Here is a 50536-nt window from a genome sequence, read left to right on the forward strand (position 1 = left end):
ACGTAGCTTCGAGCGTGTTGTCGGGTCGGCCGAGCTGGGGGGTTTGGCGTGGGCGGGGAAAGAGCTGTGTCGCCGGCGGTGCGCGGCGCGTTCGAGGAATTGTTCGACGCCGGGTTCGCGGCGGTACGGATTCACCAAGGGGCCCTGGGCACAGGCACGTTCGGCGCCGGGCAGCTCGCCTGTACACACGGCACGGACCTCGCGTTCGCGCCGGGCGCGTACGACCCGCACAGCGTCGCGGGGCGCGAGCTGATCGGGCACGAGCTGGCCCACGTGTTGCAGCAGCGGTACGGCCGGGTCCGCCCCGGCGCCCCGGACCCGGCGCTGGAGGCGGAGGCGATCGAGGCCGGCCGGCGCGTCGCGCGCGGCCTGCCGGTGCGGGTGCCGGGCGCCGGGCGCCACGGGCGCGCGGTGACACAGTTCTACAACGTGCACGCCGCCGGTCCGGGGGCGCCGTTCGTGGTCGTCGGCGGTGGTGCGCATCACGCGCCCGTACAGCCGCAGGACTCGTTCATCGGGCAGGTCAAGGCGGGCGGTGGACAGTCGTTCATGACCGGTGCGCCGCCGACCGTGCGGCTCGCGGCGACGAATCCGGGCGGGGTATCGCTGCGGGTGTCGGGCAACAACGAGATGGCGATCGAGGATTGCGACCTCGGGGTCCGGCAACCGAAGTGCTTCTACGCGACGCAGGCCGTCGTCGACGCGAGCAACCACCGCCTGACGCTCATCAATTCGCGCTTTCGGCTGGTGGCCGATCCGCCCGGGGCGAACCAGCGGCGGATCACCGTCGCGGGCAACACGCTGCTCCGGGTGCTGCCGCAGGAGGCCGCGTCGGGCACGACCGGCCTGAACATGCCCTGCAACCAGCCGTGCAACGAGATGATCTCGCACGTGATCGGCGTACCGTTCCCTTCGGTACGGTTCGAAGCGAACCCGCATGTGCCGCACCATCACATGCTCGAATATCACATCGCCCGGGCGCTGTTGCCGGGTCCGCCGCCGCCGGTGCTCGACGACACCGACCTGGTGACGGTCGCCGACACCGCGCGCACCATCGCCGCGGCCTACGGCGCCGCCGCGCACGCGCCGACGGCGACGTTCACCGGGTATCTCCAGACGTACGGACTCAACCAGTTCGCCGCGCCCGGGGTCGGCGAGGGGTTCCTGACCGTGAGCCTGGTCGTCACCGCCCCGACGTCCCAGTTGGCCCAGGGCGCCTATCCCAGCCAGACCGACTTCTACCGTCCCATGGCCGGCGCGAATCCGGTGCTGTTGAGCAGCAGGACCTGGGGCGATCACTGGGCGGGGGTGGTCGCCTCCGACGGGTCCGACGTGGTGACCCTGGAGAACTACGCGCGCAACGCCGAGGACGCGGTGCCCAGTCCGGACGAGCGCTACTACTTCCAGATGTACCAGACCGATCCGGCCGGCGCCGGAACGACCTGGCACACCGCGTGGACGAGTACGCCGATGGTGGCGATACCGCCGCCGGTCCCCGCCGTCCCCCTGCCGCATCCGGCCCCGACCCACTGGCCGGCCACCCCCGGCGTACGCAGCTTCGCGAACCCGTTGACGATGCGGATGGGCCGCGCGCGGGATCGCTGGAACATCATCGCCGACACGCTCTACGCCGCCGTGGCCACCGCCACCATCGAGAACGACCACGGGATGATCGGGACCGCCGCCGACGCGCACGCCGAGATCCGCAACATCCTCAAGGGCCTGCGCTACGCCAACGTGCAGATCGCCGCGAACAACAAGGGCACCAAGGCCCGCAACGACGCCTGGGTGTTGGCGCTCACGAACGCGATGGCGGCACGTCGGTTCGAGGGGAACGTACAGGCGCTGCAACACACGCACGACCGGATGATCGACCTGCTGATGATGTGAACCGCTCCGCCGTCGGCGCGCCCGGTCCCCGGGGAACGGGCGCACCGGCCCGGCGGTGTCGGCTCGGCCCCCGCGTGTCTCACAAGTAGTGTTCAGGGCAGAGCAGTTGCCGCATGACCGCCCCGGGGCTGCGGCTCGGCGCAGCGTGGGGTCAGGAGCCGGCGGCTCGTTCCGCAGCGCTGCGTTCCACGCAGAATTCGTTGCCTTCGAGGTCTGCGAGGGTGACCCAGCCGGATCCGTCGGGGCGGCGGTGGTCGGCGACCAGGGTGGCGCCGAGCGCCGACACCCGCTCGACCTCCTCGTCCCGGGTGCGGTCCGTGGGTTGGAGGTCGAAGTGCATCCGGTTCTTCACCACCTTGCCCTCGGGCACGGCGATGAACAGGATCGAGACGCCCTCCGTCTCGACCAGCGCCTCGGGGTCGCCCGGCTGATCGTCGTCACTGATCCTGGTGTCCAGGACCGCTGCCCAGAAGGTCCCGAGCCGGTAGGTGTCCGCACAGTCGATGGTCACGTGATGCACTAGGGAAGCCATGGCCGACACTATGGCCGCAACCGGGCGATCCGCCAACGGATTTGGCTGTGGCGGGCCTCGAAACAGGAGCCGCCGCACCCGCACGGTCGGCGCGAGGCGGTTGCGCGGCGGACTCGAAAAGGGATCGCGGGCAGCCGGTCGACCTGTCACCGTGTGGCCCATGGACAACGAGAGTCCGACGACATCGGTCATCGTGTGCGGCGGCGGCGTGGTGGGGCTGGCCACGGCCCTGATGTTGTCGCGCGGTGGGCATACCGTCACCGTGTGCGAGCGTGACCCCTCGGCTCCGCCCGCCGATCCCGCGGACGCGTGGCTGAGCTGGGAGCGCCGCGGCGTGGCCCAGTTTCGCCAGCCGCACAACCTGCTGCCCCGGTTTCGCCAGGTGCTGGCCCAGGAACTGCCGGATGTGCTGGACCGACTCGTGGCGGCCGGGTGCCACCAGGACAGCGCGCTGTTGCCGTTGCCGCCGAGCGTCGCCGGCTACGTCCCCGATCCCGACGACGACCGCTTCCGCTTCGTCACCGGCCGGCGGCCGGTGGTCGAGGCGGTGTTCGCCGCAGCCGCCGAGGACGCGGACATCCGGATACATCGGGGCACGGCGATTGCCGGCCTGCTCGCCGGCGCGTCGCTACTGCCCGGCATCCCGCATGTGGCCGGCGTACGCACCGTCGACGGCGCCGAGTTCCGCGCGGACCTGGTGGTGGACGCCACGGGACGGCGCACCCCCTCCGCGCACTGGCTGGCCGGAATCGGCGCGGCGGGCCCGGAGACCGAGTCCGAGGACGGCGGATTCGCCTACTACACCCGCTACTTCACCGGCCCACGGCTACCGCGGCGACGCAGCGCACCGTTCACGCCGTACGGCACCTTCGCGTTGCTGACCATTCCCGGCGACAACGACACGTGGTCGATCACGGTGGTCACCGGCACCGGCGACGCCCCGCTCAAGGCGCTGCGCGACCCCGAGGCTTTCACCCGGGTGGTCGGCGCCTGCCCGCTCCAGGCGCACTGGCTGGACGGCACGCCCATCACCGATGTCGTGGCGATGGCCGGAGTCCTGGACTGCCGGCGGCGGTTCGTGTCGGCCGGACGTCCGGTGGCCACCGGCTTCGCCGCAGTGGGCGACGCGTGGGCCTGTACCAACCCCACCGCCGCCCGGGGGTTGAGCATCGGACTGCTGCACGCCCGATTGCTCCGGGACGTGGTCCGCGAACACGCCGACGATCCGGCCGGGTTCCCGCTCGCCTGGGACGAGGCCACGGAGCGGGTGGTCGCGCCGTTCTATCGGGAGCAGATCGCCGCCGACCGCGCACGCGCCGCCGAGATGGCGCCCGACCGGATCGGCGAACCGGCGCCCGGGCCGACCCCGTTCACCGCCGCCGCCTTCCGGGACGCCGAGGTCTTCCGCGGCCTGTTGGAGACCGCCACCTGCCTCGCGCTGACTCGCGACGTGCTCGCGCGACCGGTCATCCGGGCCAGGATCGCCGACGCACCACCCGCGCCGCCCGCGTCACCCTCTCCGATGGGGCCACCCGGGCCGGACCGCGAACAACTGCTGTGCCTGCTGGCCGGCTGAGGCCCACCCGCCACCACCATTCTTCATATCAATAGTCCTTCCCATCGAATAACTGAATGCATTTCGGAATATCGACAATGCATTCCGAAAACAACCGACGAACCGGTTGCACCGTTCGGGAATATCGACCTATATTGATTCCGCCAACTCGCCCGAACGGGAAGTCGACGGATTCAATGCGCACTGATCCCAATGCACGAACCGTGGTCGTCTCCGGCGTGGAATTCGGCTGGGGCAGTTCGGGAAAACTCGGCGCCGTCCTGTCGGCCGTGCGCGAGCGATCGACCGTGCCCCTGAGGTTCGTCGGTCTGGCCTCCGGCCTCGGCCGCCCGGTGTTGGCCGAACACGCCATCGACCGCTGGTACGACCTGCCGGAGACGGACGTACCCGGCGCGGTCGGCGCCATCGCCCGGTCGGAAGGGGTGGCCGCCGCGGTCGTCGTCCTGGACGGTGCGCTCGCCACGACGCTGGAGGCGGCCGGCGTTCCCACCGTGTTCGTGGACAGCCTGCCGTTCATGTGGTCCGAGGGGGATCGGGCCGCGCTCCCCCTGGACGCGACGGTCTACTGCGCGCAGAAATGCGTCGAACTTCCCCCCGAGTGCCGGGACGTGCTGGCGTCCGTCCGGAACCTGCGCTGGGTGGAAGCGGTCGTCGGCGCCCCGTCGGCCGCCGAGCCGGCCGCGCGCACCACCCGTCCGCACCGCACGGCCCTGGTCAGCCTGGGCGGCCTGCGCGCCCCTCGGCTCGGCGACTGGACGGCCTACCCGCGCATCGTCGTGCCCGCCGTCCTGGAGGCGCTCGCCGCCCACGGCGTCCACGAGGTGCACGTGGCCGGGAACCTGCCCGCCGACCTGGCCGGAGCACTCGTGGACGCGTCGATCGCACCGCCACGCGTGACCACGGGGGCGCTCGCACACGGCGAGTTCCTGGACCGGGTGGCCGGCTGCGACATCCTGTTGGCCTCCCCCGGCCTGACCACCCTGCTGGAGGCCGGTCGGCTGGGCGTGCCCACCATCTGCCTGCCGCCGCAGAATCTCAGCCAGATCTTCAACGGGCGCTTCCACAGCGACGCGATCGGCACGGAAACCCGGATCGCCTGGCCCAAGGCGGTGTTCACCGAGGACGAGGCGCTGTCGCTGCGCAATCGCGGCGAGGACCACGCCCTGGAGCTGATCTACGCCGGCATCGCCGCGGCGGCTGCGGACGCGGGCGGTCGGGCGACCACGATCGCCCTGCGCGACGGCATCCTGACCGCGTTGCGCGGCGCCGCCGAAGACACCGACTGGGGCGCGCTGACCGCGGCCGTCGGGGTCGACGGAGCCGCCCAGGTCGCCGACGCCCTGCTCGCGATCCTGCCCGGCGAACCCCGACCGGCCTGACAGCCGGCTCGACTCGTCTCCTCCCGTCTTCGAACCGGCCCGAAGGGTCCCACCGTGCGTGAGCGTCACCGATATCTCTTCATCAGAATCCTGGAAGCCTGCAACGCCGACTGCTTCATGTGCGACTTCGCGCTTTCCCGCGACACCTTTCGGTTCTCGCCTCAGGATTTCGCGGACCTGTTGCCCAAGGCCCGGGAAGCCGGCGTGGCGTATGTGCGATTCACCGGTGGCGAGCCGCTCATGCATCCGGACGTGGTGGAGCTGGTGCGCTCGGGCACGGCCGCAGGAATGAAGATGTCCATCATCACCAACGGCTCGATGTTGCCGAGAATGGCCGAGAGCCTGGCCGAGGCGGGCCTGGCCCAGGTGATCGTCAGCCTGGACGGCGCCTCGGCCGCGACCCACGACGTCTACCGCCGCTCCCCCGGCATGTTCGACAACGGCCTGCGCGGACTGCGCGCCGCCGCGGCCCTCGGTGTCCTGCCCCGAGTCAATACCGTGGTCGGTCCGCACAACTACGCCGAAATGCCGCTGCTCCAGGAGGTGTTGACCCGCGCCGGGGTCCGTCAGTGGGAGTTGTCGGCGCTGAAACTGGATCGCAGCATCACCTATCCCGACCCCGACGAGGTGCGCCGGGTGTGCGACCGCGTCTACGACGCGGATCCGGACTCGCTGCTGGTGCCCATGGGGAAGCGGTTCTACGGCGACGATCCGGAGGAACAGGGGCGCTACTTCGCGGAATCCGTCACCCCCCGCGCGTCACTGCCGCAGTGCCACGTCACCGACGACGTCATCTACATCGACGGCAAGTACGGGCGGATGTACGCGTGTAGCTGCATCCCGCATCGCGAGGGCGACGAGGGCCCGGGCGGCGCCCCGCTGCGCGAGTCGGGCGTGATCGGTCTGGACACCCCGGCCTTCCGCGAGCACGCCGATTTCTATCGCGACCGCGGGCCGCTGGTGTGCAACGGCTGTTCCACCACGGCGGCCGGCTACAGCGACGACGTCGCCCGGCTGGGATCGGTGACCCCGTGGCAGTACTGACTCCGCGGGAGGGGCCCGAGACCCGACGGCCGGACCGCGACGGCGCCGAGCGCGAGTCCGGGCCCGGCGAGTCGGCGCGCCGGATCCTGCTGGTCTCCCGCGACGAGCAACTGGACTCGCTGCTCGCCCGGCGACGCGTCGCCGCCCATCTGCGCGACCTGCGACCCGTGCCGGGCACCTCCGACGAGGCGCCGCCGGACGTGGCGCTGGTCTGCGACGACGAGGCCGCCACCGCGCGGCTGTCGGCCTCGGGCGTACCGGTCGTGCACCTGTACTCGGGCCACCCGGGCACGACGGACACACTCGGGACGGCCGGCGCGACCGACCGGGCCCTGTACCGCGTGCACCGCCCGGGCTGGCTGCCCGATCCCGACCCCACCCGCGCCCCGACCGGCCTTCGGCCCACCGGCGTGCTCGCGCCGGTCCGGTCGGCCCGCAGCCGACAACGCGCCGGCACCCTGCTGCTGCTGTCCCTGTGGGACGTGCCGGCGGCCGAGGCGGACACGTTCGTCGACACGACGCTGCCCGGGCTGGTGCACGAGGCGCTGCGCCGCACGGGCCGCTGCGAGGTGGTCTGCGACCTGCGGCTCACCCCGATCCGCGCCGCGTTGGCGGGCCTGGCCGACCGCCCTGAGGTACGGGTGAGCCGGGCCGTGGACGTGGATGTGGACGCGCTGCATGCCGGGGCCCGGCTGTTCCTGGCCGCGCCGACCCTGGGCGCGTCGGCCCTGGCCCAGGCGCGGCGCGCCCCACTGGTGTTCCTGCCGCCGCTGGGCGGCGCCCAGCGCGATCTGGCCGCGCGGATGCGCCGGCTGATGCCGGTTCCGTGCGCCGACGACCCCCGGGACCCCGGCGTATGGGCGCCGCCCGACGAGGGCGTCACCACGTTGTGGGACGCGCTCGCCCCCGACCTGGACGATCTGCGCGGCGCCCAGCGCGTGGCGCGTACGCTCCGCCAACTCTCGCTCGCCCCACTGTGAGCATTCCACCGTAGACCCCCGCACGACGCCGGCATCCCCACCGCGTGCCCCGACCGAACGCCTCGCGTCGCCGAAGGCCCGTCACCCCTGGAGCCCGCCATGTCCGCCACGCCCCTCGAAACCACGACCGCCGGCACCCCCGCGGCCGAACCCACGATCGTGCGACCCCGCGTCCCCGACACGGACTGGAACGACTGGCGCTGGCACATGCGTCGACGCATCACCAACGTCGACAAGGCCCGCCGGTGGATCAACCTCAGCCCGGACGAGGAGCAGGCGATCGCCGGGGTCGCGGGCCGCTACCGCTGGAGCGTCACGCCGTACTACGCCTCACTGATGGATCCCGACGACCCGATGTGTCCGGTCCGGCAACAAGCCGTGCCCGCCTCGGGGGAGTTGGTCGAGTTCTCCGGCGCGGAGGTGGACCCGGTCGGCGACACGTACTACCGCAAGACCAACCGGGTCGTGCACAAGTACCCCGACCGGGTCATCATGTTGATCACCGAGGCGTGTCCGGTCTACTGCCGGCACTGCACCCGCAAGTTCCACACCACCGACGTCAACGGCACCTACTTCCGCGACGACGAGGGTGAGTCGTTCGACGAGGATCTGCGCTACATCGCGGAACACCCGGAGATCCGGGACGTGTTGCTGACCGGCGGGGATCCGCTCTCCTACCAGGACGGCAAGCTGGAGGAGATCATCTCGGGGCTGCGGGCGATCCCGAGCGTGGAGATCATCCGGATCGGCAGCCGGTTCCCGGTGTTGTTGCCGCAGCGGATCACCGACGACCTGTGTGCGATGCTCGCGCGCCACCATCCGGTGTGGGTGAACACCCATTTCAACCACCCGAAGGAAATCACCCCGGAGGCGACCGCGGCGGTGGACCGCATGTTGCGGCACGGCATCCCGGTGGGCAACCAGACCGTGCTGCTGCGCGGCATCAACGACGACGTCGCCACCATGCGCACGCTGATGACCGAACTGCTGCGCATCCGGGTGCGGCCGTACTACCTCTACCACTGCGACAACGTCACCGGTGTCTCGCACTTCATGACGTCGGTGGCCAAGGGCTGGGAAATCATGGAGGGACTCCAGGGCCACATCACCGGCTTCGGGGTGCCGCAGTACGTGCTGACCACCAGGATCGGCAAGATCCCGATCGCGCAGCCGTACTTCAAGGTCACCCCGGAGGGGCTGCACCTGCGCAACTACCGGGGCGAGGAGATGCTCGTCGACAACGCGGCGTGCCCGATCACGGAGGCGGACGCACGATGACCCTGGACAAGCGTCTCGGCCAACGTTTCCTGCCCTACGGCGCGAACTACCTCGACTGGTCCGACATGACGGAACTGCGCGAGGTGATCGACCATCGGGTGTTGTTCCGCTACCAGACCGAAACCGAGAGCATGGCCTCGCGGTTGGAACGTGAGACATCCGAACGCCTGGGCGCCGCCCATACGTTGGCCGTGCACAACTGCACCGAGGCGCTGCGGCTGGCGCTGATCGCCACCCGTCCCTCGATCGGCGACCCGGTGTACATCCCGGCGGTCACCTTCGTCGCGGTGGCCGGCGCCGTGTTGTCCTGCGGCCTGATCCCGGTGTTGGTCGACACCGACGACTCGTTGTCGCTGGATCCCACGCTGTTGCCGGCGAACGCCGAACGGGTGATCGTGGCGCACATGGAGGGCACGGTGGCGCCGCTGCCCGAGGGCGTGCCGTACGTCGTCGAGGACTGCGCCCAGTCGCTCGGCGCCCGCTTCCCGGACGGCCGTGCGGTGGGCACGGTGGGCTACGCGGGGACGTTCAGCTTCCATCACAACAAGGTGCTCACCTCGGGCGAGGGCGGGCTGGTGGTGACCAACGACGAGCAGGCGTGGGCGACGATGCGCTGCTATCACGACCACGGCTCCGCGCGGGTGCCCGGGCGCTATCCCACCTGGAACCAGGACGCCTATTACGGCGAGAACTTCGTCACCAGCGAACAGGTCGCCGCCGTCCAGTGCCAGCAGTTCCGCCACCTCGACGAGCTCCTCGACGGGCTGGAGCGCATGTACGCCATCGCCATGCGCGACCTGCCCGACCGCGCGGATCTGGAGGTACGCCCGCGCGCGGCGGGCGACGCGAAGGTCAGTCTGCGATTCCGCTGCCGGGACCGGGCGTTGCGCGACGCCGCCGTGGCCGCGCTGAGCGCCGAGGGCATCGCCAACTGGACGCTGAACAAGTACCTGTTGCCCGAGCATCCGGTGCTCACCGGCCGGCGCTCGCTCTACGCCGACGGCTTCCCGTGGAACCACGCGCCCGACGGGCCGCTCGCGCTCAGCCACGACGGATTCGCCCGCACCCGCGACCGGTTGGACCGCACCCTGTGCGTACCGCTGTCCCCGGAGTTGCCCGAGGCCGAACAGGTGGGCGCGGTCAAGGCCATCCGGCGCGTCCTGGAGGCGGTGTGAGCACGCGTCCGGTGTTGCTGATGGTGGACGACCGGGCCTCGTCGTTCACCCGCCACGCGGCCCGGGCGTTGCCGCAGGAGTTGGTGCTGCTGCGCTTCGCCGAGTTGCGGGGCGACCTGAGCGAGGACTACCTGCGCGAGACCGCGCACCTGCCGGCGTTCTGGGTGCGCGAAGGGGTGCCGTTGGCGCAGGAGGCCCGGCGCTACCGGGATTGGGCCGGCGAACTCCCGGTGGCGCCCACCCGGTTCTGCAATCCGTCCGAACCGCGCCAGCACCTCGCGCAGCGCTTCGCCGCCCTGGTCGGGCTGCCGCACCTGAGCGAACGCCAGGTGACCTGGGTCCGCGACAAGGCCGCGATGAAGGAGCGGTTTCGCGAGCTGGGCCTGCGAACCGCCGCGTTCGCCCGGGTGCGGTCGGCCGCGGAGGTGGCGCGGTTCGCCGAGCGGTACGGCCGGCCGCTGGTCCTCAAGCCGGTGGACTCGTTCGCCTGCGTGGACACCTTCCTGCTCCCGGGGCCCGAGGCCGCCGCCGAAATCGACTTCGCGGCACGGGACTTCATGGTCGAGCAGTATCTCGGCGGCACCGAGTGGGAGGTGTGCGCGCTCATCCACGACGGCGAGGTGCTGGCCGCCTGGCCCAGCGCGATGCCCTGCCGCCCGCTGGACATCGTCGACGGCGCGATGAACGCCAACATCAGCGTCGGCACCGACGAGGGCCCGCCGGTGGACCTGCGCGCGATGCTTCAGCGCATCGTCACCGGGATGGGCATCGACCACGGCTACGCGCACATGGAGTTCTTCGTGGTCGACGGGGAGGTGTTCGCGGGCGAGATCGGGGTCCGGTTGGCGGGTTGCGAGATCCCCGCCAATCACGGGCACGCCTACGGATTCGACGTCTTCGGCGCCACGCTGGACGTCTACCTGGGCCGCCGGCCTCGGCTGGAGTACCGCGAACGCCGCTGCGCGGGCGATCTGCTGCTGCCCCTGCCCGGCTCGGGCATCGTGCGCCGGGTCACGGGGGCGGACGAACTCCTCTGCCTTCCGGGCGTGATCGAGGCCGTCCTGCGCGTCGGGGTCGGCGACCCGGTGGCGGCCCGGCGCGCCTCGCACAACGCCTCGGGTCACGTCCATGTCGTGGGCGACTCGATCGCGCGGGTCGAGCAGCGCATGCGGGCGGTGCTGGACGCCTTCACGATCGAGGTGGTCCCGGCCCGCGAGGCCGAGGCGATCGCGACGAACCCGGCGGACGAGGCCGATGCCGTCGCGGCGTCCCCGGACCGTGAACCCGATCCGGTGGCCCGATGACCGCGAGCCCGCGCCGAGACACCGAACCCGCCGCCGCGGAAACTCCGCCGGCGCCCCCCGCGACCGGCGGCGTCCTCGGCCGCTTCCGCACCCTGCTCACCCGCCCCCGGGTGGCCGCGGCGGCCTGGTGGAGCGTCGTCGCCCGGCTGCCCGTCTACCTGATGTCGCTGGCCATGGTGCTGACCATCCGCGAACAGGGCGGCAGCTACCCGCAGGCCGGCCTGATCGCCGCGCTGTACACGCTCGGCATGGCGCTGGGCAGCCCGTTGATCGCCCGACGGCTCGACCGCAGCGGACGCCGAGCCGTGTTGATCGTCACCGGTGTGGCCTACCCGGCGACGCTCGCGGCGCTGGTGTGGGCCACCCGCCCGGGTTCCTGGGCGCAGCCCGTGCTGGCCGTCGCCTCGGGGGTCGCGCTGCCGCCCACGAACGCGTGCATGCGCTCGTTGTGGGCGCGCATGCCGCTGTCGGACGACGAGCGTGAGAGCGCCTACCTCTGGGAGGCGCTGCTCACCGAGGTCCTGGTGATCGGCGCACCGCTGATGCTCGCGGTCCTGATGTCGTCCGGCTCCGCCGGGGTCGCGCTGACCACGGTCGCCGTGATCGGCGGCGCGGGCGCCGTGGGCCTGGCCTGGGTGCGGCTCCCGGCGAGCACCGAGGCGGCGTCGACCGGCCCGGAGCCGGCCGAGGCCGACGGCCGAGGCATACCGCGCCATCCGCTGCGCGATCCCTCGATGCTGGTGCTGCTGGGCGTGATGACCGCGTGCGCGGTCCCGATCGGGCTGATGACGCTCGCCATCCCGGCCTTCGTGTCCGCGCACGGATCGCCCGACGGCACCGGCGTGGTCTACGCGTGCTGGGGCGTCGGCAGCGCGGTGGGCGCCCTGTGGCTGGGGCGTGCCCCGTCGCGCGTCGCGACGCATGTGCGTTTTCCCCGGCTGGTCCTGGCCTTCGCGGCGGGCACCGGCCTGACCGTGTTGAGCACTTCCCCGCCGACCCTGGCGATCGCGCTGGCCGTCGGCAGCCTGCCGATCGCCATGGTGTCCGCGGGCGAGATGACCCTGGTCGGCGCGCTCGCCGATCGGCGGCTGCTGGCCCGGGCGTTCACCTGGGCCTCGCTGGCGACCGTGCTGGGCGACGCGGTCGGCCAGCAGGTCGGCGGCCTGCTGATCGACCCGATCGGCGCCCGCGGCGTGTTCACCGTCGCGTTCGGCGTGGCGCTGGCGGGAGCCGGACTGGCCTTCTCCGGCCGCCGGTTGCTGGCGCCCGCTGCCGCCGGCCCCGCGCGGTGCGCCACCTGATCGCCGCCGGCGGTGCGCGCCGCCCGTCGCCCCCCACTCCCCTTCCGGTTCCCGCTTGCGCCGGTCGGCCCACAGAACACGAGGTCTCCCGTCATGAACGCCCCCGTCGTCGCCGAAGAAGCACCCGACCGCCCGGATCGCCGGCCGGCCACCGCGCTGTTCGGCGCGGTCGGTGTCGACCGACTGCCGCGGGCCGTGGCCGAGTTCCTCGCCGCGCCCGAGCACACCCCGGTACCCGTGCCGTGCGTGGGACGTCCGGACCTGGCGCACGCCGTCGAGCTGGCCGCCGGTCTGTACGCCGGTGTCGAAGTCCCGCAGCCGCTGGACGTCGGCGTGCTGCTCGGGCCGTTGGACCTGCCCGACGGGGTGTCGGCGCTGGCCCGCCCGCTCGCCCGCACCTGGGTGGCCGAGCAGGAGTTGGCGGACGCCGCCGGGTTCCGCCGCCGCCACCCCGGGACGCTGCTGATCGTGGGCTGCTACGACCGGCTCAACCTGGACCCGGTACGGGCGTTGCTGCTGACCACCTACCGCGACCGCGAGCCCGGACTGACCCTGCTGAGCGGGCGCGACGCGGCCTCGGTGGCCTGGAACGTGGCCAAGCAGTACGCCCGGCCGGCGGCCGGCGTCGACGCGATCGGACTGTTCACCGACACCGACCGGCCGCCGCACCCGGACGGCGTCCGGGTCTTCGACGACCGCGACTTCGAACACGTCGACATCCAGGCCGAGATCCTCGCCACTCGATGGCGCCGGGTGGCGTTCCAGGGCCACGGCAAGGACGACAGCGTCAACCTCGGCGAGTTCACCATCTGCGGCCTGAACCCCAGCGCCCCGGCCCGCACGGGAGCACTCGGCCCCCGCTGCGCGTACGGACTGCCGTGCTACAAGCCCGAGGACAAGCTGGTCCCGCTCAACCGCGTGGAAGCCGTCGAGGTGGTGCTCAGCGCCTGCAACAGCGGCCCGCTCGCCGATCTCGCGCTGTACGACCCCAGGTACCAACTGTTGCTCAACGCGCTCGACGGTCCGGCCCGCACCGTCGTCTCCGCCGTCTCGGTGCACGATTCCGATCGGCCGGAGAACGTCGCGTGGATGCATGGGGCGTTGTCCGGCGCGGACTCGGTGGACATCCTCAACGCCAGTCTCGCCGGTTCGCATCCCTACCCCGCGTTCATGCGCTTCGGCCTCCCGCAGGGTGACGCGCCCGCCGCGCCGCCGCCCGCCGAGCACCGCCCCGACCCGCTCGTGCTCACCGTGGGCCGGCGGCTGACCACCCTGCTCACCTCGGAACTGCTGCCGCACAACCACGCGTTGCGCCCCAGGCTGGTCAAGCTCGCGCGCAAGGTGGATCTGTGGGTGTCCCGGCCGACCCATCTCGCCGACCAGTCGCCCGAGCAGATCCGTACCTCGCTCACGGCGGACCTGCAATCCCTGGACCACGTGATCGCCGAACAGGTCGCGGCGAACCCCGAGAACGAGCTGATGAGTTACCCCGCGCACTTCGGGGACCGCAGTTCGCTGGACCCGCAGGTGCGCGAGGTGACCTGCCATTGCGGGCGCCCCGCCCAGGAGTTCACCCGGCGAGGGTTGCTGCCGCACGTCTCGGACACGATCTGCGCGGTGTGCATGCGCTGCGGCGACGTCACCTTCCGCGTGCCGCAGGGCCCTTCGCTGCTGGCCCACGCCCAAGACGAGGTCGAGCAGGGCGCCGTGCTGGAGGTGCGCGCGATGCTCACCGCGGCCCGCCCGGGTCCGGTCCGGCTGGGGCTGTTCGTGCCCACCTACCTGCGTGAGGACACGACGGTGGAGCCGGGCATCGTCAAGATCCGGGCCGGGCACGAGCGGGCCCGGGAGGTCGCCTTCCGGGTGCGCTTCGCCGCCGAAACCGCGCCGCAGGCTTACTACTTCACCGTTTTCGCGGTCCAGGACCTGGCCGTCTCCACGGCTCGACGCCACTTCGGCGTCGTGCCGCGCCGCGGCTGAGCCGAACCCGGCAGCGCCACACCGCATTCCACCGACCGCACACCACCGAATTCCGCCGCGACAAAGGACGAATGCCATGGAAACCCGGTCCAAGCCCGAGATCGAACTCGTCGAGACCGACGGCGAGGTGACATTGAGCATCGGCGGCGAGCAGGCCATGCAGGCGTGGGAACGCGATCTGATGTGGGCGAGCGCCGACATGTTGTGCGAGTACGGCCGGGACTTCTACGAAGTCGGCCTGGGCCTGGGGCTGTCCGCGCTGCGGATCGCGGGCAACCCGGCCACCCGCAGCCACACCGTGCTCGAACTCTTCGACGAGGTCGAGGACCTCTTCCGGAGCAAGCACCCGACGCTGCCCGACAATCTCGCCATCGAACGCGGCGACTTCTTCCAGCGGGTCTTCGAACTGCCCTCGGAGAGCCTGGACGGCATGTTCTTCGACCCGGCCCTGGACATGGAGGTCTGGACGGACGAGGCGCTGTGGGCCAGGACGATGCCGGAGGTCGTCCGGGCGCTGCGCCCCGGCGGGGTGTTCATCCCCTTCTTCAGCACCAAGCCGGAACTGCGTTGGCAGTACCTGCCGCACTTCCGGAGCATCCGGGTCGAGTCCCACCCGTACCAGGCGTACGACACCACCGAGTACACGTACGGCACGAGCGGCCAAGCCTACATCCAGTGTTTCCGCAAGACCTGACCATGCCATCCCCACGGCCCATTCCGGAGGTAGCCGTATGACCATCGCCCCCTCTACCGATTACCTGTGCGGCCTCGACGTGGGTTCGCTGTTCCTGGCCGGGCCCTTCATCCAACTCCTGGACCCGGCCACCGGCGAGATGCCGGACCACGCGCGAGCCCCGTTCGACATCCTGATCAAGCACTTCGAGGCACACGGTCTGTCCGTGCACAACGCGCACCGCCGCGAGGCGTGGGGCGCGGAGTTGATGCGGCCGGACCAGTGCACCCGGCTGGATCAGGACGAGATTCGCAAGGCCGACGTCTTCGTCGCGCTCCCGGGTTTCCCCGCCTCGCCGGGTACCCACATCGAGGTGGGCTGGGCCAGCGCCTTCGACAAGCCCATCGTGCTGATGCTGGAGCGGGGGCGGGAGTACACGTTCCTGGTGCAGGGGCTGCACACCGTGGCCACGGTGGAGTACGTGGAATACACGGACGTCGCGGAGGCCCTGCCCGAGTTGGACCTGGCCCTGCACCGGGCGGTGTCCCGCCACCGCGAGACGGCTCGCACGGCCTGACCCGCGCCGCCGGCAGGTGGCCGGGCCGCGCTCGGCCACCTGCGCTCGAACATCGCCCCCGGGGAGCGCGAGTCGCCGACCCGAACAGGGCTTTTGCCGCCGCCGATCCGATGGGGGAACCGATGAGGATCGGCACGGCCGTGTTCGCCGCCGTCGCCACGCTGCTCGCGGCGATCGGCGCGAGCTCCGCGTCGACGCGCGCGGCGTCGCCGGGCACCGTCCGCCTCGAACGGCCGCTCGTGGCGCACCCGGAGGCGGTACGGACCCCGGCCACGCCGTCGTACACGGTCGAGTTGACCGCCGACGCCCGGGGACGCGTGTGGACCGGCCACGAGCGGGTGGGCTTCTCCAACGCCTCGGCCGATCCACTCCCCGAGGTGTACCTGCGGTTGTGGGACAACGCGCACGGCACGTGTGCGGCACCGCCGATCACCGTCTCCGAGGTCACCGGCGGCGTCCCGGTCGCCCTCACGGTCGACTGCACCGCCCTGCGCATCGTCCTGCCCGTGCCGCTCGGTCCCGGCGAACGCGGCACGATCGGCTTCGGTCTGCGTATCGAAGTCCCGGACGGGATCGACCGGTTCGGCCACGACGACGAGCACGCCATACTCGGCAACGCGCTGCCGGTGCTGGCGATCGCGGACGCGGCGGGCCCGCATCTGGACCCGTATACCGACCACGGCGAGTCGTTCTATGCACTGGCCGCGGACTTCGACGTCACGCTGGAGCACCCCGCCAACCTGCGGGTACCGGCCACCGGCACCTCGGTCGACTCCCCGGGTTCGCCCGGCCGCGTCGTCACCACCGCGACGGCGCGCAGGGTCCGGGACTTCGCGTGGGCCGCCGGGGCGTTCACGCAGATCTCCGGTGCCTCAGCCACCGGGGTCGACGTCAACGTCTACGCGGACGGCGGCGTCACCGCGTCGAACGCCCGGGCCATGCTGGACGTCGCCCGCTCGGCCGTCGACACCCACGCCCGGCGCTACGGCGCCTACCCGTACTCGGAGTTGGACGTCGTCCTGGACGACGACCTGTGGTTCAGCGGCATGGAGTACCCGGGATTCGTCCTGGACCGCGTGCAATCCACCGCACTCGTGCACGAACTCGCCCACCAGTGGTGGTACGGGATCGTGGGCAACGACGAGTACACCGACCCCTGGCTCGACGAATCCTTCGCCGAGTACGCCACCGATCTCGCGCTCGGCCGGACCGGCGAAGACTGCGGGCGGGACGTCGCGTGGTCCGCGCCGACGGAGCGACTCACCAACTCGATGCGGTACTGGGACGCCCACCCGTCCCGGTACGAGGCGGTCGTCTACGACTACGGCAAGTGCGTGCTGCACGAGCTTCGGCGACTGATCGGCGACGCCCCGATGGACCGGCTGCTGCGCGGATACGCCGCCGACCACTGGTACGGGATCTCCACCACGGCCGAGTTCAAGCGAGCGGCCCAGGCGGCCACCGCGCACGACCTGACGCCGTTCTGGGCCCGACACCGTGTCGACGGCTGACCCAGGACGTCGCTGCGATCCGGTCGCCCCGCGCCGCCGGCAATACCTGGACGCCAAAACCGAACTCGACTAGGTTTCTTGCGCGGCGTCCGGCGGCAGGCTCGTCCGGACGACCTCCGCGAGCGATGCGCCATGCGCCATGCACATAAAACCTGTTCCATTCCATCTGGCTCGGTTGGGGGCTGGACATGCGTTGTACAGGTACGTCAGGCGGGAAGCCGAAAGCCCGGGTGCCGCACAGGCTCGCCGCCTTGATGATCGTCGCGGCACTCGCCGCGACCGGATGCAGCCGCGCCGACCCCGAGCCCGCGGCCGCACGCCCCGACGCCGGCACGCCTCGGGCGGGAACGGCCGCGCCGGTGCCGCCCGGCGACACCGCCGCACCGTCCCCGCCGCCGACTTCGGTCCCCCCTGCGGTGCCGACGGCGGCGCCCGGCACCAAGGCGCCCGAGCACGACGCGTTCTTCGACCCGCCCGTCCCGCTCCCGCCGGGAAAGCCCGGCGAGGTGATCCGCCGACGGCCGTTCGACGTCCCCGGCGCGGGCACCAAGGGCGCGGCCGAGGAAGTGCTGGTCATGTACACGACCACCGGCACCGACGGCAGACCCGTCGCCGCGACCGGCACCGTCGCCCTGCCCAAGGGCCCGGCTCCCGCCGGGGGTTGGCCCATCGTCGCCTGGGATCACGGCACCGTGGGCATCGGCACCATGTGCGCACCCTCGCGCGGCTTCCTCGCCGGCATCGGCGGCTTCGACATCCAGGCCGAACTGATCCGACGCGGCTTCGCCGTGGTGCAACCCGACTACATCGGCATGGGCGTCACCGGCGTCAAACATCCCTATCTGCAAGGAAAACCCGCCGCCTACGCGACGCTCGACCTGGTCCGCGCCGCCCGCACGATCAACCCCGACCTCGGGCAGACCTGGTTCGTCGGCGGCCACTCCCAAGGCGCCCACGCCGCCTTGTGGACCGCCGACCACCAGCCGCGATACGCCCCCGAACTCCCGCTGGGGGGCGTCCTCGCGTTCGCGCCGGGCACCGGCTTCCAATTCATGCCCGGACTCGTCGAGCAACGCGACGCGACTGCGGCCCCGTACATCGGCATCTTCCTGATGCTCCTCGACGGAGCCGCAGCCGCCGACCCCTCGGTCAAACCCGACCAACTGCTCACGCCCGCCGCCCTCGCCGTCGCCGACGCGGCCTGGACCGACTGCCTGAGCACCGTGATCGGCGGCGACTTGCCCGACCCCGCCGACGTCCTCAAACCGAACGCGGACCTCGGCCCGCTCACCGCCTCGCTCGAAGCCAACGCCACCGACCAGGTCACCCCCGCCGCCCCGGTGTTCCTCGCCCAGGGCAGCGCCGACCCCCTGGCCCCGCTCAACCTGCCGATGGCCCAGGCCCTGTGCGCCAAGGGCGCAAGCATCGACTACCGCACCTACCCCGACCAGGACCACGGCCTGAACGACTTCCAGCCCTCCGGCACCGACGCCCTCACCTGGCTCCAGTCCCGCCTGGACGGCAAACCACCCACGCACACCTGCGCCTTCTGACCCGACGCGGGCAACCCGGCCCCGGCCGGCTCCACTTCCCGCACCCGCGCTTCCGCCGCTCGTTGCGCGCGAGCGTCGGGCGGGCGATCATGGCGATCATGGAGCGGCCGAGGCGGATGATCGAGTGTGGGGACTTCGTTCTGCGGAGTTGGCGGGCGCAGCGGGACTTCGCGGCGGCGTTCACGTTGATCGAGGAGTCCCTGGAGCACCTGCGGCCGTGGGAGCCGTGGGTCGCGGCGCACAGTGCGCAGCACACCCGGGAAATGCTCGCGAGGTTCGAGGCGAAGTGGGCGAGCGGGGAGATGTACAACTACGCCATCGTCGAGGACGGCGTCCCCGCCGGCATGTGCCAGAGCTACCGCGAGCCCGAATCCCGGGGCCGGCGCCTGGGCTACTGGTTGCACCCCGCGGCGACCGGCCGGGGCACCGCCACGAAGGCGACGGCCGCCCTGGTCGCCGAGATGTTCACCCTGCCGGACGTGGCGTACCTGGAGATCACCCACGACCTGGCCAACACCTCCAGCGCCGCCATCCCGCGCCGGTTGGGCTTCACCGAGATCCGACGTGATCCGGGGACACCGCCCACGGCTCCCGCCGGCAGCGGAATCGAGGTGGTCTGGCGGCTGGACCGCCCCACCCCGGACACCGACGACACTCGCCGCCCCTGAATCGAACGAGACGACCTCCGGACCGGGTCCGTCCGCGTGCGGTGCGCACACGAGCGTGCCCGCCCCCGGTGCGGCGGGGGGCGGGCACGGTATCGGGACGGACTCGCGGGGGCAGACTCCCGTCGGGTCCTTCACGTACGACGACTCGGCTGCCGGGGCCGCCGGCGTGGGGCCGCCCTCGCTGAGGCCGAACCGGGCGTGGAACCTGCGCAGCGGGGCCGGCGCGTACCAGGCCGAGCGGCCGAGCAGGCGCATCGCGGCGGGAACCAGGATGCCGCGTACGGCGATTGCGTCGATGAGGATGGCCAACCCGCTGCCCAGGCCGAACAACTGCATGAAGCTCAGCTCGGCCGTCCCGAAGGCGAAGAAGCTCACCGCGAGCAGGCAGGCCGCCGCGCTGACGATGCGGCCGGTGTGCCCGAGGCCGTCGGCCACGGCGGACTCGGTGTCCAGGCCCTGGTCGTGCAGTTCCTTGATCCGGCTGGTGACGAACACCTCGTAGTCCATCGAGAGTCCGAAGGCGATGCAGAACATCAGCATCGTCATCGAGGTGTCCATCGGCTGTGGCGTGAAGCCGAGCACCGAGGCGAGGTGCCCGTCCTGGAAGATCCAGGTCATCACGCCGAGCGTGGCGCCCAGGCTGATCATGTTCAGGACCAGTGCGCGCAGCGGTTGCACGATGCTGCCGGTGAACAGGAACAGGAGGAGGAAGGTGGTGAGGGCGATCAGCGCCGCGGCGAGCGGGATCCGGCCGATGATGGAGTGCTTGGCGTCGACCAGTTCGGCCCCGCTGCCGCCCACCAGGGGGTGCGTGCCGACCGGCGGGGTGACCGCGCGGATCTTTTTCGCCAGGCTCTGGCCCTCGTCCGACTTCGGCGCCAACGCGCTGATCACGTTGATGCGTTGCGCGTCGGGCCCGCCGAGTGCGGTGTTGCCCGGTCCCGGTGCGGCGGCGCGTCCCTGGACGTAGGTTCCGGTGGCCGCCTCGACGCGGATGATGTCCTTGTGCCGCGAGAGTTCGGCCGCGTACGCGTCCAGCGGGCCCCGGTCCACGGCCTTGTCGATGACGATGTGCAGGGCCGCGGCGTCGTCGCCGTCGAAGTTCTTGCGCAGTTCCCCGGTGACCTGGCGGCTCTGCGCGTCCTCGGGCAGTACCCGCTCGTCCGGCGTGCCCAGGTTGATGCCCAGCAGCGGGCTCGCCGCCAACAGCAGCACCCCGAGCACGGGCAGCGCGGTGAGCGCGGGCCGCCGCATGACGGTGCGCGCCAGCCGCCCCCACAGCGGCGCCCGGGAGGCGACGCGCTCCTTCTTCGCCCACGGCATCCGCCCGTTGTTGACCCGATGCCCCAGCACCACGAACAGGGCCGGCATCACGAACAGGGTGCTGATCGCCGCGATGGCGACGACCCCGACCCCGGCGTAGCCGAACGAGCGAAGGAAGTACTGCGGGAACACCAGGAGTGCGCCGAGTGCCGCCGCCACCGTCGCCGCGGAGAACGCGACGGTGCGGCCCGCGGTGTTCACCGTCTGCCGGACGGCGTCGTCCACGCTCGCCCCTGTCGCGAGTTGCTCGCGGAACCGGCTCACCATCAGCAGCGCGTAGTCGATGCCCAGCCCCAGGCCCAGCGCGGTGGTGAGGTTGGTCGCGAAGATCGAGACGTCGGTGACGCTGCCCAGGAAGTAGAGCTCGGCGAACGTGCCCGCGATGGCGATGATCCCGATGGCCAACGGCAACAGGGCCGCGACGACGCTGCCGAAGACGATCAGCAGCAGTATCAGGGTCAGCGGCACCGCGATCGCCTCGGCCAGGAGCAGGTCCTTGCCCGACTGGGTGCCCATGTCGCTGCTCACGGCGGCGCCGCCGCCGGCCTGGATGGTGAGTGCGTCCTTGTACGACCCGGTGTAGGCGTCGATGATGCTCTTGGCGTTCTTTTCCCGTGTGGTGTCGTCACCCTTGACGTGGGCGAGGACCATCGCCTGGCGGCCGTCCTCGGAGCGCAGCGTGGGGCTGTCCGTGTCCCAGTACGAGATCACGTTGTCCAGGTTCCGCTCCTTTCTGAGGTCGGCCGCCAGGGCCTGGCCGCCCTGTTTGGCGGCCGGGTCGTCGATGCCGCCCTTGGGGGCGCGAGCCAGCAGGATCAGGTTCGTCTCCCCGCCGAACCTCTTCTCGATGACCTCCCGGGCCTGGGTGGACTGCGAGGCCGGGTCGTCGTAGCCGCCACCCATCAACTTGCCGAACGCGCCGGCGCCGGCGGCACCCATGAGGGCCAGAGCAACGACGGCGACGATCAGTACGAGCCGGGATCGGCGAATCGCCAGTTCCGCTATGCGCTCAAACACGCGCTTTCTCCTTTTTGTCCTTGCGATGACGCGACATGAAGCAGCCGGGAGCGGCATCGAGTGCCGGGATACGTGGCGAGGCGACCGAGAATTTAGCCGCCTTGCCGTTCGTTATAAGTTGTAACGCTCGCGAACAGCTAACGTCAAGTACTTGCGTGATAACTTCTAACCAGAACTTGAGTATGTAGCTGTCGCCGCCCGAAAAAGCGGGTTTCGGTGAATTTGCACCGGAGCTACGGCGGAGTTGTGCCAGGGCTATGGCAAGAGGGGGGTACCGCGTGAAAGGGCCCCGCAGCCTCGCCGACACCCGCCGCACGGCCCGTGCCCGACTACCACGCTCCGGAGGACGTCACGGAAATCGTGGCCGGGATGACGGCGACCCTGTTCCACGCCTGCCCCGGGCCATCCGGGACGGCCCCACCTCGCAGGCGCCGTCGGCCGCCCGGTCCTCGCCGAACGCCGCCCCGCCGGGCCCGGAGGCGGTACGAACGGGCCCGCCGGGGCGGGGATTCCCTATGCGGACGGGTCGTCCGGCCGGCGAATGCGCACGACGCCCCGGCCCAGGTCGACGTCCGGGCGCTTGGGCGCGCCGTCTTGATCCTCGTCGCGCAGCACGAGTTCGACCCGGCGCTGCTCCAGTTCGAGCCGCTTGCCCGGGGAGAACAGCGCGTGCAGATCCTCGGTGCCGGTGGCCCGCATCCCCCGGGTGGCCTGGGGGCCGTCCGTGCGGCCACGCTTGCGGCCGACCCACCAGTAGACCCGCATCCCGACCGCGAACACGAACGGCGCCAGGAGCAGGGCCGTCACGAGAGGGAAAACCAGTTTCCACATGGCCCGTCAACGTCGGCCGCGCCCGGCGGGTTCCCCTCCGACGACGCCATCACCCGATCCACACCGGCCGGTTCGCGAAAGTCGCGGCTGCCGCCGGCTGCTTCACTGGCCGGCGACGACGATGCAGCCCTGCAGTTCCTCGACCGCCTCGGGGGCACCCTCGATCGTCACACCGCTCGCTTCACCGGGACTCGTGCGATTCCACACCCAGCGCAACAACGCGCTCGGCGGTCCGCTGATGGTCACGTCGGTCGCGTCATCGCCGGACTCGGCGCCGACCGTGGCGTCCTCGACCGCGAACAGGCCCGGTCCGGTGCGCACCCGCCACGCGGCACCGTCGGTGCGCAGCAGGTAGCGGCGGCCCGGCGAGTCGATCAGGAGGTCGGTGAAGTGGTCGGCCCACTCGCCGACGCCGTAGGCCACGAAAATCTTGAGCAGTTCGTCCACGCCGTCGACGGCGAGATCGTCCGGGATCGGCACGACCGTTTGCCCGGCGCCCAGTTCGGCGTCGATGCGGTGCACGACGGTCTCCTGCGCCATGCGCCGAATCCAGAAGCCGACGGTCTGGTCCGGGCCGTACCAGGTGCCGGCCGGATCCTGCGGGCTGCGCGCGGCGAACTCGGCGCACAGCGCGGCGTACGAGCGCTCCAGCAGGGCGAGCGGCTCCTCGTCGGCGAGGCCCTTCGGCGGCCAGGGGTCGGGCTCGGCGGCCTGGCGCATGGACAGGGTCTTGTGCAGGTAGACCCCGCCGACGTGTCGGGTCAGGTCGGCGACGGTCCAGCCGGGACAGGTGGGCACCGCCCCGGCGGGGGCGAGCGCCGCGAGGGCGCGCAGGCGGGCGTAGTCGGCCGCGAGGCAGTCGAGGTATCGGGAGTACTCCATGACGGGCAGCTCAGCACACGACCCGGCCCGAGGCAACGCGATTGCGCCCCTGGGGACATCCGCGCCGTCACCGCCGCCCGCCCGGTCGGCGGGTGGCCGCGGAGGGCGGCACCGTGCCACAGAATTCGGCGAGGAGCAGGTACCCGGCCGCGTCGGTGTCGCCCGCCCAGTCGGTGTTGAAGTCGACCACCAGGGTGTGCCCGCCGTCCCGGGTGCTGTAGGCCATGCTCTGCGAGCCCGGCAGGAAACCGGTGTGCCCCCAGACCTGCGTACCGCAGGGCAGGGTGGCGCGGAAGATGCCCAGCCCGTCGTCCTGGCCGTCGCCGAAGTCGGGCGAGGGCACCGTGGTCGTCATCTCGGCGAGCTGCGCCTCGGGCAGCAGTCGGCCGCGCATCAGGGCGTCGAGGAAACGGTCCAAGTCGGCGGTGCCGGAGACGAGTTCGCCGGCCGCCCAGCCCCAGGACGGGTCGAACTCGGTGATGTCGTGGACCGTTCGACTCGGGTCGTCGGGGAACTTCGTGTACATCCGCCCGCTCGGCGCGGGAAGTCGGGGGTAGTGGCCGGGCAGGAGCGTGGAACGCAACCCCAGCGGCGCGAAGATCCGCCGCTCGGCCTCCGCCGCGTAGGGGTGGCCGGTCACCCGTTCGACGATCATCGCGGCGAGCACGTACTCGGTGGTGGTGTAGTTCCACCCGGTACCCGGCGCGAACCTCGGTTCGTGCCTCATCGCGATCGCGACGAGTCGTTCGGGTGTCCAGGTGTCGTAGCGATGGGCCAGGAAGTCCTTGCCCAGCAGGTGCAGGTCGGGGTCCTCCGTGTAGTCCGCGAGGCCGCTGGTGTGGTTGAGCAGTTGGCGCAGGCTGATCCCCCGGCCGTCGTTGCCGTTTCCCCGAACCACCCCCGGCAGCCACTTCTCCACACTGTCCGCGAGGCGCACCCTCCCCTCCGCCTCCAACTGAAGCAACACCGTGGCGATGAACGGCTTGGCGATGCTCCCGGCCCGAAACCGATCGACCGGCCTCGGCGCCCGCCCCGTCCCGAGGTCGGCAACCCCGGCCGTCCCGCTCCACACCCCACGCGCGTCCCGAGCCCGCACCACCACCCCCGGCACCCCCGCCCGCACCGCGAAGTCCATGGCCGCCCGGGTCTGTTCATGCCCCCCACCCGACACATCGGCCGCCCCGACCCCCGTCGCCGAGGCCCCTGCCAGGGCCACCGCCACCACCACCCCCACAGCCGCCGACGCCCTCCGCCCAGCCCGCATCCCGAATCCCTCCTTCACACCCCCGCGCCCGCCACATACCGCTTTCCGTCATCATGACGCACCTCCGGGTGATCGAGGAGGTGGACGCCCACGCTCACCCGGCCATCCCCAGGCTCGAAACATCCGCCGTCACACGCGCGGTCCCAGGAACAGGCCGCCGCTGGCGTCGATGACGTGGCCGGTGATCCAGCGGGCGGCGTCCGAGGCGAGGAACGCGACGACATCGGCGACGTCTTCGGGGGCGCCCAGCCGGTCGAGGGCCGTTGTGGCGGTGATCAGGTCGGTCAGACCCGGCGCTTCGAAGAAGGAGCCGTTGGTCGCCGTTCGGGTGGCGCCCGGCGCCACGGCGTTCACCGTGATCCCGCGCGATCCGAGTTGATTGGCCAGCGTCCTGCTCATCGTCTCGACCGCGGCCTTCGTCATCGCGAAGGACGTCTGGCTCGGGCTTGCCATCCGCGTGGCCACCGACGAGATCGAGACGATCCGGCCACCGTCACGGAATAACGGCAGGGCCCGCTCGATGGTGAAGTACACCGCTCGCACGTTCACCGCGAACAGATGGTCGAACTCCGCTCGTGTGGTGACCCCGAGCGGACCGGCGGGCGCGGCCGCCGCGTTGTTGACGAGGATGTCGAGCGCCCGCCCGGCCAGACCGGCCTCCACCCCGGCGAACAGCGTCTCGACGTCGTCGTCCACGCCCAGCCTCGCCCCGACGGCGAACGCGCTGCCGCCCGCGCGTTCGATCTCCTCGACCGTCGCCTTCGCACCGGCCTCGTCCGTACCGAAGTGCACGATGACCACCGCCCCGTTCGCCGCCAACCGGGCCGCGATCGCCTGCCCGATGCCGCGCGATGCCCCGGTCACCAGGGCCGTCTTGCCGGTCAAATCACACATACGGACCACCATTTCATGTTAGTTACTACCAATCTGGTAGCTGCTCTCACTCCGGTAGGGTCTACCACATGCCTGATCAGCCCTCAAAGTTGCGAACGCGACGGCGCACCGAGACCCGGCGCACCATCCAGGAGCACGCGGTGCGGCTCTTCACCGAACGCGGCTACGACGCCACCACCGTGGCCGAAGTCGCCGAGACCGCGGGCATGTCACCGATGACCGTGTATCGGCACTTCCCCACGAAGGAAGACCTCGTGCTCGTCGACGAGTACGGTGCGCTGGTCGCCGAGCGCATCCTCGCCCAGCCCGCCACCCAGCCCCTGGTGCGCCGCATCGGCAACGCGCTCGTCGACTCGGCCACCGCGTTGACCGGCCGCGAACACGGCGAAGGCCCGTCGGTGGGCGAGGAGTTCCTGCTGGCCCGGCTGCGGCTGATGATCACGACGCAGGCGTTGCGGGCCAGGCATCTGGACAACCACTACGTCCTGCAACAGGCCATCGTGGACGCCCTCGGCGACGACACCACCGACCCGGACACGGTGTTCCGCGCCCAAGTGGCGGCCAGTGCCTGCCTGGCCGCGATGCACACGGCACTGGTGCGCTGGGTCGAGGACGACGGACGCACCGAACTGCCCACCGTGATAGCCAAGGCCCTCGCCGCCTTCGGCGCGGACACCGTCGGCGTCGAAGGCGGCGACCCGCTCACCTGAGGAAAGGATCTTTCGGGCACGCGTCCGAAGGAACGACCCGGACGCCGAAGTACCGTTTGCCGTCCGGGGGTTACTCCCCGACGAGAGGCACCGTGTGCCACCCCCGCAGGATGTTGTGCAGGCGCCGGGTCGGCACTCGATCGGGGTTGGGGGCGAGATTCCGAAAGCGCGTGGCCAACGCGGTGAGGACGGCGTCGAATTCCAGGGCCGCGAGGTGATTCCCGGCGCATTGGTGGATACCCGCCCCGAGCGCGAGATGATCGCGGCTGTTCCGGGTGACGTCGAACGTGTCGGCGCTCGGCCCCCACTTGCCGCGGTCACGCCCCGCGGAGCCGTACAACAACAGGACTTGATCGCCCGCCGGTATCCGGGTGTCGCCGACGCGCACCTCGCGGGTGGTACGTCGGCCGAAGAACTGTATCGGTGCCTCCATCCGCAGGGCCTCGGCCAGGACCGCTTCGCCGGGGACGGCGCGATCGCGGATCGCCGCCCACTGACCGGTGTGCGCCGACAGGTACAGGGCCGAGGTGATCGCGTGGATGGTGGTGTCCATGCCGGCGACGGTGTAGGAGAGCATCAACGGCACGGCCTGGGCCTCGTCGATGTCGCCGCGATCGGCCGCGGTGTGGATGGCACCGAGCCAACTGTCGGCCGAGATCCGATCCCGGGTGGCGACCCGGTCGAGATAGCGGAACATCTCCTCGGCATGCGGAAACGCGGCCCGGGTGCGCGCGTTGTCCGGGCCGAACGTGTCGAAGGTCGCGTCGGCGAGTTCCAGGAGCAGCACGCGATCCTGCTCCGGCAGGCCCATCAGACGCATCACGACGCCGGCGACGAACGGAGCCGCCAGGTCGGCCACGGCATCGAAGACACCGTCGCCCGGCAGCCCCTCGACCAGGGCCCGGGCACGTTCGTGCATGCCCAGGGCGAGGGATTTCACCGCCCGGGGCGCGAGTTGCCGCGACAACACCCGACGCAGCCGCGCGTGCGCGGCGCCGTCCGTACCCACCACGGTGCCCGCCAGGAAGCGGTCGTTGACCGGATCGGTCAGCGCGAGTGCCCGTTCGCTGGAGTAGGTCGCCGGATCCCGCAGCGCCGCGGCGACCCCCGCGTGTCGGGGCAGCGCCCACACGCCGTGCGCCTCCAGGCGTACGACCGGGCCGAGTTCGCGTAATCGGGCATAGGTCGGATAGGGGTCGCTCAGGGTGGCGTCGTCGAAGAGGTCGATGTCGCCAAAAGCGTGCACGCAGAGCCTTTCGTCGGGGCCGCCCGGCGGCGCCCGCAGTTTCGCGCGCATGCCGACGACGGAGATCGCCTGGCGGATGCGGCCATGGTCGGTCGCGTCCCGACGAGGGGTCAAGGGCGCGTCGAAGCACACGGCGCACACGGGCGCGACCGGTAGGCTCCCGGGCCCGCCGGGCACCCCACGAAGGCCCCCGTCAGCAACCCTCGTCGCCGTACATCAGGTGTTCCCAGTCGGTGACCGCGCGGCAAAAGCGATCCCACTCCCGCGACTTGAGCCGCAGGAACAGGGTGGACAGTTCGGGCCCGAGCCCGCACGCGACGATCGGGTTGTCGGCGAACCGGTCGAGCGCCTCCCGAAGCGTGGTGGGCAGCAGACCGAACGGCGACGGGCCGGTGTCCGCGCAGTCCCGGGGCGGCCCGGGATCGGTGCTGTTCTTCAAGCCGTCCTCGATCGCGGCGATCAGCACCGCGTGCGAGAGATACGGATTGACCATGGCGTCCGGCAGTTTGACCTCCAGCCGCCCGTTGTCGGGGAACCGCACCGCGCACGTCTTGTTGTCGATGCCCCAGTCGACCTCCGAGGGGGCGAACCTGCCCGTGTCGCACAGGCGTTTGTAGGAGTTCACGGTCGGCGCCAGGACGGCGGTGATCGCCGCCGCGTGGGCGAGGATGCCGCCCAGGGCGTGTTTCCCGGTCCGGGTGAGGTGCAGCCCGGGCACGGCCGGGTCGACGAAGACGTTGCGGTCGCCGTCCCACAGGCTGATGTTGTGGTGGCAACCGTTGCCCAACTCGCCCTCCGCCGGTTTGGGCATGAAGCTCACCTCGGCGCCCAGGTCCCGGGCGACCCGGCGGCAGATCTGCCGGTGCAGGACCAGCCGGTCGGCCGTGCGCTCGGCGAGATCGAACGTCCAGTTGAGTTCGAGTTGCCCGGGGCCCTCGCAGTTGCCCTCGCTCATGTCCAGACCGAGCGCGCGGCCGTAGTCGACGACCGTCTGGTAGACCGGCCGCAGCCGATCCATCTGCTCGATGTGCAACAACGGGTGGGGCGTTCCCGGTCGATGTGCGCTCTCGACTCCCGGGACCGACCAGGTGACCTCGGGTTCGCAGCCGCTGCGCAGTTCCAGCCCGGTGCGGTCGCGGAATCCGGCGTGCACCCGGCGCAGGTTGCCGCGCACGTCCAGCGGCACCGGCCGGCCGCCCATCTCGCCGGGGGCGTGCGGCGGTTCGTACATCCGGCAGAAGAAGAACCCGGTGCGCGGGTCCCACGGCAGGATGCCGAAGCTGTCCAGGTCCGGCAGCAGGACGATCTCGCCCCGCTCGGCGTCGCCGCCCAACATGCTGCCGTCCCGGTCGAGTTGGAGATCGGCGAGGCACCCTGGGTGGGCCCGGACGCCGTTCTCCGCGATCCGCCCGAGGTGCTCGGCGTGCACCACCTTGCCGACGACGCGGCCCGTCAGCGTGACGACCTGGCAGTAGAGGTACTCCACACCGGCCTCGGTCATCCGCGCCCGCACGTCCCGCAGGGCCGCCGGGTCGGTGTTCAGCTCGCGATGCTTGTGCAATTCGGTATCGGTCGAGGGGCTCGCCATGCGCTTCTCGCTTCGGTCGACCTGCGCGCGTGCACTGAGGTACACACCGGATGCCCGGGCGCTCCCACCCGCGGGCATCGCCCGACCGGTTCCCGGCTCGGGACCCGCCGCAACGCCATGCCACCCGATCAGGCGAGTGCCCGGGCCGGTCGGTCGGCGGCCCGCCCGGCGCAGCGGGGAGCGCGTCCCGGACGGCCCAGTCCGGCGGGCGCGGACCGCCGCGCCCCATGACGCTGGTGTGGGGAGAGCCGGCCACCCAACCGTTCGCCGTCTCACCGGACGCCCCGAGTTCATCCCGTCCCACGGCCCGACGCCCGGGGCTCCGCCACGAGCCTCGTCCCCGAACCCGCCTCCGGACGGCCGCACCGAACCGCAACCACGCCCGCCCCCGAGGGGGGCATGGGAGGTCCACCGTGAACGTTTTCGAGACTCTGGAGTCCGAGGTGCGCAGCTATTGCCGCCACTGGCCCACGGTGTTCGACCACGCCCGGGGCAGCCACCTCAGTGACGAGGCGGGGCACACGTACCTCGACTTCTTCGCCGGGGCCGGTGCACTCAACTACGGACACAACAACCCCATGCTCAAACGGGCCCTCCTGGACTACATCGAACGCGACGGCATCACGCACGGCCTGGACATGGCCACCACCGCCAAACGCGCCTTCCTGGAGTCGTTCGAGAGCCTGATCCTGTCCCCGCGTCGGCTGCCCTACAAGGTGATGTTCCCGGGCCCCACGGGCGCCAACGCGGTCGAGGCCGCGCTGAAGCTGGCCCGCAAGGTCACCGGACGCAGCCCGATCGTCTCGTTCACCAACGCCTTCCACGGCATGTCCCTGGGCGCGCTCACCGTGACGGGCAACGCCTTCAAGCGGGCCGGGGCCGGCATCCCGCTGGTGCACGGCACCCCGATGCCCTACGACGGCTACTCCGACCACGATCACCACGAGGCTCCCGACTTCCTGTGGTTCGAGCAGTTGCTCGACGACCCGGGGTCGGGCCTGGACCATCCCGCGGCGGTGATCGTCGAGACCCTGCAGGGCGAGGGCGGGATCAACGTGGCCCGGCCGCAGTGGCTGCGCGCACTCGCGGGCCTGTGTCGGCGCCACGACATGTTGCTGATCGTGGACGACATCCAGATGGGCTGCGGCCGCACCGGCGGGTTCTTCTCCTTCGAGGAGGCCGGCATCGTCCCGGACATCGTCACGCTCTCGAAGTCGATCAGCGGCTACGGCCTGCCCATGGCGCTGTGCCTGTTCAAACCCGAGTTGGACATCTGGGAGCCGGGCGAGCACAACGGCACCTTCCGCGGCAACAACCCGGCCTTCGTCACCGCGACGGCCGCGCTGCACACCTACTGGGCCGACGAGCAGACCCCGAAACAAACCGCCGGCCTGGGCGTTCAGACGGAACAGGCACTGCGCACGCTCGCCGACGACATCGCCCCCGAAACGGTCGAGGTACGCGGGCGCGGCCTCGTCTGGGGGCTGGCCTTCGACGACCCGGACCGCGCCTCCGCGGTCTGTACCCGTGCCTTCGAGCTCGGCCTGCTGGTGGAGACCTCCGGCCCCCGGAGCGAGGTGGTGAAACTGATGCCGCCGCTGACCGTGTCCCCGGAGGAACTGCACGACGGACTGCGCATCGTGACCCGGGCCGTCCACGAGACCGCCTGAACCCGAACGCCCCCGGCGCACGACGCGACGCAGACGCACCGTTGCGCCGGGGGCGCGCTACCCCCTGCGGGCTTCGAGGGCGTCCAGGATCAGGTCCAGGCCGTAGCCGAACTCGCTCGTGTGGTCGTAGTCCGGCCGGAGGGCGTGGTCGACGATCATCTCCGTGAGGTACGGCAGCTCGTCCGCCGACACGTGCGCCAGGATGCCGCCGACCACCTCTTCGACATCGTCCGGGGTGGTCACCGGCAGGTTCGCCTCCTGGAGGACGTAGCCGCCGATGTAGCTGTCGACGAGCGAGACGGCGTGCGCGGCCATCGCCAGGGTGAACCCCGCCTCGCGCAGTACGCCGAGGACGGCGTCGTGGTGGCGCAGTGTGGCCGGGCCCGGGTTGCGGCGGGAGTCCATCAGGCCGAGGGCCCAACTGTGCCGCGACAGGACCGCGCGCGCGGAGCCGGCGCGTACCCGGATCGCGTCCCGCCAGTCGGCGGACCCGGCGTCGGGCAGCTCGATCGCGGTGAACACCTCGTCGACCACGCCGTCCAGGATCGCGTCCTTGTTCGGCACGTGGTGGTAGAGCGACATCGCCTCCACGCCGAGTTCCTGCGCCACCTTGCGCATCGTGATCGCCTCCACCCCGCCGCGATCCGCGACCCGGATCGCGGCTTCCAGCACGCGGCTCCTGCTGAGCGGGCGGCGTGGCGCGGAGGGTTGCCGGGCCCGGCGTGCTTGCGGCGGTGGTGGCGGGGCGGGTGGTGACACGGCAGCTCCAGGTGGACGGGCGTGTTGACAAGCTTACATGCGTAAGTCAGCCTTACGAGCGTAAGTCCCCGGTCGCGAAACGCACCGGGAGGTCGACCGATACGGAAGGGGATCTCGATGCCGATGCCCAGGTGGTGGGGCCAGGTGAACAAGCGGGTGTTCAACCCGCGGGCGATCGCCGGCGGGAAGTGGCCGGTGCTGACCCACGTCGGGCGCACGTCCGGCGCCACGTACCGCACGCCGATCGACGCGCACCCCGTCGACGGCGGCTACCTGTTCGTACTGGTGTACGGATCGGGCTCGGACTGGGTGCGCAACGTGCTGGCGGCCGACGGGGCGCGGCTTCGGGTCGGGGGCCAGGAAGTGCAGCTCGCCGCCCCGCGCCTGGTCGGGGAGACCGAGGCGTTCCAGGCGCTCGCGTCGGACGTGGCCCGGCCGCCGAAGTTGTTCCGCATCACCGAGTTCCTCCGCATGGACCGGGTCGCCGGCTGACGTGCGGGCGCCGGTTCGACGACCGGCCACCCGGCGGCCCGGCCCGCGCCGTGCACCGGGATCCTCGCGCCGACCCTCGCGAGGATCCCGCCCGGCGCGGCGGCGGGCGAGCACCCTCCCGGGATCGCCCCGAACCTCGTCGCGACCGTGCGACCTGCGCGGACGGGTATATTCGCTGCCGCCGATCGATCGAGGCCGGCCCCGGGACGGCCCCTCGGCTCGAACACGGTTCCGCCCGTCTCGTGGTGATCGTCCACGAGCCGTGAAGGAGAGCGACGATGGAGCCCGACCACGCGGGGGCGACCCGCGAGACGAACGGGGCCGGTCGCGCTCGCCGAGCGTGCACCCGGTGGCTGCGCACGGCCGTCACCGTTCGCACGGTGCGCAACGACGTGCTGATCGCACTCGTGGCGGGCGCCCTCGACGTGCTCTCCTATGTCTCTCCCGAACAACGCGACGTCATCGGCGTCACGCCGGCGGGAGTCGTGTTGTCGGTGCTGGGCGCCCCCTTCCTCGTCGCGCGTCGACGCCGTCCGATGGCGGTCCTCACGGCGGTGCTGGTGACCCAGGCGATCTTCGTGGCCGTGGTCGGGCCGACCACGCACAGCTATGGCGGCGTGATGGCGGTCGCCGTGTACACCGTCGCCCGCTATCGGCCGACCCGCGACATCGCGATCGCCGCCGGCGCGAGCATGGCGGTGCAGGTGCTGCGCTCGGTGCGCGGTGGCGGGGACCTGGTGTTGCCGATCCTGGGCGACCTGGCGTCCACGGTGCTGGTGGTCGGGGTCGGCATCGCCACGGCCAGGTGGAAGCAACAGCGCGCCCAGGTGCGCGGGTTGCTGGCGGAGCGCGCGGTCGCCGAGGAACGGCGGCGGATCGCCCGGGAGTTGCACGACATCGTGTCGCACCACATCACCACGATGAACCTGATGTCCGGCGGTGCCCGGGCCACCCTCCGACGCGATCCGACGACCGCCGAGGACGCGCTGCGCACCCTGGAGGGGTCCGGCCGGGCCGCGCTCGGCGAGATGCGGCAACTGCTGGGCGTACTGCGCGCCGGCGACGGCCCCGAGGAGGCACCGACCGGACCGCAGCCCGGACTGCGCGACCTGGAGCGCCTGTTCGCCGAGTCGCACGCGGCGGGCCTGCCGGTGCACTACGAGGAGGTGGGCGAGCGTCGGGAATTGCCGCCCACCGCGGAGCTGACCGTGTATCGGATCGTCCAGGAGGCGCTGACCAACACGCGCAAGTACGCGGGCGACGCCCGGGCGTTCGTGCGGGTCGGCCATCTTCCCGATCGGGTCGTGGTCGAGGTGCTCGACGACGGCACGGGCGGCAAGCCGGCCGCGGGCCTGGGCGGGAGCGGGTACGGCCTGTTGGGCATGCGCGAGCGGGTGGCCCTGCACGACGGCACCCTGGACTGCGGCCCTCGCCCGGAGGGCGGCTTCCGCGTCGTCGCGGAGCTGGCCCTGCCGCCGGACGACGACCCGGGCCGCCGCCGCGAATCGGCGCCCACCGCCGACGGCGACTTCCCCCGACCCTCCCCCTCCTGAGCCCCCGAGCGTCCCGTCCGGTCAGAGGTCGAGGACCAGTCGGGGCGACCGGGCCCGGGACACGCAGGCGTACATGCGACCGGCGGGCGGGCCGATGTCGTCGCGGTGTTCGGGTTCCCCGGCGACGACGGTGAGTTCGCAGCTCCCGCACACCCCCTCGCGGCAGCCGGACGACACCGGGTGTCCGGCGTGGCGCAGCGCGTCCAGCAGCGACTCGTCCGGTGGGACCGGAACGACGCCGCCCGATCGGGCGCACACCGCCTCGAACGCGGTGTCCGGCCCGAAGCTCCTGGCGACCGGACGAAAGCGCTCGAAGTGCAGGCGCTCGGCGGGGAAGACCTTCTCGGCCTCGGCGAGCATCGACGCGGGGCCGCAACAGTAGACCAGTGTATGGGGATTCAGGCCCGCGGCCGACAGGCCGAGATCGAGCCCGCCGTGTTGCCGGCCGGCGACGACGCGCACCAGATCGCCGTGGGCGGCGCGCAGTTCGGCGACGAACGGCATGGTCGCGACCGATCGCCCCGCGTACACCAGCGTGGCCGCGGCGCCGGCCGCGACGGCGGCCCGCAACATCGGCAGGATGGGGGTGATGCCGATGCCGCCCGCGAGGAACAGGTACTCCGGCGCGGCCACGAGCGGGAAGTTGTTCCGCGGCAGCGAGACTTCCAGGGTTCGACCCGGGCGCAGGAACAGGTGGACGTATTCCGAACCGCCTCGGCTGAGCGGTTCGTGGCGTACCGCGATGCGGTAGTTCTCCTGGTCGGCCGGGTCACCGCACAGCGAGTACTGCCGGGTCAGCCGATTGGGCAGGAGCAGGTCGATGTGCGCGCCCGGTTCCCACGGCGCGGGCGGGCCGTCCGCACCGCGCAGGAGGAGGGAGACGACGCCTTCGGCGATCGGGTCCAGCCGGTCGAGAATCATCCGCTGCATCGGACATCACCTGGTGCCATGGTCAGTACAGCTTCCGGTAGGAGGATTCCAGGCTCTGGTCGATCAGGGTCGGATCGATGTCGAGCCCGAGTTGGCCCACGACGGCCTCGCCGGCCGAGGGCAACTCCGCCGCGAGGGACTGGCTCGCCGGATCCCACAGCCGGGACCGGATGAGCGCGCGACCACAGTGGAAATAGGCCTGCTCCACCTCGACGATCAGGGCCAACTCCGCCGACCGGCCCTCGGTTTGCATGCGGGCGAGCACATCGGGCTCGTCGGTGGGATAGGCGCGGCCGTTGACCCGCAGGGTCTCCCGGAGTCCGGGGATCAGGAACAGCAGTCCGACTCCGTCGTTCTCCGCGAGATTGCGGAAGGAGTCGGCGATCCGGTTGCCGGGCCGGTCGGGAATCGCGAGCGTGTGCTCGTCGAGGACCTTGACGAAGCCCGGATGGTCACCGCGCGGCGAGCTGTCCGCGCGACCGGCCGCATCCGCCGTGGCCAGTGCCAGGAACGGGGAATGGGCGATGAAGCGGTGGAAGTGCTCGTCGATGCGGTCGAGAATCTTGGCCCGGGCCGGCGCCTCGGGCTCGCCGAGCCGGGCGCGGACCTCGTGCGGTGCCACCCGCCGAGGGCGGGTACGGACGTCCGTCATCATGGGCTCCTTCCGGGTGGGTGCGGCAGCGAGCCCCTCGCTTGCCGCTCCGAAGCAGGTCGGGGCACTATTGTGAGCAATTGTTCGCGTCCTGCGCTACTCGCGTTCGGACCGCTCGCCGGGAGGTGTCGTGACGTCGGACGGACGCCGGCTTCAGCCACGTAAACAGCCACGTCAGGTGCGGGCCGAGCTCACCAGGCAGCGCATCCTCGCGGCGGCTACTCACGTTTTCGCCGAGTACGGCTACGCCGCCGGCACCACCAACCGGATCGCGGAGCAGGCCCGGATCTCGATCGGTTCGCTGTATCAGTACTACCCGAACAAGGACGCGATCCTGCTCGAACTGGTGAACCACCACCTCGATCTGGGCGCGGCCGCGATGCGGCAGCGGCAGGACGAGGAACTGCCCGACTCCATCGAGGAGATCATCCGCGTCTTCGTCCGGGTCGCGATCGGGAACCACCTGGGCGACACACAGTTGCTCCGGATCATGGCCGAACAGGTGCCACAGTCGCCCCGGTTGTCGGAGCGCATGGACCGCCTGGAACGGGAACGGAGCACCTACCTGCGGGAGTTGCTCGACCAGCACCCCGAGGTTCGGGTCGACGACACCGAGACCGCGGCCCGGCTCGTGGTCTCCACGGTCGAACGTGTCGTCCACCATCTCATCGCCGCACCCGACCCCGTCGACATCCCCAGGTTCGAGAACGAACTCGTCGCCATGCTCACCCGCTACCTCACCGCCGCACCGGCCGACCGGGAGCCGGGGTGACCACTCACCCCGGTCCCGGTCGACGGTTTCGGTGCCCCTTGGGCTACTTCACGCAGGTCTGGTCGGTGCCGGGCAGCCGGCCCGTGGCGAGGTAGGCGTTGACCCTGTCGTCCACGCAGGAGTTGCCGTAGAGGCCGTAGACGGCGTGCCGGTTGGCGCCCTGGAGGGTGAGCAGCCTGGAACTGGGCAGCAGGCCGTGCAGGGCGACGCTGCCGACGTAGGGGGTACGCGGGTCGCCGGTGGCGGCCACGATGAGCATCGGGACGTCGCGCCGCACCCGGGTGGGCTGTTCACGCGGGTTGTCCCAGAAGGCGCACGGCACGATGTTGTTCGTCATCGGGCCGAACAGCGGGTGGGCCGCACGGCTGCCTTCGATGTCCCGCCAGTACTGCTCGAGATCGTGCGAAACGGGCACGTCACCGCACATGATCGCGGATTGCACGCTGCCGGTGGGCGAGCCCTCGGCGGTCAACATGACCCGCAACAACCCGGCGAACTCGGGTGACAGCGGCGCCGGTTGTCCGGCCGCGGCCTTGACCAGCGTGGCCAGCATGTCGGCGAGGTTCGCCCGCGCGGCGTCGGTGTCGTCGGCGTCCCCGACCAGGAGCAGGAACGGTACCCGGCTGTCGTCGAGCCGGTAGACCTCGGGCGCGGTGCCGACGGTCAGCGGAGTGCGCGCGGACGTCTCGACGAGCCGGTCGATCGTGGCGAACACGTCGGCGCGCGTGGCGCCGAGTCCGTAGGTGCCGTTCCGCAGCGCGGCCCAGTCGGCCCACGCGGCCAGCGCGTGCTCGTTCTCGCCCACGGTCCCCTGCAACGCCCGGGAACTGTAGCGGTTGGGGTCGAGCGCCCCGTCGAGGACGATCCGGTCGTAGCGGCCGGGGAACATCTGGGTGTAGACGGTGCCCAGGTAAGTGCCGTACGAGTAGCCGAAGTAGGAGATCTTCCGCTCGCCGAGGGCGGCTCGGATGACGTCCATGTCGCGGGCCGTGTTGCGGGTGCTGACGAACGGCAACACCGCCGCGTTGCCGGCCCGACAGCGGTCGGCCAGGTCCTTCTGCAACGTCACCTGGCGCTCGAAGCTCGCCCGGGTCAGGCCGGCCGCGAAGAGGTTGGTGCCGAGCGGCCATCCGCAGTCCAGTGGTGTGCTGCGGCCGACGAAACGCGGGTCCATGCCGATCACGTCGTAGCGCGCGCCGACCTCCTTCATCGCGGTCCGCAGCTCCGGCGTCATACCGATCCCGGCCCCGCCCGGACCACCGGGGTTGCTCAGCAGCGCACCGATGCGGTGGCGCCGGTCGGTGGCCTTGATCCGCGATATCGCGACGGTGATCGTACGGCCCCGCGGGTTGGCGTAGTCGAGCGGGACCGTCACGTCCGCACAGCGGGCGCCCGCCTGCTCCAGGGCGCGGCCCGACGCGTCGTCCGGACCCAGCACACAACTGCGCCAGTCGAGCCGCTGATGGAGGTAACGATCCAGCCCGGCACCGGACTTCGCGATGCCGTCCGAGTCCGCGGCGTCGGTGGCCCCGGCGGCCGACGCGCTGCCGAGGGTCGCGGTGAGGCACGCGACCAGGGCCAGGCCCGCGGCCATGGCGCGGCGACGGTACGGGGCACCATCGCGGCGGGAGGTGGGCTCGTCGGGATGGTGGGGACTCGTTCGGATCGCTGACGTTCTGGTCACGTTCGTCTCCGGAGATCGATCCGCAGGCGTGTCCGACACCCGCCCGATCGTGGGTGGTTGCAGCACCGTCGTTCCGACGCACCGCGGCTGGTCGACCCGTGGCCCGGCCCTGGACTTCCCGAGGCTAACAGCCGAAGTCCGGTGTGTGATGCGGGAGTTGGGCCATGGACGGTGGGTAGGCGCGGGCGATTGCAGGGAACTCGGCCCGGTCGGGCGGGTGTGCGGGGGGCGCGCGGATGCCTGGTGTGAACGTGCCCGACCCTACGAACGCGGCACACGGCGGGCATTGGCCGACCGGACGAGGAGCCGGGTACGGATTCGTCGCCCCGACCGATCCTCGCCACGTGTGAGCCCCATAGAATCGCCGGCCGCACCGCGACGGGAGGCCGCCGGGACCTCCCACGACCCGGCGGCGGCCGCCTTGATCGCATGCCCCCCGTGTGCTTCGGTGAGGCCCGTGGATCCACACGCGCTGTTGCTCGACCAGGCGCCCGCACACCTGCTGGGCGACATCCTCGACCGCCTGCCCACCGGGACCCGCGCGGCGGTGTTCGGGGAGTGGCGGTTGCCGGGTGACGCGGTGCTCAGGCATGTCGTCGACCGGGGCGACGGCGCGGATCGGGCCATGCTCGCGGCGAACCGGGCCATCGGGCCGGACCTGCTCCTGCGGCTCGCCACCGACGTCGATCCCCGGGTCGCGACCGCGGTGTTCGGCAACGCGGACGCGTCCCGCGAGGCCAAGCTCGCGGCCCTGCCCAGGGTTCCGGTCGGCGAGCACCTGCGGGCGAAACCGGTCCGGCGTCCCCTGCGCGCGGGATGGGATCTACAGCTCCGCGTCTACCCGTTGGTGGAGTCCGACGATCCCGCGCTGGTCGCCGCCGCGCTCGCCCGTCTGGAGTTCGCCTACAACCGGCACGGCGCGCCGGCGGTGTTGTTGCGCGGTTGCCTGAGTCTGCTGCGTACGGCCGGGCCGGCGGCCGCCGCTGCGGCCCGGGCCGCCGTACCGCCGTTCCCGGACGACCCGCAACTGCCCGAGGTGGTCCGGCGGGCCCTCGCGGAACCCACCGACGCGGCCCTGCTCACGCACGCGCTCGACCACGAGACGAGCGCCTCGGCCGTGGTGGCACGCCTGTGCGTCAAGTCGGGTTCCGGCGACCCGACCCTGGCACTTTCGGCGCCGCGCGGACCGCTGGACTGGGCGCGGATCACCGTCGCGGTCCGCGCCATGGACCGCGACGCGCAGGTCCGGACGACGCTGGCCCACCAACCGGGTTGCCCCGACGAACTGCTGCCGCGCGTACCCCGATTCCGGCGTCCGTTGGGCTCCCTGGTGCGGCCCGCGCACGCCCGGCGCGCGCTGTTCGCCCAAATGGCCACCGGTGCCCACTTCGAACGCGAGGTCGGGATCGCCTTCGCGACCGGCCTGCTGCGGGCCGCCCCGATCCTGGACCGGGTGACGCCCGCGTACCGGGCGCTGGAGGTGTTCCGGGACACCCCCGACACCCGCATGGCCGATCTGCGGACGGCCCTGGGCGCGCGACCCAGGCTCGGGGACCGCGTCGAGGCGTGGGCGGTGGCCCTCGCGCTGCTCGCGGAATTCACCGGCACGGTGCCCGAACTCCTGGACGTGGCAGGGGCGGTGACGGCCTGACCCCGCTCGGCGTCCGGCGTCCGGCCCGGTGACGGCCGGACACGGCCCGGCGGACACACGTCGCGGCCCGCAGGGGGCACGACGTGCAGGCGATCGACGTCACCGATCGTCGGCGGGTGGTCCGAACGATTCGGGACGCCCCGAATCAAGGCGGGAGTTCGACCGCCCGGGAGGAAACCTCCCTCAGCCGGTCGTCAGTTCGGCGACCAGCCTGATCGCGACGGGCACCGGCGTACCGTGCCGGCCGGCGGCCCGCAGCAGTGCGCCGCCGATCGCGTCGAGTTCGGTGGCCCGGCCCGCCTCCGCGTCGCGTTGCATGGACGACTTGGTGTGCGCGGGGAACGCGTCGTACAACGCCAGGGATCGCGCGGGATCGACCGGGACACCGCAGGCACCGCTCACCGCGGCGGCTTCCTCGACGAGCGCGACCAGTTCCGCGCGTCGCCCGGTCCGCACTTCGCCGATGGTGAGCCCGTAGCGGGTGGTGAGCAGGGCGAAGGGCGCCAGGAAGGCCAGTTTCGCCCATAGGACGGCGGCCTCGTCCGCCACCGTCCGGGTGCGTACGCCGGCGTTGGTGAGCATGGCCGCCGCCGGGTCGAGTCGCTCCGGGGAGCCGGCCAGGTCGATCTCGGTGAACGGGCTGCCGTGTTCGATGACGCCCGGCGCGGTGCGCGTGGACTCGACCCGGATCACGCCCGGTGCCACGTTTCGTGCGCCGTAGTGGTCGCGCAGCAGGGACGGGTGCTCGATGCCGTTGAGCAGCGGCACGATCAGGCCGTTCCCGAGCGCCCGAGGCGGTATGCGTTCCAGTGCGGCGGGCAACACGGTGTGCTTGACCGCGATCAGGCACAGATCGACGGATTCGCGCAGTTCGGTGTCCGCCTCGACCCGGGCGGTGAAGTCGCCGAACTGCCCGCTGTGCACCCGAATGCCATCGGTCCGCAGGGCGTGCGCGGTCGCCTCCCCCGCGATACAGATCACCCGGTGGCCGGCCCGTGCCGACACGGCGGCGAGCAGCCCGCCCACCCCTCCCGGGCCCAGCACCGCCACCGTCCACGGGCGTGGGTCGGGGGCGGCGTCGGCAACGGCGGGGTCGTTGAACGGAGTCGGAGCAGGCACGGACGGTTCCTCTCGGTTGCGGTCGAGGGTCGACACCTGCCGCACCGGGCCACACCCGTCCGGACGGGGGCACCTGGATGCGGGCAGGTTGCCGCCCGGTTCGATCATCGAACCGGGCATCCCCCAAGTCAATCCTCGGCTTTTCTGCCAACTACCCAAGCTCTACCTTTGGTCCATGACTCTCGATGATCTCCGTGTCTTCGTGGCGGTGTGCCGGGCCGGCAGCCTGAGCGCCGTCGCCCGGGACCTGTCCTGTACGCAGTCGGCGGTAAGCCAGCATGTGAAGCGGCTGGAGCGGGAGACGAAGGTACAACTGCTGGAACGCCACCCCCGCGGCGTGGCCCCCACCGCGGCGGGTCGCCTGCTCCGAGCGGCGGCGGCCGACGGCATCGCCGGCCTGGACCTGGCTCTTCGTCGCCTCGACGAACTGGCGCGCGGCGAGGCCGGATCCGTACGCATCACCACCGGTGCCACCACCGTGCGGCACTTCATGTCCGAGGCCGTCGTCGCCTTCCGCAACCGCTATCCCCGGGCCGGCCTGGAGTTTCGCACCGAGACCTCCAGCCGCAGTTGCTTCGACGCGCTCGCCTCAAACACCCTCGACCTCGCCTGGATCACCATCGGCGGCCCGATGCCCGGCATCCAACAGCGCCGCGTCGCCGAACTGCCCTGGGTGCTGGCCGTCCGCGCCGACGATCCGCTCGCCGACCGCACCCACATCGAGGCCGCCGACCTCGGCGACGTCCGGCACATCAGGCTGCCGGAGGACTCCTCCTCGCGGGCCCACCTCGACACGGCCTTCGCGAAGCTGGGCATCCACGTCACGTCCGACGCCGGAATCGCCGACTGGGACACCGCCATCCTGCTGGCCGAACTCGGCCTCGGGCACGCCGTGGTACCCGCGCTGCCCGATCGGCGCACCTCCGGCGGGACCGGCCCGGTGCGTTTCCTGCCCATCCCCGACCTGCCGCGCCTGCCGGTGGGCTGGGCCGTCCGGCGCTGGGACGACCTCACCCCGTTGGCCAGGGCCTTCGCCGACAGCGTCGCCCCCGACGACACACCGGACGGGTGACCGGCGGAGCGGGAAGCGGTCCGGCGCGTCGGGGCGGACGCGGGACCGGTCGGGGACCGCCGGCTCAGGCGCCCGGGACAGCGCGGGATCGATGGTGAATGGCAGGCGCCGCGATCCGGGCCGGCAGCAAGGCTCGGATCCGCGTCCGGAAGTGAATCCGGGTTCGAGACCTGGACCGACGGATGCCGTGCCGGCGCCACCGCCGTTTCCGCTCCACGCACAGCAAGGCGACCACCATGATCCGCACCCGGTACGGGCCGTTCCTCCCCCGCCCCGTCGCGCGTTCCACCGGCAGCGCCGATACGGCCACGACCCGCCCGATCCGGCCCCGCGCGCCGCACCACCCGCCCGCGCCGACCTCGCCGCTGCCCGAGGTCGAACTGCCGGCGACCCCGATGTCCCGCCTCGAACACCTGATCGGGGCGGCCCGGCTCGCCGAAGTGCGCGGCGCACTGCGCGAGGCCCGCGAGCACCTGGACGGGCGCGAGGTCTGGCACGTCAGCGACAATCCGACCCGCGGCGGGGTCGCCGAACTGCTCCGGACCACCCTGCCCCACCTGCGCGGTGAGGGCATCGACACCCGGTGGGCCACGATCGAGGGCAGCCGGGCGTTCCGCGCCCTGACCAAGGCGCTCTACTACCGGATGTGCGGGGTGGCCGCCCACACCCACCGGGACCCGCCCGACCCGGAAGCCGGCCGGTCCCTGTACGAGCGCATGACGGGCGCCGCCGCGCAACGCCTGCTCGGCGTCGTCGGCCGACGCAGCGTGGTCGTACTGCACGACCACCAGACGGCGGGCCTGATCCCGTACCTGCGCGAAGCCGGCTGCACGGTGTTGTGGCAATGCCACGTCGGCACCCCGCTCGACCCCGAACCGGCCGGTCCCGCCTGGCATTTCCTGCGTCGATATCTGTCCGCCGCGCACGGCTTCCTGGCGTCCTACGACGGAGCACTGCCCGCCGGGCTGCCCGACGTGCCGGTGCACATCCTGTCGCCCTCGATCAATCCGCTGTCACCGAAGAACGTGCCGCTGCATCCCACCGAGGAGGCGTCGCGGTTGCTGGCGCGGCTGGAGGTCTTCCCGGAGTCGGGGCACGGCCCCGCGGACCCGGCGGCCGGCTCCGGCTTCGCCGATCCGCCGCAGCACCTTCCGCGGCAACTCGGGCACACCGCGGAGCCGTTGCCTCCGGGCGCACCGCTGGTCACGCAGGTGAGCCGCTGGGACCGGGTCAAGGACATCCCGGGCGTGATCGAGGCGTTCACCGACCACGTCGATCCGGACTTCGGCGCCCACCTGCTGCTCGCGGGACCGCGGGCGGCCGGCGACGCGCAGGCCGAACAGGTACTCGCCGAGTGCCGTGCGGCCCGCGAGCGTCGGCGGGACCGGTCGGCGCGGGTGCACCTGGTGGAGATCCCCACGGATCATCCGACCGAGCACGCGCTGACCATCAACGCCATCCAGCGCTGCTCGACCGTGGTGCTCCAGAAGAGCCTCGCGGAGGGCTTCGGGCTGACCGTGTCCGAGGCCGCCTGGAAGGGGCGGCCGGTGATCGCCTCGCCGGTGGGCGGCATCCGACAGCAGATCCGACACGGCCGCTCCGGACTGCTGTTGGCGCACCCGCGCGATCTGCCGGGGCTCGGCGCCGGCATCGACCGACTGCTCGCCGACCCGGCGTACGCCCGGGAGTTGGGCGACAACGGACGCCGGCACGTGCGCGGACACTTCCTCACCGACAGCGGCGTGTTGGGCTTCGCCCGGATCCTCTCCGGTCTCGCGTAGGAGCCGAGGAGGCAGCCGGGCGGAGACCCGAGCCGGGACCCGAGGCGAGAGCCGAGGCGAGAGCCCGGGTGGCATCCGAGGCGAGAGTCGAGACACCCCTCCCGGGCCGCACCGACCCCGAGCCGACGCCCACACATCCACTCCGACCCCAAGGATCGATCACCATGCGCATCCTCGCCCTCGGCGCCCACCCCGACGACATCGAGTTGTTGTGCGCCGGCACCCTCGCCCACTACCGGGCCCGGGGCGCCCACGTGACCATCGCCATTCTCACCAACGGCGCCCCCGGGGCCCCGACCACGCCCGCCGCCCCGACCCCGATCGCCCGCACCCGGGCCCGCGAGGCCCGCGAGGCGGCGTCCGTGCTGGGCGCCGACCGGATCATGCTCGGTCTGCCGGACGGCTTCCTGTACGACACCCCCGAGACCCGCCTGCTCGTCGTGGACGTGCTGCGCCGAACCCGCCCCGACGTGCTGTTCGCGCACCACCCGGACGACTACCACCCCGACCACCGGGCGGCGGGCGCCCTCGCGAGCGCCGCGCGGCTGTCGGCACGCGAGCCCGGCATCGAGACCGGGCACGCCGCCCTCGACACGGTCCCGGCGTTGTTCCGGATGGATACGTTGACCGGCGCGAACGCGGGTACGCCGGACCTGTGGGTGGACATCACCGCGACCATGCCGACCAAGGAAGCCATGGTGTCGCGACACGTGAGTCAAAACGACCGGCGCCGCCGTCGCGGCGGCCACGACTTCGTGGACCTCGCCCGGCGCCAGGCCGCCCTGCGCGGCCGAGAGGTGGGCGTCGCGTACGCGGAGGCGTTCACCGTCGCCCGGGCCCATCCGCCGACGACACCGACCGACCTCGCGCTGCCCTGGATCACGCCCGCCGGCGCCCCGCCCGCCCCGCGGTAGCGCGGCCGAGGTCGTCGAGAAGGCGGACGATCTCCCACCCGAACAACGCTGTCCGCGCGTGAGAAGGGAGAACGACAGTCGTGCGCATCCGACCAGCCGCATCCCGCACCCGCCGCGAGTCGCCCCGACGACACCGAGAGCGGGTCGGCCGGCGCGGACTGTACGCCGTGTTCTTCCTCAACGGCATGGTCCTGGCCGGTTGGGCACCACGCATCCCGCAGGTCAAGGCCGATCTGCACCTGTCGGACGGGCAACTGGGCATCGCCCTGCTCGGCGTCGCGCTCGGATCGGTACCGGCGATGCCGGCGGCCGGCAGGCTGGTCGGCCGACTCGGGAGCCGCGTCGTGATCCGGATCGCGCTGCCGGTCTACGCGTCGGCGATCGCCCTGCTCGCTCTCGCCGACACCCTGGTCGAACTCACCCTCGCCCTCGCGGTCCTCGGCGCCGCCGTCGGCACCCTCGACGTGGCCATGAACACCCACGCCGTCGACGGCGAACGCGGCGCGGAACGCCCGCGGATGGCCTCGTTCCACGGCCTGTACAGCGCGGGCGCGCTCACCGGCGCGCTGCTCGGCACGGTCGCGGCGGCGGCCGGCGTGCGCCCGGGCACCCAGTTCACGGTCACCGCCGCCGCGGCGCTGATCGCCGCGGTGCCGGCCGTCGCGGCGCTGCGCCCGGTCGGCCGGCACGGGTCCGAGCCGCGGCCCGGATCCACCGCCCGGACTCGGCCGGGACTGCGGGGGCGCCTGTGCCGGCTCAGCCTGCTCGGACTGTGCGTCCTGCTGATCGAGGGCGCGGTCACCGACTGGGGCACCGTGTATCTGGCGGATTCGGTACACGCCGGGCCGGGTGTGTCGGGCGCGGGCTACACGGTGTTCGCGCTGGCCATGACGCTCGGTCGGCTCGCCGGTGACCGGGTGGCCGCGCGCTTGGGGCCGGTGCGGGTCGTCCGCTTCGGCGCACTGGTGACCGGGGTCGCCGCCGCCGCGGCGATCGCGGTGCCATACCCGTGGCTCGTGGTCCCCGCGTTCGCGGCCGTCGGCCTGGGCATCGCGTCCTCGTTCCCGCTCGTGGTGGGCGGCGTCGGCCGGCAGTATCCGGACTCCCCCGGTCCCGCGGTCGCCACCGTCTCCACGACCGGCTATCTCGCCTTCCTCGCCGGCCCGCCCCTGATCGGCTTCCTGGCCGGCCACCTCGGACTCCGCTTCGCCCTGCTGCTGCTCCCCACCCTCGCGGCCGTCGCCGCCTCCCTCGCCGGCCTCCTGTCCGAGGACCGCACGGCACGCGGCCCCCGGCGTCCCTCGCCCGTCCGGAGCAGGCGGCGTCGCGCCGAAACCGCCGTCGCCTCGACGGCGGGGACCGGGACGGGCTCGTCGGCGGCGCCGAGTTCGCCTTCGCGGGCGGTGCGCCGGCCGGCCCGCGGACACGACGAGGCCGGGGTGCCCATGGGCAGCCCGGCCTCGTGGTCGAGGGCGAGGAAAGCGAACGGACTAGTTCAGGAATGAGAAGGAAGTCCGTTCATGGCCTCGCCGCGGTCAACGTTAGCAGTCAGCCGGGGATCAGGTCGCGCAGGTTTTCCGGGGTGAAGATCCGCGAGCCGGGGTGCAGGCCGTCCGGGCGGGACAGGCCCAGATAGGTGACGGGTCCGTCCGGGATCCTCTCGCCGTCCCACAGCGTGGTGGCCGTGGCCCGATCGGCCATCAGGTCGACGAGGTATCCGACGGTGAGGTGTTGCCGCTCCAGCATGGCGCGCATCAACATCGCGGTCGTCACCCGATGTCCCTCGACCCGATTGGTGCTCGGGCCGCCCTGGAGATACAGGTGCAACCACCTGGCGTGCCACCGCCCGTCGCTCCCGCGCACGAAGGTCAGGGGCAGCGCGACCCGGCCCGGTCCGCGCAGGTCCGACTTCATCCGTACGGTACGCGGCTCGAAGGGGCGGCCCTGCTGCTCGGCGTCGCGCAGCATGAAGCCGAAGAACGACTCCTCGACCTGCTCGAAGCTCTCGCCCGAGTAGATGTGGACCTGCGGCACGATGTAGGTGCCGCGGACCGCGTCCAGCCGCAGGTCGATGAACTCCGAGGCACCGTCCGGCGCGTCGGTGATGTCGCCGGAGTGGGTGCCACCGATCTCGGTGAGGGCGGTGTACGACAGCCAACAGACCGTCTCGTACTCGTCGTCCAGCATCAGCGCGGAGAGGTCGTAGTCGGTGCACTCCTGCGTCTGCTTCCAGTACGCGAAGAACCGCAGCAGTTCGCCGTCCACGGGCGAGACCGAGCCGCGGGGCAGCACGCCGAGCCCGGCGGCCGTCGCCTTGCCGCTGAGCGGGAGCGCGACGTCGAGGATGTCGGGGTCGACGAGCAGGTGCCCGGCGGCCGGGAGCCGCCGCTGCGTCTCGGCGTCCAGGGCGGTGATCAGGCGCTTGCGCTCGGCCGGTTGCACCGGAGCCCGGGTGTCCTCGGCGGCCCACGCGCGGCCGAGCCGGTTGACGAAGACGCGGCCGGGCGCGGTGTCGTCGGTGCGGTTGTGGAAGTGTTCGCGCACCGACAACAACACTCGCCCGGAGACCTGTTCGGCGACCTGTGCCGCGGCGGCCACGACGACGTCGCGCTCCGCCTGGGTGCCGGCCGCGCGCAACAGCCGGTCCAGGGCGCGGAACAGCTTGCCCGGGGCGGCCGTCAGCAGCCGCGTCGCCCCGACGACGTCGTGCGCGCCAAGCAGTTGCTCGACCCGGCTGTCCAGGGTCGGGGCCCGGAACTCGCCCCGGGCGACCGCGAACACGTCGGCGGCGTGCGGCCATTGCGGATACTCGTGCGGGTGCAGTCGCTCACCGAGGCGCTTGAACGCCTCGCGGTGCGCACCGACGTCGGCGAGTTTGGCCGGGGCCGCCGCGACGACGGCGTCGAGGCCGGCGAGCAGGGCCCGGCGCACGGGACGCGACAACCCCCGGAATCGGGTCGGTACCACGAGTGTCACGTCGCCGCCCGCGAGCGCGCAGGCCAGGCGCAACACGTCGGTGACGGTGTCCACCAGCAGGTCCGCGCCGACGTCGAGGCGGGCCCGGTTGACGACGGCGCGGTTCTCCCGGATCGGGATCGCCTCGGGCTGGGGGCCGTCGACGCAGTGCCCGGCCAGCGCGGCGAGATCGCGCAGGCTCTCCTCGCCCAGGGGGGTGGTGCTGCCCGCCAGGGCCAGGTAGAGGGCGGTGATCTCGTGCTGTGGGTCGGCGCCCGAGTGCAGGACCGTGGTGCGGTCGCTCGCGGCGGCGATCAGCTCGTCGTGGGCGGCGAGCAACTCGGTGTACGTGTGCCGGTAGTTGCCGTAGGAGGGCAGCGTCAGCAGGTCGACCACGCCGGTGGCGAGCTGGGCCAGGGTGCGCTCGCGCGACGTGTCGTCGGCGAGCGCCTCGACGATGCATCGGGTCCAGAAGTCGAAGGTGTTCGGCACGTTGAGCGGGAAGTCGATGAAGTAGCTGTTGTGTCGGACGTGGTCGCCGACCATTGCCCGGGCCGTGGGCAACGTGCGTGCGGCGATCTCGACGACCGTCTCCTCGGCCAGCCCCGACAGGCGCTCCAGCAGATCTCCCGACAGCTTGAAGCCCACCGACATCAGCGCGGCGTCGAACTGCCTTGCCGCGACATCGCCTTGACCGGTGGGCCCGGCGGGGAGCGGAACGCGGTGGGCGTGTCGGACAACCAGGGCTTCGAGAGTGTGGGCCATCAGGCATGATCCCAGAACCCGTCGAACCCCCGCACCCGGGTTTCCGAACGCCCGCCCGCGCAGCCCCGGCAGGGTCCACCGGACCGGACCTACTCGGCGACGGTGTCGGCCGGTTCCGGCTCGGCGACGGTGTCGACCGGTTCCGACTCGGCGTCGGTGCGGACCGGCCGCTGCGGCCCTCGGACGAGGATGTACAGGAACAGGGCGCCCATCACGATCACACCTGCCCACATGGCCTGTTGCCATCCGTCGACGAAGGACTCCTCGGCGGCGCGGACCAGTTCCCGGGCCTGCGGGCCGGCCGTGTGGGCGGCGTCGATCGCGTTGGCGACGCCTTCGCGGGCGGTGTCGGCCCGGTCCCGGGGGACGCCGTCGAGTCGGGTGTCGATGGCGCTTCGGTAGCCGGCGGACAACAGCGCCCCGAGCAGCGCGACGCCGAGCGCGGTGCCGAATTCGCGGGTGACGTCGTTGACGGCGGACGCCACGCCCTGGCGTTCGCGGGGCAGGGCGCCGGTGATCGCCTCGGTGGAGGGGGTCATCGACAGGCCCATGCCGGTGCCCATGGCGAGCATGCCGGGAAGCACGGACAGGTATCCGCCGTCCACCGAGACGATCGCCGCCATCAGCGCGAGGCCGAGGCCGGCCAGGGCGATTCCGATGGCCATGGTCGCCCTCGGGCCGATCCGCTCGGCAAGCGCGGGGGCCAGTCCGGAGGACGCCATCATCAACACGGCCATCGGCATCAGCGCCACCGTGGACAGCAGTCCGGACCAGCCCAGCACGACCTGAAGGAAGGGGAAGAGCACGACGAAGATGCCGGCCTGGACGCCGAAGACGGCCAGGAGCGTGATCGAGCCGCCGGCCAGGCCCCGCTCACGGAACAGGCGCACGTCCAGCAGCGCGGCGTCGCGGCGCCGCAGTTCCCAGACCACGAAGGCGATCGCGGCGGCGACACCGACGACGAGCGCGATCACGGTCGCGGGCTCGCCCCAACCGCGCTCGGGTCCCTCCTGCAGGAAGAGGACGAGGCCGACCACGGCGGCGACGGAGGTCAGCGCGCCGACGCCGTCGAAGGAGTGCCGGGAGGTCTCCCGGGAGTCCGGCACCGAGCGCACCGCCATGACCAGGGCGACGACGACCAGGACGACGGGCAGTACGAACAACCAACGCCAGTTCGCCACGTCGACCAGGGCGGCGGAGAGGAACATGCCCAGGATGCCGCCGCCGCCGGCGACCCCGGTCCACACGCCGATCGCCCGGCCGCGTTCCCCCTCGGGGAAGGTGGCGGTGATCACGGCGAGGGTGATCGGCATGATCATCGCCGCGCCGATGCCGGCCACCACACGCGCGGCGAGCATCACCTCGGACGAGGGCGCCAGTCCGGCCGCGGCACTGGCGAGGCCGAACACGATCAGGCCGGCCACCAGCATGGGCTTGCGGCCGAGGCGGTCGCCGACGGCGCCGAGCGGCAGCAGGAGCGCGGCCAGGCTCAGCGTGTAGACGTTGATCATCCACAGGATGGTGCTCTGCGAGGCGTCGAACTCGACGGCCAACTCGGGCTGGGCGACGTTGAGCCCGGAGACCGAGGCGATCACCGCCATCAGCGCGACGCACACGGCGATCAGGATCGTCCGGCGCTGCCGCGCGTCCGGCTCGCTCTTCTCGGGGGCACCGGCCGGTCCGGCGTCCGCCCGCGGCGACTGGTTCAGGCTCATGGATTCCTCTCCCCGCACGTCTCGGCGGCGTCCGGTGCGCGCAACGCTAACCCCATCCTGCCGCACAGGCATGCCATCTTGCCTATAACGCAAGAACGGCCTCCGGACGGAATACGACGCCGAAGACGGGCGCCAATTTGCCAGAACTAGCCGGATCCCGCCGACGCCTTCACCGGCTCCCCGCCCCCGTGTGAGTGTTTCGCTCGCTCGGACACAAGCCGGCCTGCACGGTCACCCGCGTCACTCACAAGGCGTACGCGGCGCAGGCCGGCGACGTGGTCGAGCCTCCCCCACCCAAGGAGTCTCGATGAACCGCAGAACGACCACGGCCGGGACCGTCCTGGCCCTGATCGCCGGACTGGCCATCGGCGCGACCGGCGCGTCCCCGGCCGGTGCCGACCCCTCCCCTCCCCCCGCAAACCCCCAGGCAATCGCGGTATCCGCTGCCGACCGGGCGGCCGCCGGCGGCCTGGACGCCCTCGCCAAGGGCCCGAACGAGCAGTACGAACGCCAACTCGTCACGCCCTGGGTCGACGACCTGTACTCGGTCGCGTACCAGCGCACCTACCGCGGCCTCCCGGTCATCGGCGGGGACGCGGTCGTCCTGGCCGACGGCAAGGGCCGGGTCCGCGCGACCCAGGCCGCCACCAACGCGCAGATCGCGGTCACCACCCAGCCGACCGTGTCGGCCGGCGCCGCCGAGACCACCTCCAAGGCCCAACTCGCGGTCGTGGACAAGGTTGAGTCGCACCGCCTGGTCGTCCGGGTCAAGGACGGCAACAGCGCGCTGGCCTGGGAGACGGTGGTGGCGGGTCGTACCGCGACCGCGCCCAGCAGGCTGCACGTGTTCGTCGACGCGAGCACCGGCGCGGTGCT

The 50536-nt window shown here is 71.9% G+C and carries 39 protein-coding genes and 2 pseudogenes; 26 read left to right on the top strand and 15 right to left on the bottom strand.

The annotated features are described in order from the left end of the window. The first annotated feature begins 66 nt into the window (after positions 1 to 66). Positions 67 to 1890: a DUF4157 domain-containing protein gene (locus ACFXMF_RS24130; RefSeq protein WP_360314209.1), complete on the top strand. Its 1824-nt coding sequence runs from the start codon at positions 67 to 69 to the stop codon at positions 1888 to 1890. 151 nt (positions 1891 to 2041) lie between these two features. Here ACFXMF_RS24130 and ACFXMF_RS24135 read toward each other — a convergent pair whose 3' ends face one another. Beyond that, a complete protein-coding gene (locus ACFXMF_RS24135) occupies positions 2042 to 2422 on the bottom strand; it encodes a VOC family protein (RefSeq protein WP_360314211.1) in 381 nt (126 codons plus the stop codon). A gap of 160 nt (positions 2423 to 2582) precedes the next feature. On the opposite strand from ACFXMF_RS24135, the gene ACFXMF_RS24140 reads away from it, so the two are divergent. From ACFXMF_RS24140 to ACFXMF_RS24205, 14 genes are all read left to right on the top strand, one after another. Further along, positions 2583 to 3998 (top strand): NAD(P)/FAD-dependent oxidoreductase, encoded by a 1416-nt coding sequence (locus tag ACFXMF_RS24140; RefSeq protein ID WP_379987877.1) that lies wholly within the window; start codon positions 2583 to 2585, stop codon positions 3996 to 3998. 176 nt (positions 3999 to 4174) lie between these two features. Continuing rightward, the gene (locus tag ACFXMF_RS24145; protein WP_360314215.1) at positions 4175 to 5377 is read left to right on the top strand and encodes a hydroxymethylcytosylglucuronate/cytosylglucuronate synthase; all 1203 of its coding nucleotides are present in this window, start codon (positions 4175 to 4177) and stop codon (positions 5375 to 5377) included. A gap of 54 nt (positions 5378 to 5431) precedes the next feature. Further along, positions 5432 to 6421, top strand: coding sequence for a cytosylglucuronate decarboxylase (blsE, locus tag ACFXMF_RS24150; protein ID WP_360314217.1), 990 nt, complete (start codon positions 5432 to 5434; stop codon positions 6419 to 6421). Continuing rightward, entirely contained in the window at positions 6409 to 7401 is a 993-nt protein-coding gene (blsF, locus tag ACFXMF_RS24155; protein ID WP_379987878.1) for a CGA synthase-related protein, read from the top strand. The genes blsE and blsF overlap by 13 nt, the downstream gene beginning before the upstream one ends. A gap of 99 nt (positions 7402 to 7500) precedes the next feature. Then, positions 7501 to 8679 carry an arginine 2,3-aminomutase gene (blsG, locus tag ACFXMF_RS24160; RefSeq protein WP_360314221.1) on the top strand — a complete coding sequence of 393 codons (1179 nt, stop codon included), beginning with the start codon at positions 7501 to 7503 and terminating at the stop codon, positions 8677 to 8679. Then, positions 8676 to 9854 (top strand): DegT/DnrJ/EryC1/StrS family aminotransferase, encoded by a 1179-nt coding sequence (locus ACFXMF_RS24165; RefSeq protein ID WP_379987879.1) that lies wholly within the window; start codon positions 8676 to 8678, stop codon positions 9852 to 9854. Before blsG ends, ACFXMF_RS24165 begins: the two co-directional genes overlap by 4 nt. Further along, entirely contained in the window at positions 9851 to 11158 is a 1308-nt protein-coding gene (locus tag ACFXMF_RS24170; protein ID WP_379987880.1) for an ATP-dependent carboxylate-amine ligase, read from the top strand. Before ACFXMF_RS24165 ends, ACFXMF_RS24170 begins: the two co-directional genes overlap by 4 nt. Further along, the gene (locus ACFXMF_RS24175; protein ID WP_379987881.1) at positions 11155 to 12459 is read left to right on the top strand and encodes an MFS transporter; all 1305 of its coding nucleotides are present in this window, start codon (positions 11155 to 11157) and stop codon (positions 12457 to 12459) included. Before ACFXMF_RS24170 ends, ACFXMF_RS24175 begins: the two co-directional genes overlap by 4 nt. Positions 12460 to 12552: 93 nt before the next feature. Next, positions 12553 to 14439 (top strand): hypothetical protein, encoded by a 1887-nt coding sequence (locus ACFXMF_RS24180; protein ID WP_379987882.1) that lies wholly within the window; start codon positions 12553 to 12555, stop codon positions 14437 to 14439. A gap of 76 nt (positions 14440 to 14515) precedes the next feature. Then, positions 14516 to 15133 carry a class I SAM-dependent methyltransferase gene (locus ACFXMF_RS24185; protein ID WP_360314231.1) on the top strand — a complete coding sequence of 206 codons (618 nt, stop codon included), beginning with the start codon at positions 14516 to 14518 and terminating at the stop codon, positions 15131 to 15133. Positions 15134 to 15170: 37 nt separating this feature from the next. Continuing rightward, positions 15171 to 15689 (top strand): nucleoside 2-deoxyribosyltransferase, encoded by a 519-nt coding sequence (locus ACFXMF_RS24190; RefSeq protein WP_360314233.1) that lies wholly within the window; start codon positions 15171 to 15173, stop codon positions 15687 to 15689. A 122-nt stretch (positions 15690 to 15811) separates the two neighbouring features. After that, positions 15812 to 17200 (top strand): M1 family metallopeptidase, encoded by a 1389-nt coding sequence (locus ACFXMF_RS24195; RefSeq protein WP_360314235.1) that lies wholly within the window; start codon positions 15812 to 15814, stop codon positions 17198 to 17200. Between the two features lie 230 nt (positions 17201 to 17430). After that, on the top strand, positions 17431 to 18753 hold the full coding sequence (locus ACFXMF_RS24200; RefSeq protein WP_380020772.1) for a lipase family protein: 1323 nt from the start codon (positions 17431 to 17433) through the stop codon (positions 18751 to 18753). Between the two features lie 116 nt (positions 18754 to 18869). After that, complete coding sequence (locus tag ACFXMF_RS24205) at positions 18870 to 19421, top strand: GNAT family N-acetyltransferase (protein WP_380020775.1); 552 nt, start codon at positions 18870 to 18872, stop codon at positions 19419 to 19421. Between the two features lie 114 nt (positions 19422 to 19535). Here the strand turns inward: ACFXMF_RS24205 and ACFXMF_RS24210 are convergent. The 5 genes and pseudogenes from ACFXMF_RS24210 to ACFXMF_RS24230 form a co-directional block, all read right to left on the bottom strand. Next, positions 19536 to 21761 (bottom strand): annotated as a pseudogene (locus ACFXMF_RS24210) (MMPL family transporter); the annotation flags it as partial. 513 nt (positions 21762 to 22274) lie between these two features. After that, positions 22275 to 22568, bottom strand: a complete 294-nt coding sequence (locus ACFXMF_RS24215; protein WP_379987884.1) for a DUF6191 domain-containing protein — start codon at positions 22566 to 22568, stop codon at positions 22275 to 22277. A gap of 126 nt (positions 22569 to 22694) precedes the next feature. Then, positions 22695 to 23474, bottom strand: coding sequence for a maleylpyruvate isomerase family mycothiol-dependent enzyme (locus ACFXMF_RS24220; protein WP_360314243.1), 780 nt, complete (start codon positions 23472 to 23474; stop codon positions 22695 to 22697). A 67-nt stretch (positions 23475 to 23541) separates the two neighbouring features. Then, positions 23542 to 24609, bottom strand: coding sequence for a serine hydrolase domain-containing protein (locus tag ACFXMF_RS24225; RefSeq protein ID WP_360314245.1), 1068 nt, complete (start codon positions 24607 to 24609; stop codon positions 23542 to 23544). A 258-nt stretch (positions 24610 to 24867) separates the two neighbouring features. Further along, positions 24868 to 25632, bottom strand: coding sequence for an SDR family oxidoreductase (locus tag ACFXMF_RS24230; protein ID WP_360314247.1), 765 nt, complete (start codon positions 25630 to 25632; stop codon positions 24868 to 24870). Between the two features lie 68 nt (positions 25633 to 25700). Here ACFXMF_RS24230 and ACFXMF_RS24235 point away from each other — a divergent pair, with 68 nt between their 5' ends. Beyond that, complete coding sequence (locus ACFXMF_RS24235; protein ID WP_379987885.1) at positions 25701 to 26342, top strand: TetR/AcrR family transcriptional regulator; 642 nt, start codon at positions 25701 to 25703, stop codon at positions 26340 to 26342. A 70-nt stretch (positions 26343 to 26412) separates the two neighbouring features. On the opposite strand, the gene ACFXMF_RS24240 is transcribed toward ACFXMF_RS24235, so the two are convergent. After that, the gene (locus ACFXMF_RS24240; protein WP_379987886.1) at positions 26413 to 27702 is read right to left on the bottom strand and encodes a cytochrome P450; all 1290 of its coding nucleotides are present in this window, start codon (positions 27700 to 27702) and stop codon (positions 26413 to 26415) included. 79 nt (positions 27703 to 27781) lie between these two features. Then, positions 27782 to 29176, bottom strand: a complete 1395-nt coding sequence (locus ACFXMF_RS24245; RefSeq protein WP_360314253.1) for a glutamine synthetase — start codon at positions 29174 to 29176, stop codon at positions 27782 to 27784. 413 nt (positions 29177 to 29589) lie between these two features. On the opposite strand from ACFXMF_RS24245, the gene ectB reads away from it, so the two are divergent. After that, positions 29590 to 30846, top strand: a complete 1257-nt coding sequence (gene ectB / locus ACFXMF_RS24250) for a diaminobutyrate--2-oxoglutarate transaminase (protein WP_379987887.1) — start codon at positions 29590 to 29592, stop codon at positions 30844 to 30846. Positions 30847 to 30903: 57 nt separating this feature from the next. Here the strand turns inward: ectB and ACFXMF_RS24255 are convergent, their stop codons facing one another. Next, positions 30904 to 31518 carry a TetR/AcrR family transcriptional regulator gene (locus ACFXMF_RS24255; protein WP_360314257.1) on the bottom strand — a complete coding sequence of 205 codons (615 nt, stop codon included), beginning with the start codon at positions 31516 to 31518 and terminating at the stop codon, positions 30904 to 30906. A 204-nt stretch (positions 31519 to 31722) separates the two neighbouring features. Here ACFXMF_RS24255 and ACFXMF_RS24260 point away from each other — a divergent pair, with 204 nt between their 5' ends. Both ACFXMF_RS24260 and ACFXMF_RS24265 read left to right on the top strand, forming a co-directional pair. Beyond that, on the top strand, positions 31723 to 32097 hold the full coding sequence (locus ACFXMF_RS24260; protein ID WP_360314259.1) for a nitroreductase family deazaflavin-dependent oxidoreductase: 375 nt from the start codon (positions 31723 to 31725) through the stop codon (positions 32095 to 32097). Between the two features lie 278 nt (positions 32098 to 32375). Further along, a complete protein-coding gene (locus ACFXMF_RS24265) occupies positions 32376 to 33650 on the top strand; it encodes a sensor histidine kinase (RefSeq protein ID WP_379987888.1) in 1275 nt (424 codons plus the stop codon). A 21-nt stretch (positions 33651 to 33671) separates the two neighbouring features. Here the strand turns inward: ACFXMF_RS24265 and ACFXMF_RS24270 are convergent, their stop codons facing one another. Continuing rightward, positions 33672 to 34580 carry a PDR/VanB family oxidoreductase gene (locus tag ACFXMF_RS24270; RefSeq protein WP_379987889.1) on the bottom strand — a complete coding sequence of 303 codons (909 nt, stop codon included), beginning with the start codon at positions 34578 to 34580 and terminating at the stop codon, positions 33672 to 33674. Between the two features lie 22 nt (positions 34581 to 34602). Beyond that, on the bottom strand, positions 34603 to 35232 hold the full coding sequence (locus ACFXMF_RS24275) for an MSMEG_1061 family FMN-dependent PPOX-type flavoprotein (protein WP_379987890.1): 630 nt from the start codon (positions 35230 to 35232) through the stop codon (positions 34603 to 34605). A gap of 130 nt (positions 35233 to 35362) precedes the next feature. Here ACFXMF_RS24275 and ACFXMF_RS24280 point away from each other — a divergent pair, with 130 nt between their 5' ends. Continuing rightward, the gene (locus tag ACFXMF_RS24280; protein ID WP_379987891.1) at positions 35363 to 36004 is read left to right on the top strand and encodes a TetR/AcrR family transcriptional regulator; all 642 of its coding nucleotides are present in this window, start codon (positions 35363 to 35365) and stop codon (positions 36002 to 36004) included. Between the two features lie 43 nt (positions 36005 to 36047). Here ACFXMF_RS24280 and ACFXMF_RS24285 read toward each other — a convergent pair whose 3' ends face one another. Continuing rightward, complete coding sequence (locus tag ACFXMF_RS24285) at positions 36048 to 37598, bottom strand: alpha/beta hydrolase (RefSeq protein ID WP_379987892.1); 1551 nt, start codon at positions 37596 to 37598, stop codon at positions 36048 to 36050. Between the two features lie 547 nt (positions 37599 to 38145). Here ACFXMF_RS24285 and ACFXMF_RS24290 point away from each other — a divergent pair. Further along, the gene (locus ACFXMF_RS24290) at positions 38146 to 39339 is read left to right on the top strand and encodes a hypothetical protein (RefSeq protein WP_360314271.1); all 1194 of its coding nucleotides are present in this window, start codon (positions 38146 to 38148) and stop codon (positions 39337 to 39339) included. A 183-nt stretch (positions 39340 to 39522) separates the two neighbouring features. Here ACFXMF_RS24290 and ACFXMF_RS24295 read toward each other — a convergent pair whose 3' ends face one another. Beyond that, positions 39523 to 40389, bottom strand: coding sequence for a ketopantoate reductase family protein (locus ACFXMF_RS24295; RefSeq protein WP_379987898.1), 867 nt, complete (start codon positions 40387 to 40389; stop codon positions 39523 to 39525). Positions 40390 to 40633: 244 nt separating this feature from the next. Here ACFXMF_RS24295 and ACFXMF_RS24300 point away from each other — a divergent pair, with 244 nt between their 5' ends. The 4 genes from ACFXMF_RS24300 to ACFXMF_RS24315 all read left to right on the top strand — a co-directional run bounded on the left by ACFXMF_RS24300 (position 40634) and on the right by ACFXMF_RS24315 (position 45730). Next, positions 40634 to 41530: a LysR family transcriptional regulator gene (locus ACFXMF_RS24300; protein ID WP_360314273.1), complete on the top strand. Its 897-nt coding sequence runs from the start codon at positions 40634 to 40636 to the stop codon at positions 41528 to 41530. 236 nt (positions 41531 to 41766) lie between these two features. Next, the gene (locus ACFXMF_RS24305; RefSeq protein ID WP_379987893.1) at positions 41767 to 43311 is read left to right on the top strand and encodes a glycosyltransferase; all 1545 of its coding nucleotides are present in this window, start codon (positions 41767 to 41769) and stop codon (positions 43309 to 43311) included. Positions 43312 to 43475: 164 nt separating this feature from the next. Further along, positions 43476 to 44225 carry a PIG-L family deacetylase gene (locus tag ACFXMF_RS24310; RefSeq protein ID WP_360314277.1) on the top strand — a complete coding sequence of 250 codons (750 nt, stop codon included), beginning with the start codon at positions 43476 to 43478 and terminating at the stop codon, positions 44223 to 44225. A gap of 80 nt (positions 44226 to 44305) precedes the next feature. After that, entirely contained in the window at positions 44306 to 45730 is a 1425-nt protein-coding gene (locus ACFXMF_RS24315; protein ID WP_379987894.1) for an MFS transporter, read from the top strand. 43 nt (positions 45731 to 45773) lie between these two features. On the opposite strand, the gene ACFXMF_RS24320 is transcribed toward ACFXMF_RS24315, so the two are convergent. Together ACFXMF_RS24320 and ACFXMF_RS24325 are read right to left on the bottom strand one after the other, a co-directional pair. Next, the gene (locus tag ACFXMF_RS24320) at positions 45774 to 47945 is read right to left on the bottom strand and encodes a hypothetical protein (RefSeq protein WP_379987895.1); all 2172 of its coding nucleotides are present in this window, start codon (positions 47943 to 47945) and stop codon (positions 45774 to 45776) included. An 89-nt stretch (positions 47946 to 48034) separates the two neighbouring features. After that, the gene (locus ACFXMF_RS24325; RefSeq protein ID WP_379987896.1) at positions 48035 to 49660 is read right to left on the bottom strand and encodes an MFS transporter; all 1626 of its coding nucleotides are present in this window, start codon (positions 49658 to 49660) and stop codon (positions 48035 to 48037) included. 307 nt (positions 49661 to 49967) lie between these two features. Here ACFXMF_RS24325 and ACFXMF_RS24330 point away from each other — a divergent pair. Further along, a pseudogene (locus tag ACFXMF_RS24330) lies at positions 49968 to 50536 on the top strand (peptidase M28); the annotation flags it as partial.

It is taken from the genome of Embleya sp. NPDC059213, assembly GCF_042754445.1.
Lineage (GTDB): Bacteria > Actinomycetota > Actinomycetes > Streptomycetales > Streptomycetaceae > Embleya.

Coding starts and splice junctions, on each gene's coding strand:
- ACFXMF_RS24135 (WP_360314211.1), bottom strand. CDS start 2,422: ATGGCTTCCCTAGTGCATCACGTGACCATCGACTGTGCGGACACCTAC.
- ACFXMF_RS24140 (WP_379987877.1), top strand. CDS start 2,583: ATGGACAACGAGAGTCCGACGACATCGGTCATCGTGTGCGGCGGCGGC.
- ACFXMF_RS24145 (WP_360314215.1), top strand. CDS start 4,175: ATGCGCACTGATCCCAATGCACGAACCGTGGTCGTCTCCGGCGTGGAA.
- blsG (WP_360314221.1), top strand. CDS start 7,501: ATGTCCGCCACGCCCCTCGAAACCACGACCGCCGGCACCCCCGCGGCC.
- ACFXMF_RS24165 (WP_379987879.1), top strand. CDS start 8,676: ATGACCCTGGACAAGCGTCTCGGCCAACGTTTCCTGCCCTACGGCGCG.
- ACFXMF_RS24175 (WP_379987881.1), top strand. CDS start 11,155: ATGACCGCGAGCCCGCGCCGAGACACCGAACCCGCCGCCGCGGAAACT.
- ACFXMF_RS24180 (WP_379987882.1), top strand. CDS start 12,553: ATGAACGCCCCCGTCGTCGCCGAAGAAGCACCCGACCGCCCGGATCGC.
- ACFXMF_RS24185 (WP_360314231.1), top strand. CDS start 14,516: ATGGAAACCCGGTCCAAGCCCGAGATCGAACTCGTCGAGACCGACGGC.
- ACFXMF_RS24190 (WP_360314233.1), top strand. CDS start 15,171: ATGACCATCGCCCCCTCTACCGATTACCTGTGCGGCCTCGACGTGGGT.
- ACFXMF_RS24195 (WP_360314235.1), top strand. CDS start 15,812: ATGAGGATCGGCACGGCCGTGTTCGCCGCCGTCGCCACGCTGCTCGCG.
- ACFXMF_RS24205 (WP_380020775.1), top strand. CDS start 18,870: ATGATCGAGTGTGGGGACTTCGTTCTGCGGAGTTGGCGGGCGCAGCGG.
- ACFXMF_RS24220 (WP_360314243.1), bottom strand. CDS start 23,474: ATGGAGTACTCCCGATACCTCGACTGCCTCGCGGCCGACTACGCCCGC.
- ACFXMF_RS24225 (WP_360314245.1), bottom strand. CDS start 24,609: ATGGACTTCGCGGTGCGGGCGGGGGTGCCGGGGGTGGTGGTGCGGGCT.
- ACFXMF_RS24230 (WP_360314247.1), bottom strand. CDS start 25,632: ATGTGTGATTTGACCGGCAAGACGGCCCTGGTGACCGGGGCATCGCGC.
- ACFXMF_RS24235 (WP_379987885.1), top strand. CDS start 25,701: ATGCCTGATCAGCCCTCAAAGTTGCGAACGCGACGGCGCACCGAGACC.
- ACFXMF_RS24245 (WP_360314253.1), bottom strand. CDS start 29,176: ATGGCGAGCCCCTCGACCGATACCGAATTGCACAAGCATCGCGAGCTG.
- ACFXMF_RS24260 (WP_360314259.1), top strand. CDS start 31,723: ATGCCGATGCCCAGGTGGTGGGGCCAGGTGAACAAGCGGGTGTTCAAC.
- ACFXMF_RS24265 (WP_379987888.1), top strand. CDS start 32,376: ATGGAGCCCGACCACGCGGGGGCGACCCGCGAGACGAACGGGGCCGGT.
- ACFXMF_RS24270 (WP_379987889.1), bottom strand. CDS start 34,580: ATGCAGCGGATGATTCTCGACCGGCTGGACCCGATCGCCGAAGGCGTC.
- ACFXMF_RS24275 (WP_379987890.1), bottom strand. CDS start 35,232: ATGACGGACGTCCGTACCCGCCCTCGGCGGGTGGCACCGCACGAGGTC.
- ACFXMF_RS24285 (WP_379987892.1), bottom strand. CDS start 37,598: ATGGCCGCGGGCCTGGCCCTGGTCGCGTGCCTCACCGCGACCCTCGGC.
- ACFXMF_RS24300 (WP_360314273.1), top strand. CDS start 40,634: ATGACTCTCGATGATCTCCGTGTCTTCGTGGCGGTGTGCCGGGCCGGC.
- ACFXMF_RS24305 (WP_379987893.1), top strand. CDS start 41,767: ATGATCCGCACCCGGTACGGGCCGTTCCTCCCCCGCCCCGTCGCGCGT.
- ACFXMF_RS24310 (WP_360314277.1), top strand. CDS start 43,476: ATGCGCATCCTCGCCCTCGGCGCCCACCCCGACGACATCGAGTTGTTG.
- ACFXMF_RS24320 (WP_379987895.1), bottom strand. CDS start 47,945: ATGGCCCACACTCTCGAAGCCCTGGTTGTCCGACACGCCCACCGCGTT.
- ACFXMF_RS24325 (WP_379987896.1), bottom strand. CDS start 49,660: ATGAGCCTGAACCAGTCGCCGCGGGCGGACGCCGGACCGGCCGGTGCC.